A 57,671-nucleotide genomic window follows, 5' to 3' on the forward strand; every position below is an offset into this window, starting at 1 on the left:
TGGGCACAGTCATAAAGTTCCCGCTCAGTGAGGCGACAGGAAGACTGTTCATGGTGACCGGCAAGACAGTGCTTGAGGCATGGCACGAATGGAGCAAAGCGGCTTCGGGATACTTCATGGTCTTCTTCATCCTTGCCAGCTTCATCACTGCTGCTGGAATCTGCTCCGCAGCAGGACTTGCTATGTCAGCGCTCTTCCCCGGTCTTATGCCGCTATGGGCATGGGCAATACTGCATTCGTTACTGGGATTCGTCCTAGTGTGGGTGGGCCGCTATGGACTCTTCGAGAAGGTCATGGGAGTTCTCATCGGCCTCATGTTCATCACGGTTATCGCTCTGGCGCTCCTGACTGAACCGGACTACACCGCTCTTGGCACCGGGCTAATCCCGAACATTCCTGACGGTGCTTCGTTGGCTATTCTGGCGCTCATCGGTGGCATTGGTGGGTCGCAGTCATTGGCTTTCTACCCATACTGGGTAAGGGAACGCGGTTGGACCAGCCCGAAATGGATCCCGATGATGCGAACAGACCTCACAGTTGGTTATGCCGCAACTGGAATCTTCATGCTGGCGATGATGCTGATTGGCTCGGGACTACTTTTCGGCACAGGTCTAAACATCAGTGGCTCCGAAGGACTAGTGACACTGGTTCAACCGCTACAAGAGCGAGTCGGCTACGTGGCAAGGGTGATGTTCCTCATCGGTTTCTGGGCCGCGGCAACAAGTACGATCTTCGGAGTCTGGGACGGTAGCAGTCACCTGTTCGCTGACTTCATCAGAATCGTCAAGAAGGCAACAGGAGAACAGGCCGCAGCCATACTCAACCCGAAAGGCATCTGGGCTCGGGGCTTCCTCGTCTTCATCGCCTTCCCACCAATGGTCCTCTTGGTCTTTGACCGGCCCGTCCTACTTGTCATCATCTACTCGGCGCTCGGCGCAATCTTCTTCCCCTTCTTAGCAGCCTCACTGCTGTGGTTCATGAACAAAAAGGGCCTGGCAAAAGGGCATCGGAACGGAATACTTTCAAATGCCTTCCTGACGATAAGCGGGCTCTTCTTTGTAGTCTTCGGGATTCTCGCTGTCACAGGCGCGGTCTAGTCCGGATGCAGAATCCAACAAGTAGTAAAACGAGGCAACAAAGCATAAAGCTGAAGCACCCATTGCTATCAGAAAGGCACCAATGAGCTCTCTCACTTACGCACAGGCGGCAGCTCAGGGAATATGGAACTCACAAGTCGACGAGATCGGCTACATTCCCTCGGTTACGGTCGCCCCGGTCATTGATCATCTTGTAGAACTTGATGGGGGAAATAATGGACGATCGTCTCATGTCAACCCGCTGTCCCGCGAGGAAGAAGCAGTCGGAGTCATTGGCGCTCTCCCCCTTGCGGGTAAATTTGGGGCCGTCGTTATGCAGGACAACGGTTTCGGCAATAACATCACGGCGCTGACCACCTTCTCCATCTCCTACCACCTGCCAATGCTCATTTTTGCCAATACCAGGGGGAGCCTCGGCGAATACAACTCGATGATTCATTCGGTCAGCCAGCCAGCGCCCGACTTGCTCCGCAGATTGGGTCTGCCCGTCATTGAACTCGACAGGAGATCTTCTGCCCAAGACTGGGAAGACACGGTCTCCGAGGCCGGCAACCACGCGAAGATGACGTACCGCCCAGTCATCGTACTTGGATCATTCTGGAACACGGATGGAAAGGTCGCCTGAAATGAGAAGATATCAAGCTCTCCAGTTGATTAACGAACTCACCGCTGATCTCCCCCTGGTGGTGACGTGCGCGGCCACGAGCCGCGAACTGGCTGCCGTTGAAACGCGAGACAATCACTTCTACGTACTCGATTCAATGGGACTCGTCGGATCTATTGCGACCGGACTGGCTATTGCGGCCAAAGGATCTGATGTTCAAAAGGTGATTGGTCTTGAGGGCGACGGTTCGCTATTCATGAATCCCAACGTATTGCCGACAGGCGGCTTCCTTTCCCCGAACAGGCTCTTTCTCATTCTTCTCGACAATCAGGTATATGGGTCGACCGCGGACATACCCACATACGCCGATCGCGTGGACCTTGGAGCGATCGCAGAAGCATCGGGCTGGACAGTGGGACGAGCAGACGATGAGGCTAGCTTCAGAAGCGAGTACGCCCGTCTACTAAACACAGCCGGGCCGACATTCCTCCACATGAGAATTGAGCCAGGCAACGCCACCGATGTGCCGAAGCTGCTGGTCGATCCGGTGACGATAACAAATCGCTTTCAGGCGTGGTTCACTCACCGCCTGGGACAGGGGACTGAGGTCAACGCGTGACTGGTACAAACTTCAAAATCGGCGCAGGGATACAAACCATCAATCCGACCAGCGGCAATATCATTGACGAATTCGAGTTCACAGGCCCAAAGGCACTCTCTGAGATCTTGGACGAAGCAACCGCAACATTTGCACAGTACAAACGATCTACCGTGACGCAACGCGTCGACGGCATACGTCGGCTAAGCGCCATCTTGTCGCGACAGCGCGACGAGTTCGCCACCCAGATCACTCGCGAAATGGGAAAACCGATAACTCAGGCTCACGGTGAGATCGACAAATGCATCAACGCATGTGAGTACTACGCGACTCACCTACCCGAGATGCTGAAACCACGCGACATTGAAGTCACTCCCGACCGCGCGGCTGTGCACCTACGTCCTCTCGGTGTGATCTTCGCGATTTTGCCGTGGAACTATCCGTGGTGGCAGGTGGTACGCGCAATGTTGCCAGCAATCGCAGTCGGCAATGTCGTCGTGCTCAAACATGCAGAGTCTGTAACCGGATGCGCATTTTCAATACAAGATGCGTTCCGAGAAGCATTCGGAAGCAAAATCATGAACACAGTAGTTCTGCCAGGAGAGCGTGCTTCGGAGACAATCGGGGACGACAGAATTGCCGCAGTTACTTTCACTGGCAGTGAGCGGGTCGGTGCCCTGGTTGCGCAAGCAGCTGGTGCTGCTCTGAAGAAATGTGTTCTTGAACTCGGCGGCTCCGACCCGTTCATCGTTCTCGATGACGCAGATGTCGAGAGCGCGGCCAAGGCCGCAGTAAAGTCGCGGTTCCTCAATAATGGGCAATCGTGCATTGCGGCAAAACGCATACTCGTACCAAGGAAACAGAGAAGCGAATTTGTCGCGTCTCTCGACCGACACTTGCAGGAATTGTCGGTGGGTGATCCCATGGATCCAAAGGTCGAAGTTGGTCCTATTGCTAGGTACGACCTGTTAAACGACTTAAATGATCAAAGAAGTCGAGCGGTGGCCTCGGGCGATCTGGTGCTCGGGGAAACTGCACATCCGGCTGGACCGGGCGCTTGGTTCGCGCCGATCCTGATGGAAGTACAAAGTTCAGACTCCCCGCTGTTAAGGGAAGAGACCTTCGGACCACTCGGTGCTGTGACCTTCTATGAAACTGAGGAAGATGCCGTGGCGATCGCCAACGACACTCAATACGGTTTAAGTTCCGCGGTGTGGAGCAGTGATGAAACACGCGCCCAAAGAGTCGCAGCTCGAATCAAAGCCGGATCAGTGTTCATCAACGGAATCTCCGCGTCCGACCCTCGTTTGCCCGTCGGAGGAATCAAAGCCAGCGGCTACGGACGTGAACTTGCTGACTATGGCCTAGCCGAGTTTGCCAACATTCAAGCAGTGCGAGTCACGTCTACTGGTAGCTGAAGACCCACGGATGGCAACAATCGAAAGCTAGTCTCGGCGCGAGAGGTATGCCAAAAGCAACCGACTTCGACCGATTGGTCTAGAGTTCTTTCGATGATTGACCATTCCAAATGTCACGTTAGAGACGTAACGGCCAATCTACGACGCCGAGTTTTCACAGATGATCAACAGACAGTACTTGATTCGCTACTGGCAAAACATGGGCAAACGGGCCCGCCCGTTTGAGAGCGACTTTGGAAGCGGTGTTCGCTGCGGTGGCCACTGTTCGATGTCGCCTGGTCAACTGGGTCAATAGGCGTCCGCCTCCTCCCCTGTCCTCTGACTGGATTTGTCGGCCAAGAATGTAAAGTCTGTGCCGACGGTGTCGGTTCAGATACCGTCGGCACAGACAGCCGAATACGTCAGCCGAACTGCTCCATCCACAAGTTGGCAATATCATCTCGGCGAGCGAACCAGACCTTACCCTTGGACTGACAGTGCTCAATGAACTCGCGCAGGGCGTTCGTCCGTCCCGCCTGTCCGATGAGACGCGGATGAAGTCCGACCGACATCATTTTCGGAGCGCCTCGCTCCCCTTCGAGCCACAGTTCGTCGAAACCGCGGCGAGCGAACTCGAAAAAGTCGCCTGGCGCTTTCGTTCCCTGGATATCGTTGTACGTCAACGAGTATGGAACGACGAGATGGCGCTCTTCTTGTACTTCGGTGAAGTACGGAAGGTCATCGTTGTAGGCGTCTGAATCGTAGAGGAAGCCGCCGTGCTCGACGACGAGTTCGCGGGTGTTTATGGAGGGACCATAGCGGCAGTACCACCCATTGGGAGCTGTCCCCCAGGTGGTCTTAAATGATTCGACAGCATCATGAATGCGCTGCGCTTCTTCCTCGCGCGTCATCCTCCAGTGCTCTTCCCAGCGGTAACCGTGGGAGACGAGGTCGTGGCCGAGCTTACGCGCGGCAGTGGCGACATCCGGGTTCATCTCGAACGCGCGAGCGCAGGCGAAGAAGGTCGCATTGATGCCGAACTCCTCAAATAGTCTCAACAGACGCCACACGCCCACCCGAGAGCCGTATTCGTACATTGATTCGGTCGCCAGATCGCGGACTTCGTGTGGGAATGGATAGGCGACTTCCGCGATCGAGTCGTTCTGGCCGTCGCCGAGAAAGTGACTGTACTCGGATCCTTCTTCATAGTTGACGACGAGGTTCACGGCGACATTGGCGTCGCCGGGGAACTGGGGACGTGGTGGTTTCTCGCCGTATCCGACGAGATCGCGGATCGGGCCAGTGGATTCGGTAGACATGATTCTCCTTGGTGTTCGGTGTGGTCAGTCAGCGGGGTCGAGTTCTTCGAATGAGCGATTGTGCGTCTCGGTGACGACGCGGGAGATGATGAGGATGCCGATGTAGATTATGACGACGATGCCGAAGGTCATGTATTCGTTGACATTCTCAAACAGGGCTGAGGCAGCCAGTGGGATCAGGGCTCCCCCGATGAAGCCGATGTTGACGACGACTGAGGTGCCCAGACCGCGGATCTTTGTAGGGAAGAGTTCAGGCGACCAGGTCCAGATTGTCGTGTTGACGACCATGACGCTGAAGTTGAACAAGAATCCGAGGAGCATGATGAGGAAGGGGCTCGTGGCGAAGAACGCGAAGAGGATAATCGTTACAGCCGCTAGGACTGAACCGATGGCGATCATACGTTTGCGCGGGAACGAATAGGCACCGATCGAAGCGAGGATCGCGCCGAGCAACCCGCCGATGTTCTGGACCATCGTGAAGGTCAGGCTGCCGCTGATCGAGTAGCCGCGCTCGACGAGGAGCAGTGGCATGACGAGCAAGATACTGAATTGAGCGCCCCAGGCGAGGAACGCCACGATCGAAAGCCCGATGGTGCGCTTGCGCTGCCCGGAGATGAACAAGTCGGAGACCCGACCGCTTTCCGAGACCTCAGCGGAAGCAGCATCCACTTCCGTGGCGCTGAAGTACTCGACCGCTTCGCCCGTGGTTCTCAAACGCATCTTGCCCTGCTCGAGTCGCGTCAAAGAAGCGTTGAGTTCTGATGTCCGGTGCTTCTCCAGCAGGAACCGTGGCGTCTCGGGGAGATAGCGGCGGAAGAAGAAGACGAGCACTGCCGGGATGCCAAGCAGGCCGAATGCCCATCGCCACGCTTCATCTCCGGCTGAGATCATCGCGGCAAACGGTCCGAGAACGAAGATTGTGTAGGCGAACGCGATGAACATGCCGACGCCAGCGGAGATCGTGTTGAACAGAGAGACGAACAGTCCGCGAATGCGGGTGGGCGTCAGCTCTGATAAGTAGGTCAGTCCGACGGCGATCTCACCGCCGACGCCGATCCCCGTGATGATTCGGGCGACGGTGAGCATTTCGTAGTTCATCGAGAAAGCTGCGACGACTGATCCGAAAGAATAGATGCCGACGCTGACGGCGAGAACCGCACGGCGGCCCGCTCGGTCAGCGAGGTATCCCCCAGTGACTCCGCCGACGGCGATGGCCAGTAGGGTCGCGGTCGACAGCAGGGCGATGTCTTGGGCCGACGCGCCGAATGCTTCCTGCAGTGACGGGCCAAGTGAGGCAAGGATGAGCTGTTCCATGACCTCGAAGAGTCCGCCGGTCACGACCAGCAGCAGCGCGAGGTAATGGACTTTCGTCAGTTTGATTCCGTCGACTATGTCGCCTAATCGACTATGATTCTTATCGTGGTATGTCGTGTTCATGAGAACTCCATCGTTCGATTCAGTTGAATGCGATATATCCTCCCCGGCGGTACCCGGGGTTCCCCGAATAGCGAACTGGCAGGTTCGCTATTTGGGACCGGCACTTTCTTTCGATGTCCCGGCAGTCTGTGAATTCTGACAACCACTGACGCGGCCATCAATCGTTGCGATCTCGTGCCGATCCCCCGCACTGATCAGGTGTAGCGCTTCTCCGCGGAGGAGAAGACTTCAGTGTGGTGTGTTGCTGTCTGCCGGTCTGTTGGGGGCGGGAAAGCTGAAGACCGATACGAGAACCGACGCCCCCGTGTTACGCAGCGCATGTTTAAGGTCTGCCGGGATGTAGATCGCGTCGCCTTTGGAGAACTCCACAGTTCCCTCGGACGTGATCAGCTCGCCTTGCCCTTCAGCTACGAACATGACTTCCGCCGTGCTGTGAGCGAGTTCGGCCGTGGCTGGCTCACCTGCGTTCACCGCCGCAACGCCCAGGCATTGGCTGATTTCGGGAACGTTGATGTCGCTGAGTAGCATCGCAGATTCGCCGACCTGCCCCGAACTCGGGTCTAGTCCGGCAGAAGCCCGAACGGGCTGGTACTTCTGGTTCGTCATCGAACCTCCTCTTGTGTTGTGAATGCAATCAGGAGTGAGGCAGGATTCGTGATTTGTTCCTGCGCAGGTGGGTTTTCATGGTCGCGTAGGCAAGGTCGATATCTCCATCAGCAACTGTGTCGAGAACCTGCTGATGTTCTTCGTAGAGCCGGTGCCGATGATCGACATCTTGAAGTGAGAGCTGGTTGATCAGTGCCCAAAGTGGCTGGTTGTCGATGGAGATGACTTCGTAGGCGAGCTCTCCCAACAGCTGATTGTCGAGAGCAGCGGCGAGTTCGAGATGAAACTGGAGCGCGAGTTGAGTGAACTCCGGTACGTTCTCGTCGACTTCGAGGAGCGCTCCGGCGTTTTCGTGAACCTTTCGTGCTCCGTCGATGGCGGCATGGCTGCCGGCGAGTTCTCCGGCGATGCTCGGCTCGATGACCAAACGCGTATCGATGACATGTTCCGGGCGTGCACCGTATTGGAACTGTTCGGACGATTGCAGACGCTCGACTCTCGTCGAGATGTAGGTGCCGTCCCCGTGACGGACATCGATGACCCCGATCATGTCGAGGGCGAAGATTGCCTCGCGAACGGTGCTCCGGGAGGCGTTATAGCGTTCGGCAAGGTCTCGATCCGATGGCAGTTTCTTTTCCGTCCGACCGTCTTCGGCCTGAATTTCTCGTAGAAGATCCTGCGCGATCGGAATGTATCGCCGCTTCGGCTGCGCAACCTTGCTTGAGTGGTCGGATGACTTCATATCAAGAGGTTAGACCTATTCTCGAATGATCGTCAATAACGCATGCGCGAACAACAGAAGCGACCCGCGACTCCGTGGCCCCAAACGCATGGGACACAATCGACCACCGTCCATCCCTGAAATGCCTTGCGCCCAAGCGCAATCGATCCTCAAGGACGTCCTTTGACTCCGAAGTCGAACTCCGCATAAGCTATTCAACGGATATACGAACTATCGTTTCTATATGCGAAAGACAGAGAGGTCATGTCGCGATACACAAGCTCGGGCACGCGCCCAAGACTCAAACGCTCATTGCTCCCATTGGCCGCCGGTGTGCTGCTGGCGGTCACGGCGACCGCTGGCTGTGCACCAGCGGAGAATCCGGGAAACCCAACACTTAGCCTGGCCGACTCGTATTCGCCGAAGCACCCGTTCGGCAAGCACGGCGTCAGCGTCTTCCTCGACAAGCTAAGAGAAGACGGCATCGACACCGAGTACTATCCGTCAGGTCAGATGGGGAACGCCGAGGATCTTGCCTCTCTCATTTCCACCGACAACATCGACATCGGCCCGGCATCAGCTGCGTATCTGGAAGACAAACTTCCGCTGTCCAGCGTCGGCGACCTGCCCATGATGACGACAGATGCCTGCGTCGCCTCCGATTCAATGATGGACCTCCTCGACGAGGACGGGATCCTTTACAAAGAGGAGTACGAGGACCGTGGACTTCGACCGATTTGGGTCTCGATCATCCCCGGATACGAAGTGATGACGAGCAACACCAAAGTCGAAGAACCCGCCGACGTTCGCGGGCTGCTCCTTCGCTCCTCGGGTGGCGCATTCGACGTCACCATGGAAACCATCGGGGCATCGGCAGTGAGCATGTCTGCGGCAGATACCTACGAGGCGATGACACGTAACACCGTCGATGGAACCGCCATGCCATTTGTCAGCGTCCCCTCGTACAACCTCGAGCAGGTCGCCAACTACTCGACCAAGGGCCTCAACCTCGGCTCTGTTGGCATCCCCTATGTCATCAGTGAACGCACCTGGGATGGTCTTAGCCCGCAGGAACAGGGCGAAGTCACTGACGCAGCCGCTCAAGCCCAGCAATCCTTGTGCGATGGCCTCAACAAAGAAAAGTCCGAAGCCGAATCACTGATGAAAGACGCCGGCGTCGAGCTCGTCCCAATCACTGGCGATGCCAAAGATCAGTGGACTAGTGAACTGAGCCGTGCAAAGTCTGATTGGGCTACAAGCCTCGATTCAGCTGGCCTCCCCGGTAGCGAAGTACTGACCGAATTCGAGAAGGCGGTGACCAAGAATGAGCGAAATCGATCAAACTCCTGACCCCTCTACTCATCGCTACGGCAGCATCCACACGGCGATCGTGTCCACATCAAAATGGTGTGCGATCATCGCACTCGCGCTGATCACTGTCCTCATGCTTACTGAGGTCGTGCTTCGATACTTCGCTGGAAGCCCCCTGGGCTGGAACGTCTCGTTCATCGAAAAAGTTCTGCTGCCGGCCATCGTCTTCCTCGGCATGCCGTGGGGCTACGCAGTCAGCGCACACGTCGCTGCGGACATGCTGTATGAACACCTTCCGGCCAACGTGCAGTCAGCCGCACGATGGCTCAGCCTCATCGTCGTCTTCGTGGGAATCGCTGCGTTGGCCATCGCTGGGACGATCACAATGCTCGAAGCCCTCAAACACGGTGACATCCCACCGCCACTGTCATCCCAGCTTCCGATCTATAGCTGGATCTGGCAGGCATTCCTCCCAATCGGGAGCCTGTTCACCGCTGTAGTCATTCTCCTGGAATCCAAGACCTTCATCAAAGGCGGTGCAGCCTGATGCTAGTACTCACCATCACGGCACTCTTGCTGGCCCTCATCCTGCTCCGCATACCAATCGCCTTTGCCATCCTGATCAGCGGCATCGTCGGCCTGTTGGCGCTCGGCGGCCCTGCCGATGTCATCGGTGTACTGATGACGATCCCGCAAAGCGCAGTCAGCAACAATTCACTGGCAGCTATCCCGCTCTTCATCCTCATGGCACAGTTCGTCCTCCACAGCGGCGCACTCTCTAGCCTGTTCGACTCAGCAAAGGTCCTCGTTGGCCGAATGCGCGGCGGAACAGCGCATGCGGCTGTAGGGGCCGGTGCCATCTTCGCTGCAGTCTCGGGATCATCCACCGCTGCGGCAGCGACACTCGCTCACACCTCAACCGGCGAACTCATCCGCCAGGGCTACGACAAACGCCTCAGCGCCGGAGTCGTGGCCGCAGCAGGAACACTGGCGGCCATGATCCCGCCCAGCGTGCTCCTCATCTTCTACGCCATCACAGCCGAAGCAGGGGTCGGACCGACTCTCATCGCCGGAATCATCCCTGGCCTCCTCGTGGCAGTGGCACTCGTCATCACGATCACCATTTTGATCACGTTCAATTCGTCATCAGCTCCCCGAGGCGAAGCCAGCACCGGACGCGAAAAATTCCGCAGTCTTGCCGGCCTCGTGCCGATCGCTGCACTCTTCATCATCGTCGTTGGCCTGGTCTTCCTCGGTGTCACGACCGCGACCGAAGCTGCCGCAGTCGGATGCCTCGGTGCACTGGGACTGATGCTCGGGAAGAAGAAGCTCACGTGGGCGAACCTGACGAAATCGTTCGCTGAGGCGCTGAACTCATCGATCATGATCTTGACGATCATCATGGCTGCCCACGTCTTCGGCCACTTCATCACCGAGTCGCAGGTGACGCCTCGTTTGGTCGATTCACTCTCGGCGCTGCCCATTGCTCCGATCGTCATCGTTGCGATCATCGCCGTCGGCTACCTCATTCTCGGCTTCTTCATGGACCAGATGGCGATCATCGCGCTGACCGTGCCGGTGACTCTGCCCGTTGTGACGGAGCTCGGTTTCGATCCGATCTGGTTCGGAATCGTCGTCATTCTGCTGGCCGAAATCGGGCTGATCACTCCACCGCTCGGCCTCAATGTATTCGTCGTCGCTCAAGCAGCCAGAATGCCGGTCGAGGATGTCTTCCGCGGCAGTATTCCGTTCGTCTTCGCGATCTTGGCCGTCGGTGTCCTGCTCTTCGCCTTTCCGCAAATCGTCCTCATACTGCCAGAAATGATGGGAAGTTTATGACGCGCACACAACCCGTGCAGAATGCTCAGGTCAAGGGGCCGCTCGACGGACTGATAGTCGTCGAGATCGCCACGGTCATCATGGGCCCCTTGGCCGGAAGGCTCTTCGCCAAGCTCGGTGCAGACGTCATCCACGTCGAAGCTCCCAGCGGAGATGTCATCCGACGGTCCGGCCAATCCCGAAGCCCCGGGATGTCAGCCGCCGCGCTCAGTCTCGGAGACGGGAAGAAGAACATCACGCTCGACTTCTCCAATGCTGGGGACCAGCACACGCTGAACGAACTCATCGGAATCGCTGACATCGTCGTCACCAACTATCTCCCACGACAACGTCAGAAATATGGGTTCGACTGGGACTCCGTTGCTGCGATCAACCCCCAATGTGTTCTCGTCACGGCCCAAGGGTTCTCTTCGAATAGTCCAGAACGTGACCGGCCCGCGTACGACGACATCATTCAAGCAGCCAGTGGTCTCAGCGATGTCTATCGGAAGTCATTGGGCCGGCCACAGTACGCTCCGTACGTGGTCGCCGACAAAGTCTGCGCCCTGTCGATGGTCTATTCCGGGCTCGCTGCGATCCACCGCCGCCATGTCACCGGCCTCGGGCAGTGGGTCGATGTTCCTATGTTCGACGTGATGTCCGACTTCAATATGGTCGAACAGCTCAACGACTACACGTTCGAGCCTCCATTGGGAGACGCTGGTTGGCACCGAACAATCAATCCAGCTCGGCGACCGCACCGCACCACAGACGGATGGGTCTGCGTTCTGCCCTACAACGATCGACAGTGGCGAGACTTCCTCACCATTGATGATCCAACCGTCGCTGACGGAGCTGTGCCTTATCCAACGAACCGAGACCGCAACGCCCATGTCGAAGAAACACAGGCTCTCATCGCCGAATTCGCCGCTCACCGGTCGACGAGCGAAGTCATCAAACTCTGCCACGACCACGACATCCCGGCCCAAGCAGTGAACAGGATCGAAGACTTGGTCGACGACGAATATCTCAGACGACGCGGGACTGTGGAACTGGTCGAGCACCCCACCGAAGGCAGCTATTGGCGAACCACGCCGAACGTCGGCTATTCAGAATCACCACTGCAGCCAGTCAATCTGGCTTCGCCAGCCGACGGAAATCGCGAGGCCATCACGGCCCTCATCGAACAAAGGAGAAACAAATGACCAGCGAACCGATCAAGCACTATGTCGGTGAGGAACTCGAGGCCTACACTCCGCCGCGCCACACGTTGACGTCGAATCTCCGGCTCTTGCCTGGCGACGATGCCAACGGCGCAGTATCTGTGGTTCGCGGAACGATCGAGCACGGTGGGTCCGCGCTCCCCCACCGCCATCTGAAGAGCACCCAATTCCTCCACATCCTCTCGGGTCGCTGTTCAGTCGAACTCGGCGCACAAACCCTCGAACTGGGCGGAGGCGACTCAGTCTTGATCCCAACTGACGTTGTCCATCATGTCGAGGTCCTATCAACAGAGCCACTGGAGCTCATCAACGTCTACTACCCCGCCCTCGCAGCCGACGACACGATCGAATGATTAGCAAGAGCCGACTAGTCGTCGAGTGGATCGTCTAGGCTGGCGTCATGGTTGAGAAGCACCGAACAGTCAGCCGTGTCGTTGGCATCCTCGAGTTCGTCGTGCGTTCCCCTAACGGCGCGTCACTGTCTGAGATCGCCGGATACTTGGACGCTCCGAAATCTTCTGTTTACGGCTTCGTGCGCGGACTCGAGGCCGAAGGATACTTAAAGGAAAACGAAGCCGGACATTTCGTCTTCGGCCTGGGCGCTCATACCCTGTTGGCCTCCCAGGCGACTTCCCTTGTTGAACTTGCCGCGCCCGTGATGAACCAAATTGGGAGCGAGCTCCGTGAAACCATCACCCTCGCCGTATTCCTCGATCACGAGCTGACCTACGTCCACTCGGTACCGTCCAGCCAGCGGATCGGCTACAACCCCGAAATGCACACCCGCCGCCCACTCTGGCCGACGAGTGCCGGCAAGATTCTTTTGGCAGCGTCTGGGACTCCAGAGCTCAAGACACACGTCTTGACATCAGAAGATCTCATGGCAGAGACCCTTGAAGCCGAGATCACATCAGTGCGTAAAAGAGGCTATGGCCTCAACATCGGCGAAACCGTCGCAGATGTGTCCGCATTCGCTCTCGGGCTCAAGATTGGATCCTCCTTGGCCGCAGCGATTACGGTCGGCGGCCCAAACGTCCGAATGCGGCCTCATATTGGAGAAATGGTCAGTACTGCTCGTTCGGTGATCAGCAGCAGCGGCCTCGACGTATGGAACTTCGCTTAGGTTGTGTAGACGAACGCCAAACGACAGTTCTCTGTTGATTGCGCGTTCTCAACTATAAGCGCGCTTGCATGATGTTCCTGTTTGCCTCCGGAAAAATACGCAAATGATAGGCCATGATCACGCTCGGTGTAGCGCTTCAGTAGCCCAATTGCGCACCCGGGACGAACAGCCCCTGGGCGTCGAACCGGACTCCGCGTTGAAATGACCCCTTCAATTAGGGGCTTTTGCTTGTGAACACGGAGCGGCACCGCTAGACCATTCGAAGCAAACACTATTGACTTGCACCCACTTCGGATAGCGAGCCAGCTATGTCCGCGAACAATACTCTCGCTCCGTTCACTCGTCTCGTCGCTTATGTGGGCAAGCCCGGTCGTATCTATCACGTGCTCCCTGTCCCGGAGGCACTGAACCTGCACCCCCTGGCGCTACCTGATGAGCGACGCCGATGACGATCGGGTCGAGTTGCCGTAGGAGATCCACGAGGTCCCGCTGCACGTCGTAGACGCGATGTTCCGGGGACCGTCCGTCACGGTATCGCCGACCTCGCCGGGCGCTGACCACACAGCAGGCCGCTGATCTCCTGGGGATAAGCCGACTCACGCTCATCAAGGCTCCCGAACAGGATCAGCTGCCCTACACCCACTCAGGCACGCACCGCCGGATCGGTTTGACCGACGTGCTCGACTATCGCGAGCGGCGGTGGCATCCCCAGTACGCGGCCATCGATGCTGTCCCCGTCGACGTCGACGAGACCAGCGACATCGACGAGTCCCTGGCCGATCTGCGCCGCGCCCACAAGACGGTGGCGTGAAGCGCCGGACGTCGTCGGCTTGCTGAATGTGCTAGTTTGAAGCCACCACATCGCCCACGCCTCTCCACGATGCGCACTTGGGGGATTTTCATTGCTTAGGTCCACGAGGAGCGCGGAAGTCGCAGCAGAGCCCTGCTCCCCGCCCAGCTCGTCCCCGCGGAACTCTGCACTACGACATGCCGGCCCCGGAGTTGAATGAGTTCGTCAATCGCCTCGTCGATCGAGGGCTGATCGTACTCAATCGTGAACGCGCGCTGCGGTACCTGCGCCACATCACGGCTGCTACCGCCTGCCGCTGTACATCATCCCCTGCCAGCAAGGCAGCACGGATCAACTCCAGTATGAGAACACGTCCTTCCACGATCTGCCCGTCCAATACGTCTTCGACGGCCCTTTCGCCCGCTGGTCATGGAGGCCCTCGATCGCGTCGAAGTCGCTACTCGCCCAGCACCGACGGATTACATGTCGACGACCTACGACGCCCCGTAATGGTGCATAGATGCCTCGCGGTTCCGCGATCGCAACTAGCACGCCGGGCTGCTGAGGATGGTGAGAGTCAACTGCGACAACAGCCTGCGCGGGACACCCGACACTGGCGAGGGCTCCCTGGTTCTCCGTGCGGCGCTTGACCGCTACCTCACCACCTACGGCTCCTACCTCTTAAGTAACCCCATCATCCGTAAGGATGGAAAGGGGTCGCTGACCTGACCGGTGGTGGGGCTGCTTAGAAGGTAACGGGCAACCGGTCTCATCGTCTGTAGACCTCTCGACGATGCCGGACAGCCGCCACGACGTCGAGCAGCCTATAGTCCTGGACACCCCCGAAAAAGACTGTTGCCCCGGGAGTCCGAACCTTGAAGTTCGAATAGTCACCGGGGCATTACATGACCCAGGCTAGGCGATTCAGACATCAGCTTCAATCGCAGGGCCACACCGTGGACCTTGTTTGCCGCGCATAACTGCGAAAGTGCAGATAGTCGGCTGCTCAATCAGGGCCGGCAACGCTTCGGCTCAAGCGACGGAGGAAATCGTCCGTGCCTCGATCTGCAGGTCATTCTCGCCGAAAGCGCGTTTCAATGGATCGCTCGGTCAGCGCGCTTTACTCCCGAGTCGACTGTGTGCACTCTAGTCATCCCGCAACAGCATCTCGGACCGGTTGCCTTATTGGAACTGGTTCGCGCCACGGGAGCCAAGGCCTCGTGCGGCATGGGCACACATGTGCCCCGTCAGGCAGAAGCCTGACGGGGCGCATTTATGAGATGCTGAACCGAGACGCGCCGGGCGTGTCAGGTGCTAGATCGCCTCGTATCCGAGCCGTTCAGATCAACTATCGGCAAGTTGGCGAAGCACGTACTGAGACATGCTTCGATTACAAAGCTTGCTGAAAATACAATATCCATTGCACAAAACGCCTGCTCAGAAGGCTATTACTTACCCAACGACCGCTACCGCACAGTTGGTGAAGCACCTACGTCGACATTCTGCGGTAGCGACAGTTGCACACGAACCAGCGGTCGACTCGCATTCGCCAGCAGGAGCCGCGGCACAAGAGTCACCCTTGACCTACGTCACCAACAACCCAATCCGCTTCAAGTCTTCGACGACTTCCGCCATTTACTCACACCTCACCTGAATCGCTCTTTGGCCGAACTGGATCGTCTTCGCCCTCAGCTAGTCCATACCGATCTCACCATCGGAGGTGCAAAGACGGTGACCGCCCGCAAGAGTATCGCCAGGGGCACCGATCAAAAAGACCTGCAATCCCCCGTTACATTTATTGCCAAGTAGCAACCGGCCGTTCTCTTCGTAGAAGGCCCGGCCTTGACCACCGCTAAGAGCACGTTGAGTCGGCCACGAACCACAAATTCACGAAGTACTGACTCACTGTCACTTACGGCATAGTAGTCTCATGGACGCAACTCTCACATCGGATGACGATGATTCTTCCAACGATGCCATCGGACGCATCGTCAGAAACATCGCTCGTACTACATCCGCCGGTCAATTCTCCGCATTGAGCAACACTGCGTGGTTCAAGAGCACCATTCCCACACTGGCAGAGTTGGGCCTGATTAATCAGACGTACGCGAAGCTGGAAAACCATCAGTGGTTCGCAAATGTGCTGCCACAGCCCTCGGCCGTGGACTTCATCAGCGCCCGTGGGCTGGGCTGGACCTATGCCCAAGCCTTTCTGAAGTCAGGGGCACGGGTGATCGTGCATGCCTCTATCGATGTTTCATTAGAGGAAGCATGGTTGAAATTGAGCGCCTTTCCTGAGGATCGGTGGCAAACCTGCAGTTTCAATGTCTCAGATTCCGATCGAGTGGAAGCTGGCATCACAGATCTAGTCACACAGGGGTTCGCCCCCTCTGTGCTGGTCAATAACGCCGGCATCCAGCGGCGCGGAAATCTGCTCGATCTCGAGTCAGCGACCTGGAACGATGTGATCGCTGTGAACCTCTCCGGAACGTATTGCGTTGGCGCTGCAGTGGGTCGTCTCATGCGAGATGCCGGGCGGGGCAAGATCATCAACATCGGATCGGTGACCACAGAGCGTGCCCGCAAGGGTGTGGGACCCTACACTGCGGCCAAGTTCGGCGTCCACGGCCTGACTAACGCCATGGCCGTTGACTTTGCCGAATGGAATATCCAAGTCAACACGCTCTCTCCCGGATATTTCCGCACCGAGATGAACGCGGCGCTGGTCAATGATCCGCAGTTTGATCGCTGGCTACGCGACAGGACTCCCGCTGATCGGTGGGGTGAGACCGAGGAACTGGTGGGCGCGTTGCTCTTCTTCGCTTCCGTCGACTCCGACTTCGTGACCGGCCAGAACATGGTCATCGACGGTGGGATGGTGGCCGCGCTCTGACATACTCGGGGCTGGTCATCTAGCCGTTTCTCAGCAGAAAGCTCGCCGGAGGCGATGTTACCTCCGGCGAGCTTTCGTGGTGCCTCACAGGCGACAACCGCTCGACGACACTGGGCCGGATAAAAGGTGCCTGCAGGCCGAGGCAAAGAAGGTGTCGCACCATCACTCCCGACGATGTTATCCGGCCACCATTTGCTTGAGCACCACCGTGTTACGGCCGACAGATGCGTCGAGCAAGCAGCTTCACACTAGGAGTCGGTGCTGGGCTCGCTCGTTCGAACGTCCCGGGGTGAGGTGACGTCGATCTTTGCCTGCTCGACGAAGCGAGGTCGGTACCATGAGCTTTCAGGGCTCAATCGATGTTTGACTGGGCCGAACACGTCGACTCATATGTGACGTCCTCCGGCGATCTCGAGGACTGTACCAGTGACATAGGAGGACAGGTCTGACGCCAGGAACACCACGGCGGAAGCAATCTCGCTGGGTTCGCCGGGGCGTCCCATAGGGATCTCGGCGAGTTTGGCATCGATGACATCTTGCCGCATCGATGACGTCATGGGTGTGTTGATGAAGCCCGGCTGGATCGCGTTGATGCGCACGTTTTTGAATCCGACCTCTTTGGCGGCTGCTTTCGTCATACCGACGATGCCCGCTTTGGCGGCCGAGTAATTCGTCTGTCCGAGCATACCGACCTTTCCCGAGATGGAGGACACGTTGATGATCGAGCCTCCAGTGGCTTGCTCGCGCATGATCCCTGTCGCTGACTTCACACCGTTCCAGGTCCCGCGCAGATGCACGGCAACAACTTGGTCGAATTGCTCTTCAGCCATTTTGCGGATGGTGGCATCGCGTGTGATGCCCGCATTGTTGACCATTACGTCCAGGGTTCCGAACTTCTCTAGGGCGGTTCGGCACAACAGGCCGACTTGGTCTAGGTCGACGACGTTGCAGGCCATCCCCAGGGCACGCTCCCCCACATCTAGACTGCGTGCGGCTGAGATGGCTGCTTCTTCGTTGAGGTCGCCGAGGATGACGTTGGCTCCTTCGGCGACGAATGCTTCTGCGATAGCGAATCCAAGCCCTTGTGCGGCTCCGGTGATGATTGCGGTGCGGTCTTCGAGAAGACTCATGTGAACTCCTTGAGTGAAATTGACTTGTGGTTATTGAGTTGCTGACATCAGAACGGGTAGGCAAATGGTGCCATCAGGGCAGTGATTGCGGCCAGGATGAGGACCAAAGGACCGCCGATCTTGACGTAGTCCATGTAGCGGAACCCACCGACGAGGGTCTGTGTCATGGCCGCGGTTCCAATAGGGGTTCCAACGGCAATGTTGCAGGCCAGTGTTACCGCGATTGCCCAGCTCGTTGGATTTGCGTCGAACGATAGGGCAACCGAGATCACGATGGGAACGAACATCGCTGTCAACGCGGTGTTTGAGGCGAAGTTCGTCAGAATCGCCGCGACGATGATGAAGATGCTGAGGACGAGCCATGGGCTCGAGGCCTCACCGAAGACACCGACGATGCCGTCAGCGATGAGCTGACCGCCTCCTGAGTCTGTGAGACCTTGTCCGAAAGCCTGAGCAGCAGAGAGGATGATCAGCGTATTCCAGTCCATGCCTTTGATGGCGTCTTTGAGCGTAATGCAGCCGGTGAGGATCATGAGGATTGCGCCGATGACCGCAATGATCGCGATGTTCCAGATCCCTGAGACGAATCCGATGATGATGGCGACCATGAGGAGCATGGAAAACGGCAACTTCCACGAAGCTGGTTTCTTGGGGTCGTTCCCGTTAGCGTCCTTGTGTTCAGCCAGAAGATCTGGTGCCTCGAAGGTCAGTACCCTGTTGCTCAAGTGGTAGCCGATAGTCGCCATGTAGACGACAGTGACGAGAATGAGCGGACCGCCGATTTTCGTGAGGGTGAAGATCCCCATCGGCTCTGTTCCGTCGGTCGTTTCGAGAATGCCCTGTGTGACCAGCTGCGCGGTCGATCCGGTGAGGGTGGCGATGCCGCCGATCGCCGAGCCGATGCCCGCGCCCATGATTGCCAGCGGCATTCGGATCCGACCGTTCGATCTTGCCGCGACGATGGCGATAAGTGGGATGAAGATGGCGACTACGGCGCTGTTGCTCAGGAATGCCGAGAGCACTGCGGTGACTGCTGTGACCACGGTGACCAGTGCGCGTTCGTTGCGGTAGAGACCGATGGCTTCGAATTTTCTGGCGACGAAGTCAGCGAACCCGGTTTTGAACAGGGCGTTGCCGACGACCATCATGCCTGCGCAGAAGACTGTGACGGTGCTGCCGAATGGACTGTAGGCGTCTTCGAGTTCGATCGCGCCGACGAGTGCCATGAGCAGGGCCGCGAGCACGGCTGTGACGGCGATCGGGATCTTTTCGAGCACGAATGACACCATCGCGATGGCGACGATGATGATGGTGATTATTGGGAGTGCGACCACTGATTTCTCCTCGTTGAGTTCAGGCCGAAAGGCTTGCTGTGGAAGGACGACTTGTTGATCAGGCGGATTCGACGATGGCAGCCATGCCTTGCCCTCCGCCGATGCACATGGTTTCCAGCCCGTAGCCACCGCCTCGGCGTTTGAGTTCGTGGAGTAGTGTCGTCATGATTCGCACTCCGGTTGCACCGACAGGGTGTCCGAGTGAGATTCCGGAACCGTTGACGTTGAGCCGGTCCATGTCGTTCCACCCCCACCCCTTGAGCACGGCCAGTGCCTGCGGCGCGAAGGCTTCGTTGAGTTCGACGAGGCTCATATCATCGAATCCAAGCCCCGTTCGGGCGAAGAGCTTCTCGACTGCCGGGACCGGGCCGATCCCCATGTGTGCCGGATCGCATCCCACGGCGGTCCATCCTGTAAGGTACCCCAGGGGTTCGAGTCCGAGTTCGTCAAGCGCATCTTCTGCGACGATGAGGCAGGCCGCTGCCGCGTCGTTCTGCTGGCTTGCGTTGCCTGCGGTCACGACACCGCCGTCGACCATGGTCTTCAGCGAGGCAAGCTCTTCCACCGAGGTATCTGCCCGGATACCTTCGTCGCGGGTGATGTCGATGGCCGGTCCCTTTCGCTGCGGGACGCGGACAGGAACCACCTCGTCATTGAAGGCACCAGTTTCCCATGCGCGTGCGGCCCGCTGATGGCTGCGAACTGCGAATCCGTCCGATTCCTCACGCGAGATGCCGTAGTCCCGTGCCAGGTTCTCCGCGGTCTCGATCATGCCGGAGATGTAGCCGAAGCGCTCAACTGGTTGTGAGCGTTCACGGCCGCGTTCCAGTCGATCGTGCATCGTCGTACTGCCCGATCGTGACCCCCAGCGCATATCAGTCGAGTAGTACTCGATGTTGCTCATGGACTCGACCCCTCCGGCGATGACTGCTGTGGCCGCTCCGGTCTGGACCATCATGGCTGCGGTCGCGATCGCCTGCAGTCCGCTGCCGCAGCGACGGTCGAGCTGCATGCCTGCGACATGGATCGGCAGACCTGCCTGCAATGCGACCCACCGCCCCACACAGGGCACCTCACTGTTGGCATACGACTGGGCAAAGACGACTTCTTCGATGCGCTCGGGATCCACACCGCTGCTGTCAAGGACGGCATTGACGACGGTAGCGCCGAGGTCTTCGACAGAGACCGGTTTGAGACTCTTGCCGTAACTGCCGATGGGTGTTCGTCTCGGAGCGACGATGGCTGCACGTTTCATTCAGTCTCTTCCTTGTCTTCTCCCGTTTCACAATGTTCGGTGCGGTGAAACTGCGGTTGTCTGTGCGCCTGGAAAGCACGCGTGCCTTCAAAGCATTCGTCTGAGCTGAAGGCAATGTCACTGGCCTCCAGCGATCGTTCGATCATGTCGCGATCGGAATGAGCCGAAGCCTCGTCGATGAGTTGTTTGGCGAAAGCAATCGCCTGTGGCGGCCGGGTAGCCAATCGCTTGCCGAGGGCAAGGGCTTCTTCGAGTGCGGACCCTTCGGCAACGACCCGGTTGACCAGCCCCCAATCGGCGGCAGTGGATGCGCTGATGGGTTCAGCGAGGAAGATCAGCTCCTTGGCTCGAGCCGCGGAGGTGCGTCGAACGGTGCGGTACGTGCCACCGCTGCTGGGAAACACCCCGAGGTTGGTCTCCGGCAGTGCCAGAGTGATCTGTTCTTCTGCGAGGATGAGATCACAGCACAATGCCAGCTCGAGGCCTCCACCGTAGGCCAGTCCCTGGAGGGCTGCGACTGTGGGTTTGGGCATTTCCGAGAGTGCAGCGAAGACGGAGTTCTGTCGGCGCAGTTTCTTCTCCACGGCCGTGCCAGGTTCCTGCAGCTGTGGGAATTCCTGAATGTCTGAGCCGGCGCAGAATGCGCGCTTCCCATCACCTGTGACAACGACGGCACGAATCCGATCGTCCTGGGCGCACCTGTCGACGAGGATTTCGAGTTGCTGGGCCATCGGAATGCTCATGACGTTGACAGGTCCGTTGGCCAGTGTCAGGACGGCAGTGGGTCCGACCATGTGAAATCTGACGAGTGTCTCCTCATTGGATGCGCTCACAGCACCTGCTCCCGGCGCGGTGGAACGATGAGCGCGTCGAGGGCGATGACTCCTTCGCCCGGCGGGAGGACGAGGAGCGGATTGATCTCCACGGAATCGAGCTGGTCTGCGTGAGCGGCACCGAATTCGGAAAGTGCCGCAATCGCTTCGGCCAGAGCAGCACGGTCACCAGCCGGGTTACCACGGTATCCGTCGAGCAGTGCCGAAGACCGAGTCTCGGCGATCATTGCCGCCGCTTCATCAGCGCTGATTCTTCCAATGCGCAGTGCCACATCCTCGAAGAGTTCAGCCTCGGTTCCGCCGAGCCCGAACATCGTCACTGGTCCGAAGATCGGGTCGTTGGTCACTCCGATGATGACCTCGATACCCTCGGGTGCCATCGGTGACACCAGCACCCCCTCCACCTGCGCATCCGGCATCAAAGTGGCTGTCCTGGCAAAAATGTCTTGACGTGCGGTCTCGGCGGCGGCGGCATCCGGCACGTCAAGGACGACCCCGCCGATCTCGGTTTTATGCGCGATGTCCGCGGAGACGATCTTGATGGCGTAGGGGCCACTCATTCGGACTGTTGTCGCGGCGAGCTCGTCGGAGGTGGAGGCAACCTCGGCCGGGAGGAATGGAATGCCTGCGGAGGCCAGGGTCGAACGAGCGGCGGCTTCCGAGAGTGCGACTGCTCCCAGCGCTGTGCCGTCACCGGCTTTCGTCGAACGTGTACGAGGCGATGCCCATTCTTCAACGAAATAGCTGAGTGCGCTCAACGCCACAGTGGCACGTTCGGCATCGTCAAAGACGAGGAAACCGTCCTCCTCGTAGGCCTTGATGACCGAATCGCGCGCCTCCATGCAGAGCAGTGTCGGGCGATCGAGGAAGTTCGTGGTGCCTGCAGTGATCGCCTCACGCACTCGTTCTCCAGCATGCTGAGTATCGGGAAGCATCGTCAGTGCGGCAATGATGCTGTCGTAGCCACCTTCGGCATACATGACGTTCAGTGTCTGGGTGATGAGAGACGGGTCGTTGAGCCAGTTGGCTGTGGTATCACAGGGATTGTTGTCGCTGCCCATAGGGTTGATCTCACGCAGCTTCGCTCTGCCCTGCTCTGCCAGTGGTGAGACATAGAGTTCGTGCCTGTCCGCAGCATCGCAGAGCTGCACGCCGAATCCGCCCGAAACGGTGACGACACCGAGGTTTCTCCCGGCCGGGTAGATTCTGCGGCTGCAGGCATAGGCGACATCGATCTGCTCCTGAGTGGTCCGCGCGCGGTAGGCACCGTATTGCCGAAGGGCCGCGTCGAACACTTTGTCTTCTCCTGCCAGGCTCGCAGTGTGCGATTGTGCCGCATGAGCACCAAGAGGTGATTCGCCGACCTTCATGAACACGACAGGGGTTCGATTGCGTCTCGCGGTCTCAAGCGCATTAGTGAATCGCGCTCCCTCCTGCACGCCCTCGGCGTATGCCAAGATGACAGACACATCATTTTGTGTGGCCAGCCAATCGATGCATTCGGCGACATCGACGTCGCTTTCATTGCCCGTGGAGATCCAGTAGCTGACCCCCATGTTCCGTTTCGCACAGAGATAGGCAAGATGCCCGCCGTACGCTCCACTCTGGCTCACGATGGCAATTCCTCCGGGAGCAGGGGCTTGACCGTCGAAGGCGCTGGAGAACGTACCCATAAACCCGATCGCCGAGTTCATTACCCCGAGGCAGTTGGGGCCGAAGAGACGCACGCCGCCTTCTCGCGCCAGTTCCTCAATTTCGCGCTGGGCCACTATGCCCTCTTCACCGGTCTCTGCGAATCCCGCAGCGAAGATCACTGCTGCACCGATTCCAACTTCGGCGCAATCGATGATGGCTTGACGAAGATGAGCGGCACCGAGACAGATGAGGGCAATGTCCGGTGTTTCCGGGACGTCGGCCAGTGACGGATAGGCCGGTAGCCCCTGAACGATGTCGCGCTTGGGGTTGATCGCAAAGATCCGGCCCGTGAAGCAAGCGGACTTCAGATAATGCAAGGCCCTTCCCGAGATGCGTGAGGTGTCGTCCGAAGCGCCGACGATCGCCACCGAATGTGGACGTAGTGCACGATCGAGGACATGAGTACCCGGTGAACTCGGCTGGGCCGGGGAGGATGTATTGAGGCGCATTCAGACTCTTCCTTGAGAAAATGATTTCGTCATAAATCGTGTCTGAGCAGCCGCGGGTGATACAAGTGGATAATCAACTTCGAAACTGTTGATATATATTAGCTATCAGGAGGTGCGGAGGTGGAACTGCGTCAGGTACGACATTTTCTCGCGGTGGCGGAGACGCTGAATTTCCGAGCCGCGGCGCAGAAGCTGAGCATGACTCAGCCACCGCTGTCGGTGTCCATTCGTCGGCTGGAAGAAGAGATCGGAACGGAACTGTTCGTGCGTTCGACTCACCAGGTCGAGCTCACGGCCGCAGGACGCGCGGTAGTACAAGAGGCCCGCGAATTGATCTTCGGAGCAGAGGAGATCAAGCGTAAAGCCACAGAAGCCGTTTCCGGCCTGTCCGGTGAGCTGCGGCTCGGGTTCGTTGGTTCAGCGAAGAATAGGGTGTTGCCTCGCCTGCTACCGGAGTTTAGGAAACAGTTTCCCCGCGTCGTCCTTCGGGTATTCGAAGGCTCCAATGCGGAACTTGCCTCGGCAGTGCTCGACCGCAAAATGGATTTGGCGCTGCTGCGACCGCCGTTGGGTCAACGGTCGGAACTGCGCACCGAGGTGATCGAAGACGACGAACTCGCCGTCGCCCTGCCGACAAGCCACCGTCTTGCCAGCATGCCCGAAATGCGGTTATCCGATCTCAATGAAGAACCGTACATCGGATACACCTCGATAGGCTCCCCTGGCTTGGCCGCCCAATGCCGCCTAGCACTCGAGGCGGCTGAACTTAATCCCCCTATTGCTCAGCAAGCAATCCAAGTAGAGACTGCTCTCTTCCTCGTTGAGACTGGCCTCGGCTTCGCGTTGGTGCCCTCAAGCTTTCGGGACCGCCTCAGTCCTGGAGTTGTGCTGCGTCGAGTGAAGAATCAAGCTCACTGGCCCGCGCTCCATTTGGCGGTGGCATACGACCCGGCATTCAAAACCACGATCACTGACACCTTCATCAAGCTCTGCACGAGCCTCAGGCATTGATTTCGCAGCTAATGTGACTGCCTGGCTGCGCTCTCACCGTCGATGGGTGCCCTTCATTCAGGTGTCCATCGTGGTGCGCGAAGTCTGAGCAGTGCAGAGGAAGGAATTACCCTGGGAGGAATTCCTTCTCCCCTCACCAGAGCACTCGGAGGTTCTAAGGCTGTTTCTCAACTGAACATGGCGCTCCTCAAAGATCATCACACATCGGAAACATGCCCTGCACCCCGCACTTCCGCGACCGGGGCAGGCACGCGGGGCTCTTGCGGATCGTCGAGGACACCTGCGACGAGAGGCTCCGCGGCGTACCCGACGCCGGCGAGGACTCGCTGGTCCACCGCTCGGCGCTCGAGCCACTCACAGCTCCCTCGAGCTCCCGCCATCCTGGCTCATGGTCGAGACCCTCACAGTCGGTCAGCTTGCCGGCGCGTATCGCAACCTCAAGCGCCGCGCCGACCGGACTGCCGTCGCCCGGAGCATCGGCCTGACGGCCCCGGTACTCGAGTCATGGACGCAGACCTACGTACGCGTCCGCAACGTCTGCGCCCACCACGGCCGACTCTGGAACGTCGGCCTCGGCGTCTACCCGGCGATCCCGACTTCATCGACGGTGTCGTGGCTCGAAGGGGATGAAGCGCTGCCGGAGAGATCGAGGAAGCGGCTCTACCCCGTCCTCGTCTCCCTGCAGACGGTCCTGGAGACGATCTCCCCGAGGAGCGGCTGGGCGCGGAGGCTACACGGGCTGCTCAGCACTCGGCCCCCGATGAATCTGCGCGGCATCGGGATCCCCCAGTATTGGGCAGACGACCCGTTCTGGCGTCAACACCTCGACTGACCCATAGATAGACACATGCGCCCCGCCAGGCCGAAGCTTGACGGGGCGCATGTGTGAGACGCCGGAGTTAGACACGGCCGGGCGTGTCAGGTGTCAGATCGCCTTCTAATCGAGCAGATCACTTACTACCGGCAAGTTGCCGAAGCACGTACTGCAGGATGCCGCCGTTGCGGTAGTAATCGGCTTCACCTGGGGTGTCGATGCGGACCACTGCATCGAAGTCGACGGTGGTTCCGTCTTCCTTCGCGGCCGTCACCTTGACGGTCTTGGGGGTCTTGCCCTCGTTGAGCTCGGTGATGCCGGAGATCGAGATGGTCTCCGTGCCATCGAGGCCCAGCGAGTCTGCTGATTCGCCGACGGGGAACTGCAGGGGAACAACGCCCATGCCGATGAGGTTCGAGCGGTGGATGCGCTCGAAGCTCTCGGTGATGACGGCTTCGACGCCGAGCAGCTTCGTGCCCTTGGCAGCCCAGTCACGCGAGGATCCCGAACCGTATTCCTTGCCACCGAGGATGACAAGAGGGGTGCCGGCATTCGCGTAGTTCACGGATGCATCGAAGATCGAGGTCTGCGGACCGCCCTCCTGCGTGAAGTCGCGGGTGAAGCCACCCTGGACTCCGTCGAGGAGCTGGTTCTGCAGGCGGATGTTCGCGAACGTGCCGCGGATCATCACCTCGTGGTTGCCGCGACGTGAACCGAAGGAGTTGAAGTCCTTGCGCTCGACACCGTGCTCGATGAGGTACTTGCCGGCCGGAGTGTCGGCCTTGAAGGAACCTGCAGGCGAGATGTGGTCGGTGGTGACCGAGTCGCCCAGCTTCGCAAGCACGCGTGCACCCTTGATGTCGGTCACAGGCTCTGCTTCCAGGCCCATTCCGTCGAAGAAGGTAGGTTTGCGCACGTAGGTCGACTCATCGTCCCACTCGAAGATCGCGCCTTCTGGCGTCTGCAGCGCCTTCCAGCGGTCGTCACCTTCGAAGATCCGGCCGTATTCCTCGTCGAACATATCTGTCGAGATCGACGAGGCGATGACCGATTCAACCTCTTCCGGCGAGGGCCACAGATCCTTGAGGTAGACGTCTACGCCTTCCGAGTCCTGGCCCAAAGGCTGGTTGTCGAAGTCGAAGTCCATGGTTCCGGCCAGAGCATAGGCAATGACCAGTGGAGGCGAGGCGAGGTAGTTCATCTTCACATCGGGGCTGATGCGGCCCTCGAAGTTACGGTTGCCGGAGAGAACTGCGCTGACTGCCAGGTCGTTGTCCTGGATGCTCTCCGAGATATCGGAATCGAGCGGTCCGGAGTTGCCGATGCAGGTGGTGCAGCCGTAGCCGACGACGAAGAAGTTGAGTGCCTCGAGGTCCTCGATGAGGTTGGCCTTCTTGTAATACTCGGTGACGACCTTCGAACCCGGAGCGATGGAGGTCTTGACCCATGGCTTGGAGTTGAGTCCGCGTTTGCGAGCATTGCGGGCCAGGAGGCCTGCAGCCAGCATCACCGATGGGTTCGAGGTGTTGGTGCACGAAGTGATCGAAGCGATCGCCACAGCACCGTTGGCCAGTTCGAAGCTGGATCCGTCGCCAGTGGTGACGGGAGCCGACTTGTTCTCTTCACCGGGCTTCGCGTAGTTGTGGATGTCCTTGGCGAACTGGTTCTTCGCGTCGGAGAGTTCGATGCGGTCCTGCGGGCGCTTCGGTCCTGAGATCGAAGGCACGACGCTGGAGAGATCGAGCTCGATGTACTCCGAGTACTCCACTTCCTTGCTGGGGTCGTGCCACAGGCCCTGGGTCTTGGCGTAGTCCTCGACCAGCTGGATCTGTTCGGCCGAACGACCGGTGAGCTTCAGGTAGTCGACGGTGACCTCGTCGATCGGGAAGATCGCAGCGGTCGAACCGAACTCGGGGCTCATGTTGCCGATCGTCGCCCGGTTGGCCAGAGGCACAGCGGAGACGCCCTCGCCGTAGAACTCGACGAACTTTCCGACTGCTCCGTGCTGACGCAGCATATCGGTGATCGTGAGCACGACGTCCGTTGCGGTCACACCGGAGGGGATTTCGCCGGTCAGCTTGAAGCCGACGACGCGAGGGATGAGCATCGAGACGGGCTGGCCGAGCATTGCTGCCTCGGCCTCGATTCCGCCGACGCCCCAGCCGAGCACACCGAGCCCGTTGACCATGGTGGTGTGGGAGTCGGTGCCGACCAGCGTGTCCGGGTAGGCGCGAAGCACACCATCGACCTCACGCGGCATGACGACGCGTGCGAGGTGCTCGATGTTGACCTGGTGGACGATGCCCATGCCTGGAGGGACGACCTTGAAATCATCGAAGGCCGTCTGGCCCCAGCGCAGGAACTGGTAGCGCTCACCGTTGCGCTTGTACTCCATGTCCATGTTGAGCTCGATCGCTTCGGCGGTGCCGAAGTTGTCGATCTGAACCGAGTGGTCGATGACCAGCTCGGCCGGAGCCAGCGGGTTGACCTGTTCCGGCTTTCCGCCGAGCTCGACGACCTTCTCGCGCATTGTCGCGAGGTCGACGATGCAGGGCACGCCGGTGAAGTCCTGCATGACCACACGGGCGGGGGTGAACTGAATTTCCGTAGCCGGCTCAGCACTGGGATCCCAGCTGCCGAGGGCTTCGATATGCTCCGAAGTGATATTCGCACCATCTTCAGTCCGCAGCAGATTCTCCAACAGCACCTTGAGGCTGAATGGAAGCTTCTCTGATCCTGGGACCTGATCCAGGCGATAGATCTCGTAATCTGTTTCGCCTACGGTCAGGGTGCTCTTCGATTTGAACGTATCGACGTTGCTCATCGTGATTCTCCTGTTTCATCCGACACTCATCCAAGAAACCGGGCCAGCCCGTGAGCCGCGCACCGATTTACGCGACACAAATGTTTCCAAAAGTATCTTGACGTCAAGATAAATTCTATCTCATTTGGTCGCCCTTGACCACCTTCGGAGCATGGCCTGTCAGTGAACTGAGAATCGGGTTTTCCCCAAGTCACAGTCCGGACAACTCCCGCGCGAAGAGCTGCCGCAAGTCCTTAATCTGGAGTCACATCAGCAGTTGCGAACTAGGAGCATTCATGGACCCGTTCACTCTCGGAGCCGGATTCGGATTCGGGGCACTCCTTGTCGGCATCATCTTCGCAGTCATCTGTCGAACCCTGGCCGATGAGAAGGGCCGTTCCTCGGGATGGTGGGGCCTATGGGGCTTCCTCACCACCTTCATCGCGCTCATCGTCCTCGTCCTCCTCCCCCAGAGGGCGCGGAGCCTGAGATCCTCAGACGCCGCGGTGGGCGCCGATTGAGATCTCTCCCTCGCCGAGGTGGGCCTCACGTCCCGATGCGGTCACCGCCGGAGGACGGTGACCGTTTCCAGGTGGGCAGTGAGTGGGAACAGATCGAAGCCGCGCAGGCTCTCGATCGCAAATCCCCCGTCGACCAGGACCGCCAGATCCCGAGCCAGCGTGGCCGCATCGCAGGAGACATAGACGATCGTCTTCGCGCTCGACTCAAGCAGAGCTCGAGTGACTGCCTTTCCCGCTCCGGAACGCGGAGGATCGAGAACGATGACGTCAGAGTTCGGAATTGTCACTCGGTCGGCCCGGGATGCGTCGAATGCGGCGTTGAGGCCCTTTGCATTCACCTTCGCGTTCTCGATCGCCGACTTCGCGCCCTCGACCCCGTAGAGCCTGGCACCAGTGGCCTCGGCGGCGCTGATTCCCAACAGCCCCACTCCGCAGAACAGATCCGTGATCATCTGCGTCTTCTCGCTCAGCACCGCATTGACCTGAGCGCTCAGCAGCTGGGGAGCCTGCTCGTGGACCTGCCAGAACCCATCAGCGCCGACCCGGTAATCACGCCCGGCGACCTTTTCGATCAGTTGGTCCTCGCCCCTGACCACGGAGAGCTTCGTGTGGCCGCCCTTGGTGCTGATCCTCTTCCGGCCGCTTCCGCTTCGCGTATCAGCGAGGACTGACCACTGCGCAGGCAGAGCCTGTCCCAGGTCGGTCAGCACCGAGGGATCGCAGTCACCGCGTACGATCGCGGCTCCTCGATCACCTGACCAGGCGAACTCAAGTCGATCGGCACCCGGCAGTCGCAGGGAAGTCAGGGCAACTTCGGCGATGGCAGATGTCGCCAACGGAGCCGAGACCAGGGGCACGACATCGTGGGAACGCGGGGCCAGCATGCCCAGGCGGCCGTGCCCGTCGACGGCCAACTGGACCCGGGTCCGCCAGTTCAGTCCGGTCGTCTCCCCCGGTGCGGCCGCGATATCGACGCTGCGGTCGATATGCCCGATGCGCGAAAGCTGGTCCCTCAGGGCTTGAGCCTTGAGCTCACGGCTGTGGGCGAGGTCGACATGGGCGAACTCCATCCCACCGAACAGACTTGGTTTCTGCGCGTGCTCGGCGAGGAACTGCTCGCGACGGTCTCGAACACGATGGTCCGAGGCCTCGAGCACCTCGGTGACGTCGGCGCGGAGGAACTTCGCGGCCGATCCGGACTCGGTGCGAGCACGCACGGTCTCCCCCGGGATGGCTCCGGTGACGAAGACGACCTGCCCTTCGTGGCGCGCAATGCTGATGCCGCCGGCGGCAGGGCTCTCGATATGCAGGGTCAGATCCATGGCCGGAATCGCTTCGGCTGAAGGTGCGCTCATCGGTGTTCAAGCCTGTCTGTACAGTGGATTGTCGTTGTCGGGTCCATCGCCGTCGTACTGCCGGGAGAAGGAACGCAACCGCCAGGGCACGGAGACCACGACGACATTGGGGACCAGCAGCAGACGAGTGCGCAGCTTCAAGGCTACTTGGTTGTGCAGGATGTGTTCCCACCAGCGTCCGACGATGAACTGGGGAATGTAGACGATGACAAGGTCACGCGGCGATCGGCGCCGGATCGCGAGCACATGCGCCAGCAGCGGCCGGAGCAGCTCCCGATAGGGCGAGTCGAGGACCGTCAGCGGCACGGGCAGCGCCATCTCGTTCCACTGCCGCTGCAGCGCGCCAGCCGAATCCTCGTCGACGGCGACGGTGATGGCCTCGAGCTGACTGGAGCGTGCCACCCGCGCATATGACAGAGCTCGCAGCGTCGGTTTGTTGATCTCATTGACGACGACGATCGCGTGGGTGTTCGACGGGATCGTGCGGGAGCCCCCGTCCGCCTCCGGGGCCAGTTCCCGGGCAACGCGAGAGTAATGACGATGGATTGCGCCCATGATCAGGAACAGTCCGGCCATCGCCGCGACCGCCAGCCAGGCACCGGCGAGGAACTTGGAGACGATGACGACGAGCAGCACACCTGAGGCGATGATGCACCCGGCCCCGTTGACGAGGCGGTTGAGATGCATTCGCACCCGCGCCTTCGAGTCGATGACCAGTCGCAGGCGCTTGTTCCAGTGCAGGACCATGCCCGCTTGGCCGACGACGAAGCTGGCGAAGACACCGACGAGATAGAGCTGAATCAGCGTCGTCGCCGAGGCGCGCGTTGCGATGACGAGCAGGATAGCGGCGAAGGCCAAGAGCAGGATGCCGTTCGAGAACGTCAGCCGATCGCCCTTCGTCGCCAGCTGCCTGGGCAGGAATCCGTCGCGTGCCAGTCGAGAGGCGAGGCCGGGGAATCCTTCGACTGCGGTGTTCGCGGCCACGATGAGCACAAGCGCTGCGACGAGCACAACGAGGTAGAACATCACGGGTGCATTGTCGAAGATGGCATGGGCCAGCTGCGCGAGCACCGGTTCCTGTTCGTATTCGGCGCTCACCGCGCTGCCGTCGGGTCGCATCAGGTAGAGGTGCGGATCGTCGACGTATTTGACGCCGGTCACCGACGCCAGATAGGTCAGACCGGTGAGCATCAGGGCCGCCAGCAGGCCGGAGAGCAGCAGGGTGTTGCCGGCGTTCTTGCCGCGCGGCTTCTTGAAGGCGGGCACCGCTGTGGCCACCGTCTGCACACCGGCCAGGGCCACTGAGCCTGAGGAGAAGGCGCGCAGGACGATGAGGACCGTCGCCAGCCCGAGGGTCGCTTCGTCGTTGACTCCGGTGTGAACGACGGTGTAGTCAGCCGTCTCCGCCTGCGGGAGGTCCCCAGTGCCCACCCGCAGCAGGCCCACGCACATGGTGAGGAAGACAGCACCGAGGAACAGGTAGGTCGGGACGGCAAGCAGCACCGGGGTGGCGCGTGATCCGCGTAGTCCGGCCAGGGTGATGAGCAGAATCCCGATGATCGCCACGGCGACACGGTATGGCGCCAGAAGTGGGAAGGCCGTGGTGATGTAGGCGGCGAAGACCGTCATCGACACGGCCAGGGTCAGCACATAGTCAACCAGAAGGGCCGCGGCGACGACCAGACCGGCACGGGGCCCGAGGTTCTTCGACGCGACTTCGTAGTCGCCGCCGCCCGAGGGGTAGGCCTTGACGTTGATGCGGTAGCAGGCGACGATCACCAAGATCACCGCGCCGACGGCTACACCGATCCAGGGCGCCACAGTCAGAGCGACAAGAGATGTCAGTGACAGCGCCAGTAGGATCTCGTCGGGGGCATAGGCCACGGACGAGAGCATGTCGGAGGCGAAGACGGGCATTGCGATGCGCTTCTTCAGCGCAGGCGCACGCCTGTCCTCACTGCGGAAGGGCCGTCCAACGAGTAGTCTTTTGACGGCATCAGAAAAACTGCTGGCCACGGGCACTAATGGTAGATCAATGCGGAGAGGATTACCCATGCACTTCGTGATTATGGGCTGCGGCCGAGTCGGAGCATCCTTGGCCAAAGCCCTCGATGCCAATGGGCACTCGGTAGCTGTCGTCGATCGCGATCCCGATGCGTTCCTCAAGCTCGGCAGGGAATTCAGCGGTTCCACCATCACCGGCATCGGCTTCGATCGTGAGACCCTCTCCCAGGCGAAGACTGCGGACGCCTACGCCTTCGCCGCTGTGTCCAGCGGAGACAATTCCAACATCCTTGCCGCGCGTGTCGCCCGGGAGACCTTCGGCGTGGTCAACGTCGCGGCCAGAATCTATGATCCCAACCGTGCTCAGGTGTTCGAACGACTGGGCATTCCGACCGTTCCCACAGTGAGGTGGACGGCCGACCAGGTGATGCGCAAACTCGTTCCGCAGGGATCCATCACCGAATTCCGTGAACCTTCAGGCAGACTCGTGCTCGCCGAGGTCCATCTCGATCCCGGCTGGGTGGCCAGGCCGATCAAGGAGATCGAGACCAGGACCAAGGCACGAGTCGCCTACGTCACCCGCCTGTCCGAGGGCATCCTCGCTCACGAGGATCTGCTCCTCCAGGACGGGGACCTGGTCCATCTGATGTGCCCGGTGGACCGCCTCGGCGAGATCGAGAAGATCCTGGACCAGCCGGTGCGAGCAATGGAGGAAGAATGAGAGTCGTCATCGCAGGGGCCGGGTCCGTCGGTCGTTCAGTGGCTCGGGAGCTCATCGATAAGGAGCACGCCGTTCTGCTCATCGATCAGAGTAAGGAGGCTCTGGGGCATGAGCGCATACCGGGAGCCGAATGGCTGCTCTCGGATGCATGCGAGCTGGCGGGATTGGGTGAGGCCAAGCTCGAGGAGGCCGATGTCGTCGTGGCCGCGACCGGTGACGACAAGACCAATCTCGTTCTGTCCCTGCTCGCGAAGACGGAGTTCGGTGTGCCGCGCACCGTTTCGCGGGTGAACAACCCGAAGAACGAGTGGCTCTTCGACGAGAACTGGGGCGTCGACGTCGCGGTGTCGACACCACGACTGATGACCGCACTTGTCGAGGAGGCCGTCGAGGTCGGCGGCCTGGTGCATCTCATGAGCTTCGAACGCGGTCAGGCTGGTCTGATGGAGTTCACCGTTCATGAGTCGTCCGCGCTCGTGGCTTCACGGATCGGCGAAATCGCCTTCCCGCTGGACACGGTGCTCGTCGCGGTCATCCGCAACTCGCGGGCATTCGCGCCCAGCGCCGATGACGTGATCGAGGCCGGAGACGAGCTGTTCTTCCTCTCCTCACCGGACCAGGAAGGCGCGCTGCTCGAACTGTTGCAGGCTTCCGCTTGATGGGCTCACTCGTGGTCGTCGCGGGTCTGAATCAGCTCGTACACCGGATTGTGGGACTTCAGCGCTCCGTCATGAGCACAGAAGCGTCCTTCGAGGACGATCAGTGCTCCCGGCCTGATTCCGCTGATCTCGCGGCGGCCCAGGAACTGTGCGTGGACCTCCCCGGTCCCATCGGCAACCGTGATGTGCAGACGGGGACTGTCGCCGCTGCATGATTGTGTCACTGCGCTGACGACACCGGCGATCCTCGACATCTTCCGGGGGGTCAGATCCTGCACGCTGATGACGCCGGGAATCTGGGACACCAGTCTCAGGTCGGCCCGCGCCTCTGCGTCCCTGGACCCGAAGTCACGCACGAGGCGTGTGATGAGATCCAACATGGAACTCAGCGGACCTCGGTGATTTCCGGACCGCGTTCGAACGGGTTGAGTTCGTCCTTGTCCTCGTCCTTGGTCTCAGAATCTCCGTCGACCTGTGGCGCGGTGAGCACGATGAGCTCACGCGGAGCCATCGCCTCCTGTCCTCTGTCGACGACGACGCCGCGGAAGAGTGCGCTGAGTTCGGACCGGATCTCTTCATCGGTGACGGCCTTGCCGGAGAACACTGCGCGGACGAACCAGCGTGGACCGTCGACTCCTGCGAAGCGCATGGCACGCTTCCCAGGGCGACCGTCCTCGGTCTTGGCAGGAACCTCGACAGCAAGCTCCCTGCCCAGCGAGGTGTGCAGCTCCGAGGCTTCGCCGCCCTGTGAAGTCACTCCGGTCGCCAACTGTTTGCGAACGGTATTCCACAGTCCTTCGGAGCGTGGGGTCGCGAAGGCCTGCAACTGGATTCCCCCACCTTCATGGATGAGTGTCACCGCGAGCACTCGCTGGGAATCGTCGTCGGTGTCCAGGCGCACCTGCATGCCGTCGACGACCGGCACCTTGAGAGCACCCAGATCGAGCCGGTTGAGCTCAGGGAAATCCTCCGCCGCATCGAACGGGCCCTTTTCGGAACGGTCGAAGGGAGCGGACTTCTCGAGCAGGGCCTCCTCGTCAAGTTCGTCGACGTCTTCGTCGCCTGTCGGACCTGCGGAGTCTTCGTCAGCAGTCGAGCCTTCAGACACGTTCGAGCCGGTCTCGTCCGAATCGCTCTCGCTTGAGTCCTCGGCATCGGTGTCAACTGTCACAACGTCGTCGACGTCATGTTCCTCATCGACGGTATCGTCGATCTTCTCAGCGGAGGATTTCTTGGAGAATCGGGAGAACAGTCCCATGGTCGTTCACACCTCTTTCTCGGTCAGACCTGATTGCACTCCACCTGTGGAGCCGAAGCCCCCTGCCCCGCGGTCGCTGTCGTCCAGCGATTCGACCAGGGTGAAGTCTGCTTGTTTGATTTCTTGGATGACGAGCTGGGCGATGCGGTCTCCGCGTGAGATGCGCAGAGGAGTCCGTGCATCGAGGTTGATCAGCGGCACCTTGATCTCACCCCGATAGCCGGCATCGATCGTGCCCGGAGCATTGATGACGGTGACTCCGTGTTTGCTCGAGAGTCCCGATCGCGGATGGACGAATCCTGCGCAGCCGACTGGCAGGGCAATCGCGATCCCGGTGGGCACGACCTTCCGCTCAAAGGGTTCGAGGACGAAGTCGATTGCCGAGCACAGGTCGGCGCCCGCATCGGTAGCATGCGCGTAGGAGGGAGGAGTCATGCCTGCATCAAGCAGTTTGAGGTCAATCTTCAGGATTTCTGCCACAAAGATGCACTCTAACGCCGAAGCCTGAGCGCTTCCAAAAAGTCCGTTATGGGAGAATGGCCTTATGGCAACGACTCAACCCGAAACACGCGTGGTCTACACGGAGAAACTCGGTCCCTCCATCGGCATGTGGATTCTCATCGTGATCGCGGCGGCTTCGACCGCACTCATGGTCCTCCCTGTGTGGACGGCCGGCACCATCATCCTTCCGGTGATCAGCTTCGTCCTCTTGGCGTGGTGGCTGCGTTCGCTCGGGATCTCAATTATCGTCACCGAACGACAGCTCTTCGTCGGTGACGCGCATATCGATCGCCGATACGTCACCGATGCCACCGGATACGACTCCGAAGATGCACGGACTGCCAGGGGAACAGGGCTCGATGCTCGGGCGTTCCTCATGCTGCGTCCCTGGGCCAAGTGTGCTGTGCGGATCGACATCCACGATGAGAGCGACCCGACTCCCTACTGGCTGGTTTCAAGCAAACGTCCGATGGAGCTCGCCGCGGCTCTCAAACCCTGACTGACGCGCCAGCCCTCAGACTCATGCGGTGAGCAATTCCCTCGACACAGGATCTGACGCACCGGGACCGAAAACGGGCCGAGACACAGAAACGCGCCCCGACAAGGGCGCGTTCTTGTATCGTTCGGCAGTCGCTTCAGCCAGCACAGTCCGTGCAGATCGGGACTCCACCCTCTTCGCTCGCCAGCTGCGAGCGATGGCGAACCAGGAAGCATTCCATGCAGGTGAACTCGTCATTCTGCTTGGGCAGCACTCGAACGGAGAGCTCTTCGTTCGACAGGTCCGCGCCCGGCAGTTCGAACCCTTCGGCAACTGCTGTCTCATCTTCGTCAATCTTGCTTGCCTGCGCCTGCGAGCGTGAAGCCTTCAGCTGTTCAATCGAATCGCTTTTGATTTCATCGTCTTGCTTACGAGGTGCGTCGTAATCCGTTGCCATATGGCTCATCGCTCTCTGTCGGGTGTGCTGAAGAGGGTTTTCAACCCCTCTCGCCAAACGTGTCCCCAGCATTGTGCACTGTATGGTTGCGGTTGGCAAGATCAGATCGTCCATGTTCACAGTGATTCTCGTCACTGATGAGTCGCTTCGTGACGGTTCGCACATACGACTCTCGAAAAGCTCTGCGAGAATACATAAGTCGAATAGCGCCGAGAGCATTTTTTCGGCGAATGAAACTGGGTTCGCCCCATGCGTGGGAGACAGCCCGAGGAAGGACGGATACACGATGAGTGAATTCGCAAATCAACTCGATACCAGGATCGACGATGTCCGTCATCGCATTCATGAAGCCCGGTCTGCCGGGGACGACTACCTCGTCGAGACCCTGATCGACGACCTGCAGAATCTCTTGGAGCTCGCCGATCGCAACGATGTCGACACCGGTCCGATCGCGGCGGTCATCACAGCGGAGACCGGAGCGATTCCGATCGTTCCCGCACCTGAAGAGTCCTGACTCCCTAGGAAGACCGCCACAGAGAATCCCTCCCCTGCGCAACTGGCAGAGGAGGGATTTCTGTTGCCTGAAGAGCGCTCTGGTTCCCGAAGAGCGCTCTGAACGCTTGAGCTCAGGCTGGCCAGTTGGGCTCGGTAGCCCGTTCGATGCGTCCGCGGCAGCATTCGATGCTGCACGCACCGCTGCCGGGGACCAGCGCAGTGGAGCCGGTGATGGTCGGCGAAGCTGTCTGTTCGCCGCGCAGCTGTGCGATTCTCTCCTCGACCAGGTCGACGAGCCCCGAAACGAACAGTGGGTGCGTCCCGACTGTCGCTGCACGGGTGAAGGCGAAGCCGAGTTCGGCCGCCGTCTCCTTCGCTTCGGTGTCGAGGTCGAAGGCGACCTCCATGTGATCGGAGATGAACCCGATCGGCACGAGAATGACTCCGGTGACACCGTCCGCGGCGAGTTCCGTCATCCGATCGTTGACATCAGGTTCGAGCCATGGAACCTCTGGAGAGCCCGAGCGGGAGCAGTACACCAACTCTGCCGGAAGCGCCTCGGCCGCAGGCAGCCCGTCCACGAGGTGGGCAATGAGCTCTTCGTGCTGTGCGCGATAGCCGCTGGTCGCCACGGCCGAAGCATCCTGCATGACGTTGGGGATCGAATGTGTGACGAAGAGAATCCGATGTTTCGACGCATCAAGGGCACCGACCTGCTTCGTGAAGTCGGCAATGCCCTCTCTCAGGAGGATCGCACACGCCTCGGCATAGCCGGGGTGGTTGTAGAACTGCCGGATCTTATCGATCGTGACGTTCGCACCCTCCGCCGACAGTTCCTCGATCGTCTTGGCGAAGTCCTCACGGTATTGACGGCAGGAGGAATACGACGAATACGCCGAGGTGTCGATGGACAGGAATCGAGTTCGCCCAGCCTGCGCCTCGGCGCGCACCTCGTCGGTCAGGTACGGTTCCCAATTGCGGTTGCCCCAGATGAGAGGCGTGCTGATGCCTCGACGCTCGAGCTCCTCGCGCAGAGCCTGCAGAAGTGCTTTGTTCTGATCATTGATGGGCGACTTTCCACCGAAACCGTAGTAGTGCTCACCGACTTCTTCGAGTCGCTCTTCCGGTATTCCACGACCGGCGGTGACGTTTTTGAGGAACGGGACGACTTCTTCTGGAGCCTCCGGTCCCCCGAATGACATGAGGACGAGAGTGTCAATGGGTTCAGTGTTGTTCACAGTCATCGATTTTACAGCCTGTAGAGTTTCCGCGCCCGCTGTCCGCCCAGTGAGTCAGATCCACTCACCGTTCAGACCCGAACCAACCGACCGTTGCCCCGTCAGAGCGTCCATTTCGCGACTCGCGCGCAAATCTGCCCGCTGCGCGGCCCCGGACGTGACACGATGCAGGGAGACGCGATAAAGGAGCTTAAGGCATGCGTGAACTGATCTTGAACGGAGTCGACGCCGACGGCACTCATCTGCTGCTGAACGACGAAAACGGGCTGCAGTATCGATTGGCTCTCGACGAAGCTCTGTACGCCGCTGTCCGCAAGGACCGCACCACAGCCAAGCCCGAGACCCCTGTGCGCCCTCGTGACATCCAGGCGATGATCCGGGGCGGGATGAGCGCAGAGGAAGTCATTGCTTCCACTGGTGCCGATATCGAACAGGTCCGCACCTACGAACGCCCCGCTCTTGCCGAACGCGCACACACCGCGTATACGGCCAGTCAGCATCCGATCTATTCCGATCATGACCCCAACGGCGACCCGACTCCCCTGGTGGAGCTGTGTCAGACCCGTCTGGCGATGCGCGACGTCGACATCGAGACGATGGACTGGGATGCGTGGAAGCAGCAGGACGGCAACTGGTACATCCAACTCAGCTTCACTGCCGCGGATCGGACCCGCACTGCCGGATGGAGCTACTACCGCCGGTCGCTGACCCCCATCGATGACGAGGCGAAATGGCTCGCCGATTCGGGACCCACGGACACAGGACCGATACCGAACTACGGAACCGGTGCCGAACGTCAGAAGAACACCGAGGAGATCGAAACCCCGATTGCTCCCCCAGCTCCGAACGATTCGACTCCGGCCGCCCGGGACCACCAGGCGGAGACCGGACGGATCTTGGAGAATCTGCGCAAGCGTCGTCGCCATGAGGACGAGGACGAGCCACGTGGCAGACTTCGCGCAGTCACCGAGGACCCGGAAACGCATCCTCAAGGTGCGCACACCGCGCCAGGGCGGCCCGCAGACGCCACCGATGACGAAATCTTCGCATTCGAGGACCCGGCAGCTGCTGATCCGACGGCCGTCGACCCGGATGAACCGCAGGAGCCGACCCAGGAGGTCGGCAGATTCGACGACGACAATCAGCTGTCCCTGCTCAATGAGCCGGGTGTCAGCGAAGATTCGAATCAGTTCAAGGACTCAGAGTCGAAGGCGAAGGCGAAGAAGAACAGTCGCGCATCGATCCCCAGCTGGGACGAGATCATGTTCGGCTCGAAGCGCGACTGAGTTCGTGCCCCAGCTCGACCAGTCGATCGCTGTCTGCGATCAGACTGCGATCGTGAGTGACCATCACAACGGCGTGTGAGCCCAGGCTCTCCCGCAGATCGCTCACCAGCCGGCGAGCCATCTCATCATCCAGATGCGCTGTCGGCTCGTCGAGTACGAGCACTTCGGCTCCGCTCAGAAGCGTCCTGGCCACGGCCAGGCGCTGACGCTGGCCCCCGGATATCTCAGCTCCGTGATCGCCGACCCAAAGGTCGAGTCCGGCCGGATCGGCCCAATCGCCCAAGCCCGCGCTGGTCAGAGCCGCGCACATCTCCTCGCTGCTGGGTGTGTCTCTGCGCGCGATCGCCAGATTGCCCCTCACCGTCGACCGGAACACATGCGCCTCCTGCGGGCACCACGCGATTCGGCCGGCGAGGTCCTCCGGTGCCAGACCGAGCACGTCCGACTCATGTCCTGCATCGTCTTCGGCCCGATAGGAGCCTGACCACGGGTCGAGGAAACGCAGCAGCACACTCAGCGTCGTCGTCTTGCCGGTGCCGCTGTCGCCGTGCAGGACGGTCCACCCGCCCTTCTGAGCTCGCAGATCCACATCGGCGACGACTGGACCGTCATCCCACCCGACGCTCATGTCCTCGAGCTCGAGGACAGTGAACGGGTGCGCATCGGAGACTTGGGCTCTGCGATTGTGGGTCGGGAGACTGGACTGGGCAGGTGACAGTGCGGGGATCCGGTCGAGGACAGCACCGAGGGTCGGCAGCGCACGGTATGCGAGCAGTGACTGTGAGAAGACATCTGCAGACCCCAGTGCAATGAGAACGACGACTGCCCGGATTTCGGTCGGTGCCGACGATGACATCGCGATGAGCACAGCAGCGCCCACCGTACTCAGCTGCAGCCAGAGCTGCGCCATACCGAAGCGGTGCGAGGAGCGACGCTGAACACGCTGCAGCTCCTGCTCTTCGCGAGCGAGCACTGTCAGCACAGTGGCGTCTGCTCGATTCGTACGCAGATCCGTTTTGGCATTCAGCGCCCGAGCCAGGACGGAGAGTATCCGGCTGCGGAGCTTTCGGACGCGGCCAGCGAGGCCGCTTTCACTCCAGATCACTGCTGCTGGCACTATGACCAGGTTGAGAGCTCCGAGCGCCAGGAACACCGGCAACGTCGCCGGGTCGAGCGCCCAGGCCGCGATGAGCACGGCGAGATAGACCAACGACGAGGCGAGAGGCGGGAACAGAGTCCGCGGAATCAGGTCCCGAACATCATCGGCATCGGAGACCATGGTGCGCAGCGCGGCATCAGAGGTCAGCAGCTTCCGATCCCCCATGCCGACTGCTTCGAAGTGCTCCCACAGACGAGAGCGCAGTCTGCCCAACGAGGCGAAGATCGCCGAATGCAGTTCGAGCCGACTGAGATAGAGAAGCACTGATCGGCTCAGCCCGAAGAACCGCACGCCGACGATGGCGACCATGAGAATCATGATGGGGGGCTGGTATGACGCCTCGACGATGAGCCAGGCGGAGACTGCAGTCAGCGCGATTGCCGCCAGACTGGAGGCACAGGACGAGAGCAGAGCAATGATCATGTTCGGGGTGAACAGAGGCATGCTCGACCGCAGGAGTGACCACCGCCGACGAAGAGCCGCTCGTCGACCTTCATGTGCCCAGTCGTGGTCCCTGCCCACTGCTTCCGCGTTCTGTGTTCTGCCAGCCGCTGCGGCATCGGCGGACATCACGGGCCCCGTGAGCCTCGTTGGGGCGGTGCGTACCGCCGGGTCGGCGAGTGTTGCTGAGTCGGCGTGCGAGGCCCCTGGGACATGATTGCGCGAATCGGGTTGCGCATCTGCGCCCTCAACCGCATCCGGATCAGTTTCCTGTGCGCGCGGCCGTCCTGACGTTGTTGCGGTCGTGCCCGGGCCGGGTCTCCTGGGAATGATCTCATCGTCGGCGAGTGCGAGGACCCGGGAGTCATGGCTGGCCAGGATGACGCGCACGCGAACTGCCGCCTCGGCGATCATGTCGACGATGATCTGCGCGTTGTCATCATCGAGGTGAGCAGTCGGCTCGTCGAGGACGAGGGTCTCCGCGTCACCGTCAACCAGGTGGAGCACCCGGACGAAGGCGAGTCGACGAAGTTGGCCAGGGCTCAGAGCGGATGTCGACCGAGTCGGATCCTCAGGCAGACGGGCTCCGCTCAGTGCAGTCCCATGGTGTGAGCGTGGGAGACCGTAGACCTCGAGCTCGGCGCCGATCGTCGCACCGAAGATGCGTGGAGCCTGCGGAAGAAAGGCGACTCGGCGCGGTCTCATCGTAGTTCTGGCCTGAGCAGGCAGATGACCGGACAGGGCTGCCAGAATCGTCGACTTTCCTGCGCCCGAAGCTCCTCGAACCGCGGTGATGCCGGGAGAGGTCGGCAAGTCGCCGTTCCACTCGATCGTCGTTCCGTTCGGGTAGATGACGCGGTGCCGGGCGCCAATGTCTGCAACACCAGCCGCACCGACACCGACCGCAGTTGAAACTGCCGCACCGACACCGGACATATCGTCTCCATCGAGCGCTTCCGGTGTCGCACTGTCGGTGCTCGCGATCAGCGCGTGGGCACGATCCTGTGCCTCGCGGCCGTTCTCACTGGCGTGGTATCCGGCGCCGAGTTCGCGCAGCGGAGTGAAGCACTCGGGAGCCAGGAGCAGGACGAAGAGGCCGGAGCTCAGGTCCATGGTCCCGGAGACGAGACGCAGCCCGATGACAACGGCGACGAGAGCCACAGAGATCGTGGCAATGAGTTCGAGGGCGAGGCTCGAGAGGAACGCGATACGCAGCGTGGCGAGGTTCGCACTGTGGTACTTCTCCCCCAAAGCACGCAGGGTGCGCGCGTGATCCCTGGATCGCCCGAGCCCGATGAGCACGGGCAGCCCTTCGGCCAGTTCGGCGAGGTGGTCGGACAGACGTTCGAGGGCTGTGGTGCTGGCGGCTGTCGACGCCTCCGTGAATCGGCCGATGAGGATCATGAAGACCGGCACCAACGGCAGGCACAGCGCGATGATGACCGCTGAGAGGACATCGGTGAAGACGATCCGGATCAGCAGCGTCAGCGGCACCACCGCTGCGGCGCTCAGCGCCGGCACTACGGTCGTGAAGTAGTCGTCGAGGTCGTCGATGCCGCGTGTGACGGTGACTGCCGTGTTCATTCGCGGCTGCCCACGCCGGGCGAGGAGTGATCGCAGGATCGAGAGCCTCAGCCGCTGCTTGTTCGCAGCAGCCAGAGACGTCCCCAGACTATGATCTGTCCAGAGACTCGCGCCCCTCAGAGCCGCCCCCAGGAGCCCCAACACCGCCCAGACCGCGACGGGGCTTGACCCGATGATCGATCGCACCAGAGCCTCGGCGATGAGCACGATGCCCACTGCCCGGGCCAGGGCGCTGAACAGGGAGAGGCAGAATCCGCGCTGGCCGCCCGGCAGGTCGAGCAGAATCCGCAGTGGGGATCTCATGACCTGATCGCCACCGGCACACGGTGCGCTTCGGGGATGTGGGTCTCGGCGATACGGCCCAGGAACATGCGATAGCTGAAGATCTGGTAGCCGATGATGATCGGCAGGCAGATCACGGTTACGACCAGCATCACCGTGAGCGTGTAGTCCGATGAGGACGCCGAGGCGATTGTCAGCGAGTTCGCGGAGTCCAGTGTTGAGGGCAGCACGTTGGGATAGGCCCCGGCGAATACGGCGAAGAGCCCGAACACGAGGTAGACCCCGTGCAGAGCGAAGGCCGCCTTCTCCGCCCCGGACCGCACAGCGAAGTACGTCGCTCCCAGCGCGATCACCGCTGCGATGACCACAGCAATGAGCCATGGGCGTTGGGTGATGGAGAGACCGAACCAGATGAGGAAGCCGATCGAGCACGGCAGCAGCATCCTCCGTGCCCACCACTGAGCCTTGTCTCGGATGTCACCCTGCGTCTTCAGCCCCAGGAAGATGAGGCCGTGGACGAGGGAGAAGCCGACTCCGCCCACACCACCCAAGACTGCGGGCCACCCTATCCAGGCGAATGCCCCGCCGACGATATCGCCATTGTCGTTCAGCGGCAGTCCGTTGGAGGTGATGGCGAGCATGGCACCGATGAAGAACGCGATTCCAGCCGACCCCACGGCCATCGCCCAAGTCCAGAAGGACTTCCATGCCTGGCTGTGCCCCTTGCCGCGATATTCGATGGCGACGGCGCGGAAGATCAATGCCAGCAGGCACAGCGTCAGCGGTATGTAGAGGGCGCTGAACAGGGAGGCATACCAATGCGGGAAGGCCGCGAACGTGGCCCCGGCCGCGGTGACCAGCCACACTTCGTTTCCATCCCACGTCGGCCCGATCGTGTTGAGCAGCACCCGCTTCTGCCGTTCGGTTCGGCTCAGCACCGGCATCAGCATGCCGACGCCGAGGTCGAAGCCGTCGAGGAACAGGTACCCCATCCACAGGACGATGATGAGGACGAACCAGATCGTGGCGAGAATTTCCATCGTGTCTTCTCCTCAGTACGCGAACGACAGGACGTCGTCTTCGTCGTTCGTGATCCGCGGGGTGTGATTGGTCTTCGTGACCTCAGGCATCGCCGAGGCGACCCCTCCCCTGATGTAGACGATGAGCAGCCGCAGTTCGATCACCATGAGGATGCCGTAGACGAGGCTGAGGCTGATCAAGGAGAACAGCAGCATCGCCGGCGTGAGTTGGGGCGACAGCGCTGCCTGAGTGAACATGTACACAGCGTCCTGTCGTTCGGGATTCGGCGCGACCACGAACGGCTGACGTCCCATCTCCGTGAAGATCCAACCGGCGGAGTTCGCGATGAAAGGTGCTGTGATGGACAGGAGCGCCCCACGCATCAGCCAGGCCGAGGCAGGGACGGTGCCCTTACGTGTCAGCCACAGCGACAGAGCGCTGACTCCCGCTGCGATCATGCCGAATCCGATCATGAGGCGAAAACCCCAGTAGGTGACGATCATGATGGGCTGGTAGTCGATCTTCTCGCCGGAGTGCTGGCCGTAGCGTTCATCCTCGGGAAGATGGGTGCCGTACTTCTCCTGGTAGTCAGGAAGCAGAGTCGTCACACCGTGGACCGGGGTGTTGAAGTCGCCGTTGGCGAGGAAGGACAACAGGCCGGGGATCTCGAACACGTTCTCAACGCCGTCACAGTCGTTCGAGGACGGGTCTCCGATCGTGAGCACCGAGAACTCTGTTCCATCGTGGCAGGCAGCCTCAGCCGAAGCCATCTTCATGGGCTGTTGTTCGAACATGAGCTTTGACTGGATGTCTCCGGTGATCGCCACACCGGCGAAGGCGACGACGCCGACGACCGCGCCGATCCGCAGAGAACGGATCCAGACCTGGTGATCGATGGCATCTCGTCCGGGCACATCGGGAGCAGAGCCGACAACGACCTTTCCGTCGGCTCCGATGGAGTCAATGCCGTCCTTGCGTCGGCGGTACAGGTGGTACCAGGAGATTCCGAGCAGGAAGCTGCCGCCGACAGCCAGCGCCCCGCACAGCGCGTGCGTGTAGGCGGCGATCGCCGTGTTGTTCGTCAGCACTGCCCAGACATCGGTCATCACCGGTCTGCCGTCGACCATCTCGACACCGACCGGATGCTGCATCCACGAGTTAGCGACGATGATGAAGTAGGCGGAGATCCACGACCCGATAACCGCACACCAGAGGCTGCCCAGATGGACAGCACGAGGGATTCTGCCCCAGCCGAAGATCCAGAGCCCGAGGAATGTCGACTCCAGGAAGAACGCGAGCAGCGCTTCCAGCGCCAGCGGCGCACCGAAGACGTCACCGACGAAACGGGAGTACTCGCTCCAAGCCATACCGAACTGAAACTCTTGGACTAGGCCGGTCGCCACCCCCATGATGAAGTTGATGAGGAAGAGCTTCCCGAAGAACTTAGTGCTGCGCAGGTACATCTCATTGCCCGTGCGGTGGTACATGGTCTGCAGAATCGCGACCAGCATACCGAGGCCCAGGGTGAGTGGGACCATCCAGAAGTGATAGACGGTGGTGATGCCGAATTGCCAGCGCCCGATGAGAACCGGATCCAGGTCCATGGGTACTCCGTTCGTGGAGGATCAAATTTCTACAGCACGTAGAATTCTACAACGCGTAGAAGCTATCGCGGCAATATTCCGCTATCTAAGATCAGCCGTCCCAGAACGCGCATCAGTGCCCGATTGCGCTCACCCTATCCCGCCGAGGCATGCAGGACCCCGATTCGACCGACCAGCGCACCAGCAGCGGCGACGAATCGAATTGCAGTCGATCTCACATGGAATTCGACAGCTTGTAGAGTTAGACTGAACGGGCAACAAGGACCATCACCTCGAAGGACAAGGACACCGTGGGAACACTGGGCGAACTCGAACGCAGCGTCATGGACGCCATCTGGGTACATGATGATGGGTTGAGCGCGGCCGAACTCCGCGACGTGCTGGCAGCACGCGATCTGGCACTGACCACCGTCCACACCGTCCTCACCCGGCTGGAGAAGAAGGGGTTCGTCACTCGCGACCGCAGCATCCGTCCGCATCGCTACCTCGCGGTTTCGACGCGGGAAGACCATGTCGCAGAGCTGATGACCGAAGTCCTGTCACAGGCCCCGGATCGCCAGGCCGTTCTTGCCCGATTCCTCGGCACCGTATCGGAGGCCGACACCAAGGCTCTGCGTAAGATGCTGGGACGCAATCACTCGACCAACTCCTGACGCAGGTCGTTCCCGAGCATGAGCGTCGTGGGATCCGTCCTCGCGGTACTTGCATTTCTCCTAGCGTGGCCGGTTCCGGCCGCGCTCTCCCGTTTTCGGGGAGACCCCATCTCTCAGGTCATCCTGTGGCAGGCCGTCGGTCTCTCCGGTGGCCTCTCACTGATCGGCACAGCACTGGCTTTTGCCGTTGCTCCGACCTCGCACAGCCTGCCTGAAGGACTCTGGCAGCTCGTCAGAGGACAGTCGCACGCCAATCTCACCGTCTTCGCATGGATCTTCCTCATCATCGCAGTGGCACTCATCGTCCGACTGCTGGGCTGCCTTGCCCTGACGTTCTACTCCGCGCGCAGAACTCGCATTCGCCATGATGAGATTCTGCATCTGCTCAGCGAACCATCCGCGACGTACCCTGATACTCGGATCATCACGACCGACGAAGCTGTCGCCTATTGCCTGCCGCAGGGGCCGCGCAAGGGAACTGCGGTGCTCTCAACCGGACTGCTCGAAGTCCTCGGCGAGAACGAGCGCACAGCCGTCATCGCACATGAGAGAGCCCATCTGGACTTCCGCCACGACGTGCTGGTGATTCCCTTCGCCGCGTGGCACCGTGCTCTGCCGTTCTTCTCTGCTACCGCGATCGGCCTCAACTCAGTCAATGGCCTGATTGAGCTCATGGCCGATGACCAGGCTCGCGAGCACGTCGATCCGGCGATTCTGGCGAAGGCGGTGCGAGAAGCGGCAGGCATCAGCCCAGAGCATCGCAGCGATCTCTCTGCTCAGCGGATCGACCGACTGTCCCGGCCCCTGGACCCTGCACGAGTACCGGTGCGAGTCACATCGACGCTCGCGGCGCTGGGCCTGCTGCTGGTCCCCAGCCTGTTGCTCTTCGCCCCCGTCGCTCCCGGGTTCTGACTCCTCGAGTCACCCCGGCTCAGCTGTCGATGCGTTCAGCGTCGAGAACAGCCGCTCCCGAGACGATGAACTCTTTTCGCGGCCCGACAGAGGAGCCCATCAGAAGTTCGAAGGTGTTCTCTGCTGCCTCGGCGTCAGCCATTGTCACACGGCGCAGTGTGCGCATGCTCGGATCCATCGTCGTCTCCGCCAGCTGGTCGGCATCCATCTCGCCCAGTCCCTTGTAGCGCTGGATGGGTTCCTTGTATGACTTCTTCGACTTCTCCAGCTTCTTCAGCAGAGCATGGAGCTCAGCCTCGCTGTAGGTGTAGACGACATCGTTGGGCGTCCCGCGCTTCGTGACCACCTCCACACGATGCAGGGGCGGCACAGCCGCGAACACTCGTCCCTGTTCGACCAGTGGCTTCATATAACGGAAGAACAGAGTCAGCAGCAGAGTCCGGATGTGAGCGCCGTCGACGTCGGCGTCGGTCATGATGATGACACGTCCGTAGCGGGCCGCATCAATGTCGAAGCTGCGGCCGGATCCGGCCCCGATGACCTGGATCAGAGCAGCACACTCGACGTTGGCCAACATGTCCGACAACGACGCCTTCTGCACATTGAGGATCTTGCCGCGGATGGGAAACAGTGCCTGGTGGTCGGAGTTGCGAGCGGCCTTCGCCGTTCCCATCGCAGAATCGCCCTCAACGATGAACAGCTCTGTGTTCTCCACTCCGTTGTCACGGCAGTCGTAGAGTTTGGCCGGCAGGGAGGATGCCTCGAGCGCCGTTTTGCGCCGCTGGTTCTCCTTGTGCGTACGAGCCGAGATGCGTGACTTGAGCTCCGCGACGACCTTCTCCATGAGGACAGCGGCCTGCTGCTTCTCTGCGCGCTTGGTCGAGGACAGGATGTCGCCCAGCTGCTTCTCGACCGTCTTCGCCACGATCTGCCTGACCGCGGCCGTGCCCAGGACTTCCTTGGTCTGCCCCTCGAACTGCGGCTCGGCCAACTGCACCGTGACCACCGCGGTCAGGCCGGCCAGCACATCGTCCTTCTCGAGCTTGTCCTTACCCAGTTTGAGCTTGCGGGCGTTGGCCTCGACAGCCTTGCGCATGGCTTTGAGGCTGGCCTGCTCGAAACCTGCCAGGTGGGTTCCGCCGTGCGGAGTGGACACCACGTTGACGAAGGACTTGATCTTCGTGTCGTAGCCGGTCCCCCACCTCAGGGCGATATCGACGCCGACTTCGCGCTCGACCTCTTTCGAGACCAGGTGACCCGAGGAGTCGAGCACCGGGACTGTCTCGCTGAATTTTCCGGTGTCCTGCAGACGCCAGGTGTCCGTCATCGGAGGGTCGATCGACAGATGGTCGACGAATTCGGTGATGCCGCCGTCGAAGCGGAAGACTTCGAGGCGTTCGGTGATGACCTCGCCGGCCTCGTCGCGGGCAACTCCACGGCGGTCTTCGATGCGCAGTTCGAGCCCCGGGACAAGGAATGCCGTCTGGCGTGCACGCTCGACAAGGTGCTGGTAGTCGAACTGGGCCTTGGACAGGAAGATCTGCGGGTCGGCCCAGTACTGGACACGGGTACCCGTGACTCCCTTCTTCGCCTTGCGAACGACGTCGAGCCCGGTCGGCTCCTGGAACTCCTCGAAAGGGTTGTCAGGACTGGGCTGTCCGGAGGAATCATCGAAGCGTCCCGGCACACCTCGGAGGAAGGACATCTTGTGGACCTTCGATCCACGTGTGACTTCGACATCGAGTCGAGCAGAGAGTGCGTTGACGACGGAGGCACCGACGCCGTGCAGACCGCCGGACGCGGCATAGGAGCTGCCGCCGAACTTGCCACCGGCATGGAGCTTGGTCAGAACCACCTCGACGCCGGTCAGTCCCGTCTTGGGCTCGATGTCCACGGGGATGCCGCGGCCGCTGTCCGTGACAGCAACGGAGCCGTCCGGTTCGAGTTCGATGAGGATCGACTTGCCGAAGCCGCCCAGAGCCTCGTCGACGGCATTGTCGATGATCTCCCACAGGCAGTGCATCAGCCCTCGGGAATCAGTGGTCCCGATGTACATGCCCGGACGCTTGCGAACCGCTTCGAGACCCGACAACACTGACAGATGCCTGGCGCCGTAACTTTCCTCTTCCACACGTTTCCTCTCGTTCGATTAAATTCTAATCCCTCAACCGACTCTGTCTCTGCCATTGCGGGCCGTGTCTCGCGTCGATTCCGTCGAAACCACCTGTTGACGGCGCCTTTCCTGGAACAATGGCACTATGTCTCCTCGTCGCAGTACTCTGATCCCCCTCTTGTGTGTGGTTCTCACTTTGCCGGGCCTCACCGGGTGCAATGCGAGCCCGCCGTCGCAACCCGCTGCGTCTGCACCGGCAGAGTCCGAGGCCATATCGAGTTCGACGAGCCCCGCCGCGCAGGATACCCCGACAACGGACCCCGCGGTCGACCTCAGCGGTCGCACAATCGCCATTGACCCTGGTCACAACGGAGGCAACGCCTCCAACCCGAACAAGATCGCCCGACCGGTTCCGGATGGACGAGGTGGGACCAAAGCCTGCAACACCACCGGAACCGCAACGGATACCGACTATCCCGAGACCGACTTCAATTGGGGCGTTGCACAGAAGCTGGAACGGAAACTCGAAGACGCGGGGGCCGAGGTGGTCATGAGTCGCGACGACAACACGGGCGTGGGCCCCTGCGTCGACGAGCGCGGCACGTTCGCCGATGACGCAGACCTCATGGTCAGCATCCACGCCAACGGAAGCGAATCGGCCACGACCAAGGGCTTTCATGTCATCGTCGCGAAACCGGGCAGCTCCGAAGCCGTCGAAGACGACTCGAACCGCCTCGCCGATGCCATGAGCAAGGCGATGGCTGTTCCGTTCACCCCCAACAGCGCCTACGGGAAGAACGCCATCAGTCGGCGCCCCGACCTGGCAGGACTCAACAATGCCTCTGTTCCTGCCGTCATCGTCGAATGCGGTGAGATGCGCAATCCCGACGAAGCCAAGACCATGGAATCGACGTCCGGTCAGCAGAAGTATGCCGAGGCTCTGATGCAGGGCATCGTCGATTGGTATTGAACGGGCATCGTCGACTGGTGCTGAACGGGCGACGGTCGAACCTGAGCGACCACGGCTGAGCAGGTCCTGCCACAGACAGATCGCCTGCGGTCGCGAATAGTCGCGTCCGCAGGCGATCGTCGTCACCGGGCTCATGCCGTATGGCCGCAGCCATGGCAGGAGACAGCTGACTCAGTCGAGGTAGTCCCGCAGAACCTGAGAGCGCGAGGGGTGCCGCAGCTTCGCCATGGTCTTCGACTCTATCTGGCGGATACGCTCACGCGTGACTCCGTAGACCTTGCCGATCTCATCCAGTGTCTTCGGCTGTCCGTCGTTGAGGCCAAAGCGCATCGACACGACACCGGCTTCGCGTTCGGACAAGGTGTCGAGAACCGAGTGCAGCTGTTCCTGCAGCAGGGTGAAGCTGACCGAGTCTGACGGCACGACCGCTTCGGAGTCCTCGATGAGGTCACCGAACTCCGAGTCGCCGTCTTCGCCCAGCGGTGTGTGCAGTGAGATGGGCTCGCGGCCGTACTTCTGAACCTCGACGACACGCTCAGGCGTCATGTCGAGTTCCTTGGCGAGCTCTTCCGGACTCGGTTCGCGACCGAGGTCCTGCAGCATCTGACGCTGGACACGGGCAAGCTTGTTGATGACCTCGACCATGTGCACGGGAATGCGAATGGTGCGAGCCTGATCGGCCATGGCACGCGTAATGGCCTGACGGATCCACCACGTGGCGTAGGTCGAGAATTTGAACCCCTTCGTGTAGTCGAACTTCTCGACTGCACGGATGAGGCCCAGGTTGCCTTCCTGGATCAGGTCGAGGAAGAGCATTCCACGGCCGGTGTAGCGCTTGGCCAATGAGACGACGAGGCGCAGGTTGGCTTCGAGGAGGTGGTTCTTGGCAATGCGACCATCGTGGATGATCCACTTGTAGTCCATGGACTCACGCGGTTCGGTGATGCCACCGGCATCGAGCAGGTGCTCGGCGTACATTCCGGCCTCGATGCGCTTGGCCAGATCGACCTCTTCGGCCGCGTTGAGCAGTGCGACCTTGCCGATCTGCTTGAGGTAGTCCTTGACCGGGTCCGCGGTCGCTCCCGCAGAGACGACCTGCTGTGCAGGTGCATCTTCTTCGTCAGCGTCGGAGACGATGAAGCCGCCAGCCTCTGTGACTGCGGCGTTCTTCTCCTTCTCTTCGGAGTTCTTCGTCTCGGTCGCCTCAGCTGGGCTCTGCTCAGTGCCGAGAGTATCGGTTGCCGGCTCGGCTGCCTCGCCCGTCTCGAGCACGTCGTCGGACTTCTTCTTCGCCCCCGCGGCCTTGGTCGGCTTCGTCACCGTCTTCTTACCGGCGGCGGTCTTCGCCACCTTAGCTGCGGTCGATTTCGTCGCAGCGACTTTGGCGGTCGTCGTCTTTCGGGCCGCGGTGGTCTGCTTGGTCCCGGTCTCCGCTGCGGTCGCTGAAGCCGATGTCTTCGTCGTCTTCTTGGCTCCCTTCGACGCCGCAGTGGTCTTGGATCCAGCGGTGGAGGTATTGGCGGCCGTTCCCTCCGACTTTTCCGTCACCGTCGTGGATTCCTTGTCGACTCTCGGCACGTGTTCACCTTTCGCGAGCGTTGAAACTTCTCGAATGCACCAGGACATTACTAAGACCCATGTCAAGAGGTCCAGGTATCTGGCCCGTGGGGAACACATAGTCCGCCCATGATGCTATGACAGGGTCAACACCCAATTTTCGCACGATATTCCCGGCTTTGCGAATTGAGCCCCGGACGGCGGTTCGGGTCCCTGCGCCAAGGTATTCGCGGAGAGCCGCCACCGTATCGGCGGGCTCATCCGGGGCCTCGGCGTGCTGACATCAGCCACCGTGGGAGATACCCCTGTTCCACTGCGTTGAGGATCAGCGTGGCCATCGCATGGTCAGCATCGAGTTCGAGCCCTGCCTGGGCGTAGTGCTCTGCCATGGTCGAGCCTCCCAACGACCATTCGAACCATGCGATCACAGCATATGCGGTGGCCCGAACATCGGGATGCCCCAAGGGTATATAGGCCTTGAGGAACTCAATGCCCAACTGAACATCACGGGGGCGAGGTGCACTTGTGGAAAGCCCCACCATGTCCTGTGCAGCCTGCGGGGACCTCGCGTACCTCTGCGCGCGAAGATGCAGCTGTCCGGGACCGCACTTCTCGATGTCGGCTGGGGCGAAGTTCGGATGATCGAAGCTGAGGATCATTTCGAGTGCGTCTCGGGACCATTTTTCGCTGAGGATCGCGTCGACGGCCATGGTCGTCTGGAGAGTCATCAGTTCTGCGAGGGCAGCCGGGTCGTTGCTGTCCTCGACCTCGCTCAGGCGAGCAAGGCGAGGGTAGAGGGTGGAAAGGACGTCGAAGCCCTCGGCGATGCTCAGCCAGCTGCCTCGTTGGCCGTTGCGGCTGGCTGCGAATTCTGCTGCTGATACGGGCCTGACCACGAGTTCCCGCGGCGACGCCGCAGGAGAGGAACCCGCCGCGACGAGTTCCGTTGCACACGCCGAGGCCGAGGCGGCTTCGAGCAGCGTGCTGATCTGCGCATCGTCGTCGATGCGGCCGAATCGCTCCTCACTGACCCACCATGCGCTCAGCGTATCGATGCCTCGGTCCCCCAGCGACAGCGCGATCTCATCGATCGCCGCCCGCACGAGGTCTCGGTGGACGCGTGGGTACTCGTCGCTGTGCCCGCTGGCTCCTGCCAGAGCCGCCACTGGCAATCCGCTCTGGTACTCCGAGTCGTAGAGGACGAGGAACACCCCCGTCGCCGTGCACGCTCCAGCGATGAGGTCGCTGTACCACTGCCCGCCTTCTGCTACGAGATGGGCCGCAGTCTCCAAGTCGAAGTCGACGCGAAGCGTCGTCGCACATGTCTGGGCACCGTGGTCGTCGGTGCCCACGATGACGGCCACGAGGCTCTCCCGTGGAATGTAGCCGAGAGTGTGGGGCACGATTCCGATGATGTCTTCTGCTGTCTTCGCTGTGGTCTCCATAGCAACACTTCAGCTCCTGCCCTGTCAGATTGACCAGAGTGAGCTGTGCACATGTGGAAACGATTGAGGTGTCCACAACCCAAACGCACATGAGTGTGGGCCGATTTCCCCAAGCGAAGTCGCACAGAATTGCCACCGCGGCTCAACTGGCATACAAGTGAGGGGTGGCAAAACGACGGATATACACAGCACCTGGCTCACAAGTCGTCGACATCTCGACCGGCACCGCGCGCCTGGAGAAGGTCGACGGGGAGGTCGACAGCTATGTCCTCCATGTCAACGGGGTGCCTTCCTCATCGATCACTCTGAGCGAGCCGACTCGGCTCGACTTCGAATATCTGGATTGGATGTCACGGATCATCGATATCCAGTTCCCGGCCGGCCCCTTGCGAGCAGTCCACATCGGGGCAGCCGGATGTGCACTTGCCCGGGCCCTCCATGCCCAGCGGCCGGGTTCGAAGCAGACAGCGATCGACATCGATCCTGTGCTCCTCGACTACTCACGCACCTGGTTCGATCTGCCGCGCGCACCTGGTCTGGCTCTGCGTGCCGGAGACGGCGCGGTCGAAGCCGAGAAGTTTCGTCCCGACACCCTTGACGTGCTCATCCGTGACGCCTTCGATCATGACTCGGTGCCGACTGCACTGCAGACCTCGGGGTTCTTCACCACCTGTGCGCGCATTCTCAAGGACTCAGGAGTCTATATCGCCAACGTCCCCGATGCTGGCGACCACCGCGTCCTCAGAGCAGAACTGGAGCTGCTGGATTCTGCGTTCGACCACGTCGCTGCCGCCGCCGAGCCCGGAATCCTCAAGGGACGCAGGCGAGGGAACGTGGTCGTCATCGCCTCCAATTCCCCGCTTCACGTACACGAAATCGATAGGAGTCTGCGCACTGCGGCGACAATGGCCACGTTCCTGACGGGGCAAGGGCTGAAGTCACGACTGGGGCTGTGACAGAACACACCTGGCATGAATCATTGCTTCCAACTACTCCCCGTGAGAAAAGTTCGGCATAATGGAATGCCGATTGGGAAGGTGAGATGACCGAGACTTCAGAAATACGCGTCGAGCAGGTCAAGCTTGACGAGCTCTATGCACGACTCGACGAATTACGAGATGAGGCAACTGCCCGGCTGGGTACGGTGAGGATCTCCGAAGTCGGCGGCAACCATCAGCACCGGAGCGAACGGGATGCGTTCGCCACCCTGTATGAGGACCAGCTGATCCGGCTCAACAGCGCCGAAGACGGGCTGTGCTTCGGCCGCCTCGATTTCAGGTCAGACGCCGAGCCCAGCTACATCGGACGAATCGGACTCACCGACGCCAACCGTCAGCAGATCCTCATCGACTGGCGCGCTCCGGCTTCGGAGCGCTTCTACCAGTCAACTGCTGCCAACCCGGCGGGAGTCGTCCGGCGCCGCCACCTGGTGACGAAGAACCGCACAGTCACAGACCTCGAGGACGATGTGCTCGACATCGAGGCGCTCGACGATGCCGACCGGTCGAATCTGCAGGGCGAGGGTGCGCTGATCGCGGCACTGACCAATCACCGGACCGGTCGAATGGGCGATATCGTCGCGACCATACAGGCCGAACAGGATGCCATCATCCGCCAACCCCTCCAGGGTGTGCTCGTGGTTCAGGGTGGGCCGGGAACCGGAAAGACGGCGGTGGCACTCCACCGCGCGGCCTTCCTCCTCTATCGACACCGGGAGCGGATCGCCAAGTCGGGCGTGTTGCTTGTCGGCCCCTCTGCTGTGTTCCTCAAGTACATCGAGAAGGTCCTGCCCAGCCTCGGCGAGACCGGTGCGCTTCTGCTGACACCGGGCCAGCTCTATCCAGGTCTCGAGACCGAGCTGACTGATGACACGGATGTGGCGGTGATCAAGGGCCGCTCCGAGATGGCTGCGGTGCTGAAGAACCACGTCGCGAACTACGAGCGGATCCCCGAACAGGACGAAGAGCTGCGCGTCGGCTCACACACCATCTGGCTGCGCCGCCGCGACGTGCGCGGAGCTCGCGATCGAGCCCGTCGCAGCGGGGATGCTCACAACGCCGCCCGGAACGGCTTCGTCTCAGGTCTGCTCAAGACACTCGCAGAAGATCTGGCCCGGGAGATGGGCCTCGACGGCGCAGGTGAGAGACTGCCGGAGCTGATGGACGAGCTGCGTTCGAGCGTGGATGTGCGCCGAGCGCTCAACCTCGCCTGGTTCCCGATCAGTCCTGCTGCGGCACTGCGTGCCCTGCTGTCCAAACCGCACAAGCTGCAGGCCGCTGCCAGCCGCCTTCTCTCCCCCGAAGATCAGCAGACGCTGATTCGTCCACCCAACGCCGAGCTCACCGTTGAGGACGTTCCTCTCCTCGACGAACTCGCGGAACTGCTCGGCAGCAGTCCGCAGCAGACGGCTGCCCGCGACGAGTCCGCTCGTGAGTATGCCGAGGCGGTCCTCGATATGACGGACACCTCTGCCCTCATCGATGCCGAGACGCTGGCCGCCAGGTGGGAGGAAGAGGGACCGGCTGTCACCCTGGCAGAGCGGGCGCTCGACGATCGCGAATGGACCTACGGCCACCTCGTCGTCGATGAGGCTCAGGAGCTTTCGCCCATGCAGTGGCGCGTGCTCTTCCGGCGAGTTCCGTCGAAGTCTGCGACTGTCGTGGGCGACCTGGCACAGTCCTCGCACGTGGACAACACCCGGACGTGGAATTCCATCCTGTCCGAGTTCGTCGGGGACCGTTACGCACTGCAGGTGCTGACCGTGTCCTACCGGACGCCCCAGTCGGTGATGGACCTGGCCAACCGCTACCTGCACCGTCATTTCCCGCAGCTCGAACTCGTCGAATCCGTCCGGCAGGGCGGCCCCGACCCGCACATGCAGTCGTTCGCTTCGTCGCAGGACGCGGTCGATGCCCTCGTTCCCACCGTCACGGATGAGGTCGCATCCGTGGAAGGCGGGAAGATCGCCGTGATCGCGCCCGTCGATCTCATCGATTCCGTCGCCGAGGTGCTTGCCGGCTTCGACATCGGCCGTTCGGTCACCGGCCTCGATCATCAGATCGCAGTCATCACGGCGCAGCAGGCGAAGGGACTCGAATTCGATTCGGTCGTCATCGTCGAACCCGGTCTGATCGCCCCTGACGGTCACGAGGACGGGGTCGGCGCACTCTATGTATCACTGACAAGAACCACGGACCGGCTGCGGATCCTGGCTGCAGCAGCGACCGAACTGAGCGAGCTCATGGCCGACTGAGGCAGCGCGGCATCACTTGCGTCGCCCTGCACAGGCAGGAGGCAGACAGAGGGCGCATCGGAGTCATCTCCGATGCGCCCTCTGTTTCAATCTGCGCCGATTTTCGGCCTGCGACCAGGCTCTTTCCATCCTCATGGAGAAAGTAAAGGGCCGCTTAACGGTTCGGCTTCCCCTCCGAACCGCAAGCGGCCGCGCGCCAGAAGCGCGCACTGTCAATGTTACACAAGAATCGGTGCGCTGGACTACTCCGCTCACAGATTTATGGGGTGATTTTTCTCAGTCCTGGAAATCTTCGGGCGTCGCCTGCCTGGCATCCCCCGATTTCAGAGCCGCATCCGCACGCAGTGAGTCGATTGCCGTCTCAAAATCTTCCAAGGAGTCGAAGCCCTGGTAGACGCTGGCGAACCGCAGGTACGCGACCTGGTCGAGCTCACGCAGGGGCTCGAGGATGCTCAGACCCACCTCGTCGGCGTCGATCTCAGCAATCCCCTTGGAACGGATGTCCTCTTCGACCTTCTGCGCCAGCTTCGCCAGATCGTCATCGTTGACCGGTCGCCCCTGACAGGCTTTGCGCACACCCGACATGATCTTCTGACGGGAGAACTCCTCTGTCACACCGGAGCGCTTGATCACCGACAGACTGGTCGCTTCCATGGTTGTGAAGCGGCGCCCGCAATGGCGGCATTGACGCCTGCGACGGATCGCGGCGCCGTCTTCGCTGGTCCGCGAATCGACGACTCGAGAATCTGATTCACGACAGAACGGACAACGCATATCTACTCCTCGAACCTGATGCTGACGGCTCGACCGTGAGCGGGGAGCTGTTCGCTGTCGGCCAGCACCTCGATGTGGTCGGCAACCTCGGCCAGTGCCGAGCGGTCATAGTCGATGACCTGGCTGACCTTGATGAATGAGTGCACGCCCAATCCGGATCCGTGTGCTGCCGTTCCCATCGTGGGCAGGACGTGATTCGACCCTGCACAGTAGTCTCCCAGCGACACCGGTGCCCAGTCCCCGACGAACACCGCTCCCCCGTTGGTGATCCGCGCGGCAACCGAATGAGCGTCCGAGGTATGGACCTCTACGTGCTCTCCGGCGTACCCGTTGACGACGTCGATTCCTGCGTCCAGATCATCAACGAGGACGATAGCGGACTGCTTTCCTTCCAGGGCGATGCTGATCCGCTCCTTGTGGGTCGCAGCGGGGACCTGGGTTGCGAGTTGGGCCTGCACTCGTTCAACCAGTTCGGTCGAGTCGGTGACGAGGACGGAGGCGGCGAGTTCGTCGTGTTCGGCCTGGCTGATGAGGTCCGCGGCGACGAACGCCGGATCTGCGCTCGCATCGGCGAGGATGATGATCTCGGTGGGTCCTGCGACCGCGTCGATGCCCACTTGGGATCGCACGAGTGATTTCGCGGCGGCGACGTAGGCGTTGCCAGGGCCCG

At 60.7% G+C, this 57,671-nt stretch carries 51 protein-coding genes (2 of these 51 running past the window's edge); 26 read left to right on the top strand and 25 right to left on the bottom strand.

What is annotated here, in order from left to right:
• The 4 genes from JTF07_RS19530 to JTF07_RS19545 form a co-directional block, all read left to right on the top strand.
• Window positions 1-1,097 carry the 3' portion of an Nramp family divalent metal transporter gene (locus JTF07_RS19530; RefSeq protein WP_204235834.1) on the top strand. It extends 199 nt beyond the left edge of the window, so only the last 1,097 of its 1,296 coding nucleotides appear in the window; the start codon falls outside the window, past its left edge; the stop codon is at window positions 1,095-1,097.
• Window positions 1,098-1,179: 82 nt separating this feature from the next.
• On the top strand, window positions 1,180-1,722 hold the full coding sequence (locus JTF07_RS19535; protein WP_204235835.1) for a thiamine pyrophosphate-binding protein: 543 nt from the start codon (window positions 1,180-1,182) through the stop codon (window positions 1,720-1,722).
• Between the two features lies 1 nt (window position 1,723).
• Window positions 1,724-2,320 carry a thiamine pyrophosphate-dependent enzyme gene (locus JTF07_RS19540; protein ID WP_204235836.1) on the top strand — a complete coding sequence of 199 codons (597 nt, stop codon included), beginning with the start codon at window positions 1,724-1,726 and terminating at the stop codon, window positions 2,318-2,320.
• A complete protein-coding gene (locus JTF07_RS19545; protein ID WP_204235837.1) occupies window positions 2,317-3,717 on the top strand; it encodes an aldehyde dehydrogenase family protein in 1,401 nt (466 codons plus the stop codon). The genes JTF07_RS19540 and JTF07_RS19545 overlap by 4 nt, the downstream gene beginning before the upstream one ends.
• 401 nt (window positions 3,718-4,118) lie before the next feature.
• On the opposite strand, the gene JTF07_RS19550 is transcribed toward JTF07_RS19545, so the two are convergent.
• From JTF07_RS19550 to JTF07_RS19565, 4 genes are all read right to left on the bottom strand, one after another.
• On the bottom strand, window positions 4,119-5,015 hold the full coding sequence (locus JTF07_RS19550) for a polysaccharide deacetylase family protein (RefSeq protein WP_204235838.1): 897 nt from the start codon (window positions 5,013-5,015) through the stop codon (window positions 4,119-4,121).
• Between the two features lie 24 nt (window positions 5,016-5,039).
• Window positions 5,040-6,452 (bottom strand): MFS transporter, encoded by a 1,413-nt coding sequence (locus JTF07_RS19555; RefSeq protein WP_204235839.1) that lies wholly within the window; start codon window positions 6,450-6,452, stop codon window positions 5,040-5,042.
• Window positions 6,453-6,680: 228 nt separating this feature from the next.
• A complete protein-coding gene (locus tag JTF07_RS19560; protein ID WP_204235840.1) occupies window positions 6,681-7,058 on the bottom strand; it encodes a cupin domain-containing protein in 378 nt (125 codons plus the stop codon).
• 28 nt (window positions 7,059-7,086) lie between these two features.
• Window positions 7,087-7,800 (bottom strand): FadR/GntR family transcriptional regulator, encoded by a 714-nt coding sequence (locus JTF07_RS19565; protein ID WP_204235841.1) that lies wholly within the window; start codon window positions 7,798-7,800, stop codon window positions 7,087-7,089.
• A 243-nt stretch (window positions 7,801-8,043) separates the two neighbouring features.
• Here JTF07_RS19565 and dctP point away from each other — a divergent pair, with 243 nt between their 5' ends.
• The 9 genes from dctP to JTF07_RS19610 all read left to right on the top strand — a co-directional run bounded on the left by dctP (window position 8,044) and on the right by JTF07_RS19610 (window position 16,937).
• The gene (gene dctP, locus JTF07_RS19570) at window positions 8,044-9,129 is read left to right on the top strand and encodes a TRAP transporter substrate-binding protein DctP (protein WP_204235842.1); all 1,086 of its coding nucleotides are present in this window, start codon (window positions 8,044-8,046) and stop codon (window positions 9,127-9,129) included.
• Entirely contained in the window at window positions 9,104-9,637 is a 534-nt protein-coding gene (locus tag JTF07_RS19575) for a TRAP transporter small permease (RefSeq protein ID WP_139908208.1), read from the top strand. Before dctP ends, JTF07_RS19575 begins: the two co-directional genes overlap by 26 nt.
• A complete protein-coding gene (locus tag JTF07_RS19580) occupies window positions 9,637-10,929 on the top strand; it encodes a TRAP transporter large permease (protein WP_204235843.1) in 1,293 nt (430 codons plus the stop codon). The genes JTF07_RS19575 and JTF07_RS19580 overlap by 1 nt, the downstream gene beginning before the upstream one ends.
• On the top strand, window positions 10,926-12,113 hold the full coding sequence (locus JTF07_RS19585) for a CaiB/BaiF CoA transferase family protein (RefSeq protein WP_204235844.1): 1,188 nt from the start codon (window positions 10,926-10,928) through the stop codon (window positions 12,111-12,113). The genes JTF07_RS19580 and JTF07_RS19585 overlap by 4 nt, the downstream gene beginning before the upstream one ends.
• Complete coding sequence (locus JTF07_RS19590) at window positions 12,110-12,484, top strand: cupin domain-containing protein (protein ID WP_204235845.1); 375 nt, start codon at window positions 12,110-12,112, stop codon at window positions 12,482-12,484. The genes JTF07_RS19585 and JTF07_RS19590 overlap by 4 nt, the downstream gene beginning before the upstream one ends.
• Before the next feature lie 47 nt (window positions 12,485-12,531).
• Window positions 12,532-13,254, top strand: a complete 723-nt coding sequence (locus JTF07_RS19595) for an IclR family transcriptional regulator (RefSeq protein WP_204235846.1) — start codon at window positions 12,532-12,534, stop codon at window positions 13,252-13,254.
• Window positions 13,255-13,807: 553 nt separating this feature from the next.
• Window positions 13,808-14,065, top strand: a complete 258-nt coding sequence (locus JTF07_RS20750) for an excisionase family DNA-binding protein (protein ID WP_204235924.1) — start codon at window positions 13,808-13,810, stop codon at window positions 14,063-14,065.
• 549 nt (window positions 14,066-14,614) lie between these two features.
• The gene (locus JTF07_RS19605) at window positions 14,615-14,773 is read left to right on the top strand and encodes a hypothetical protein (RefSeq protein ID WP_204235847.1); all 159 of its coding nucleotides are present in this window, start codon (window positions 14,615-14,617) and stop codon (window positions 14,771-14,773) included.
• A 1,201-nt stretch (window positions 14,774-15,974) separates the two neighbouring features.
• Complete coding sequence (locus JTF07_RS19610; RefSeq protein WP_204235848.1) at window positions 15,975-16,937, top strand: SDR family oxidoreductase; 963 nt, start codon at window positions 15,975-15,977, stop codon at window positions 16,935-16,937.
• A 386-nt stretch (window positions 16,938-17,323) separates the two neighbouring features.
• Here the strand turns inward: JTF07_RS19610 and fabG are convergent, their stop codons facing one another.
• Genes fabG through JTF07_RS19635 form a run of 5 tightly spaced genes read right to left on the bottom strand, consistent with a single transcriptional unit; the run spans window position 17,324 to window position 23,633 of the window.
• Window positions 17,324-18,067, bottom strand: a complete 744-nt coding sequence (gene fabG / locus JTF07_RS19615) for a 3-oxoacyl-ACP reductase FabG (RefSeq protein WP_204235849.1) — start codon at window positions 18,065-18,067, stop codon at window positions 17,324-17,326.
• Between the two features lie 47 nt (window positions 18,068-18,114).
• Complete coding sequence (locus JTF07_RS19620) at window positions 18,115-19,401, bottom strand: SLC13 family permease (protein ID WP_204235850.1); 1,287 nt, start codon at window positions 19,399-19,401, stop codon at window positions 18,115-18,117.
• Window positions 19,402-19,459: 58 nt separating this feature from the next.
• Window positions 19,460-20,656: an acetyl-CoA C-acetyltransferase gene (locus JTF07_RS19625; RefSeq protein WP_204235851.1), complete on the bottom strand. Its 1,197-nt coding sequence runs from the start codon at window positions 20,654-20,656 to the stop codon at window positions 19,460-19,462.
• Window positions 20,653-21,489 carry an enoyl-CoA hydratase/isomerase family protein gene (locus JTF07_RS19630; RefSeq protein WP_204235852.1) on the bottom strand — a complete coding sequence of 279 codons (837 nt, stop codon included), beginning with the start codon at window positions 21,487-21,489 and terminating at the stop codon, window positions 20,653-20,655. The genes JTF07_RS19625 and JTF07_RS19630 overlap by 4 nt, the downstream gene beginning before the upstream one ends.
• Window positions 21,486-23,633 carry an acetate--CoA ligase family protein gene (locus JTF07_RS19635; RefSeq protein ID WP_204235853.1) on the bottom strand — a complete coding sequence of 716 codons (2,148 nt, stop codon included), beginning with the start codon at window positions 23,631-23,633 and terminating at the stop codon, window positions 21,486-21,488. The genes JTF07_RS19630 and JTF07_RS19635 overlap by 4 nt, the downstream gene beginning before the upstream one ends.
• Before the next feature lie 120 nt (window positions 23,634-23,753).
• Here JTF07_RS19635 and JTF07_RS19640 point away from each other — a divergent pair, with 120 nt between their 5' ends.
• Both JTF07_RS19640 and JTF07_RS19645 read left to right on the top strand, forming a co-directional pair.
• Complete coding sequence (locus JTF07_RS19640) at window positions 23,754-24,644, top strand: LysR family transcriptional regulator (protein WP_204235854.1); 891 nt, start codon at window positions 23,754-23,756, stop codon at window positions 24,642-24,644.
• A 280-nt stretch (window positions 24,645-24,924) separates the two neighbouring features.
• On the top strand, window positions 24,925-25,476 hold the full coding sequence (locus JTF07_RS19645) for an Abi family protein (protein ID WP_286672996.1): 552 nt from the start codon (window positions 24,925-24,927) through the stop codon (window positions 25,474-25,476).
• Between the two features lie 118 nt (window positions 25,477-25,594).
• Here JTF07_RS19645 and acnA read toward each other — a convergent pair whose 3' ends face one another.
• On the bottom strand, window positions 25,595-28,282 hold the full coding sequence (gene acnA / locus JTF07_RS19650) for an aconitate hydratase AcnA (RefSeq protein ID WP_204235856.1): 2,688 nt from the start codon (window positions 28,280-28,282) through the stop codon (window positions 25,595-25,597).
• Window positions 28,283-28,557: 275 nt separating this feature from the next.
• Here acnA and JTF07_RS19655 point away from each other — a divergent pair, with 275 nt between their 5' ends.
• Window positions 28,558-28,782 carry a hypothetical protein gene (locus JTF07_RS19655; RefSeq protein WP_204235857.1) on the top strand — a complete coding sequence of 75 codons (225 nt, stop codon included), beginning with the start codon at window positions 28,558-28,560 and terminating at the stop codon, window positions 28,780-28,782.
• Between the two features lie 41 nt (window positions 28,783-28,823).
• Here the strand turns inward: JTF07_RS19655 and JTF07_RS19660 are convergent, their stop codons facing one another.
• Both JTF07_RS19660 and JTF07_RS19665 read right to left on the bottom strand, forming a co-directional pair.
• A complete protein-coding gene (locus tag JTF07_RS19660) occupies window positions 28,824-30,137 on the bottom strand; it encodes a class I SAM-dependent RNA methyltransferase (RefSeq protein ID WP_252199948.1) in 1,314 nt (437 codons plus the stop codon).
• 6 nt (window positions 30,138-30,143) lie between these two features.
• On the bottom strand, window positions 30,144-32,054 hold the full coding sequence (locus JTF07_RS19665) for an APC family permease (RefSeq protein ID WP_204235926.1): 1,911 nt from the start codon (window positions 32,052-32,054) through the stop codon (window positions 30,144-30,146).
• Between the two features lie 136 nt (window positions 32,055-32,190).
• Between JTF07_RS19665 and JTF07_RS19670 the strand changes: the two genes are divergently transcribed.
• Complete coding sequence (locus tag JTF07_RS19670) at window positions 32,191-32,862, top strand: potassium channel family protein (RefSeq protein WP_204235858.1); 672 nt, start codon at window positions 32,191-32,193, stop codon at window positions 32,860-32,862.
• Window positions 32,859-33,521 carry a potassium channel family protein gene (locus tag JTF07_RS19675; protein ID WP_204235859.1) on the top strand — a complete coding sequence of 221 codons (663 nt, stop codon included), beginning with the start codon at window positions 32,859-32,861 and terminating at the stop codon, window positions 33,519-33,521. Before JTF07_RS19670 ends, JTF07_RS19675 begins: the two co-directional genes overlap by 4 nt.
• Window positions 33,522-33,526: 5 nt before the next feature.
• Here the strand turns inward: JTF07_RS19675 and JTF07_RS19680 are convergent, their stop codons facing one another.
• From JTF07_RS19680 to dut, 3 genes are read right to left on the bottom strand one after another with little or no spacing between them, the layout of a single operon-like run.
• On the bottom strand, window positions 33,527-33,901 hold the full coding sequence (locus JTF07_RS19680) for an OB-fold nucleic acid binding domain-containing protein (RefSeq protein WP_204235860.1): 375 nt from the start codon (window positions 33,899-33,901) through the stop codon (window positions 33,527-33,529).
• 5 nt (window positions 33,902-33,906) lie between these two features.
• Window positions 33,907-34,779 (bottom strand): DUF3710 domain-containing protein, encoded by an 873-nt coding sequence (locus JTF07_RS19685; protein ID WP_204235861.1) that lies wholly within the window; start codon window positions 34,777-34,779, stop codon window positions 33,907-33,909.
• Between the two features lie 6 nt (window positions 34,780-34,785).
• Window positions 34,786-35,259 carry a dUTP diphosphatase gene (gene dut, locus JTF07_RS19690; protein ID WP_186293177.1) on the bottom strand — a complete coding sequence of 158 codons (474 nt, stop codon included), beginning with the start codon at window positions 35,257-35,259 and terminating at the stop codon, window positions 34,786-34,788.
• Window positions 35,260-35,323: 64 nt separating this feature from the next.
• Here dut and JTF07_RS19695 point away from each other — a divergent pair, with 64 nt between their 5' ends.
• Window positions 35,324-35,779 (top strand): DUF3093 domain-containing protein, encoded by a 456-nt coding sequence (locus tag JTF07_RS19695; protein ID WP_204235862.1) that lies wholly within the window; start codon window positions 35,324-35,326, stop codon window positions 35,777-35,779.
• A gap of 136 nt (window positions 35,780-35,915) precedes the next feature.
• On the opposite strand, the gene JTF07_RS19700 is transcribed toward JTF07_RS19695, so the two are convergent.
• Entirely contained in the window at window positions 35,916-36,215 is a 300-nt protein-coding gene (locus tag JTF07_RS19700) for a DUF4193 domain-containing protein (protein WP_092107696.1), read from the bottom strand.
• A 286-nt stretch (window positions 36,216-36,501) separates the two neighbouring features.
• Between JTF07_RS19700 and JTF07_RS19705 the strand changes: the two genes are divergently transcribed.
• Window positions 36,502-36,729: a hypothetical protein gene (locus tag JTF07_RS19705; protein ID WP_204235863.1), complete on the top strand. Its 228-nt coding sequence runs from the start codon at window positions 36,502-36,504 to the stop codon at window positions 36,727-36,729.
• A 112-nt stretch (window positions 36,730-36,841) separates the two neighbouring features.
• Here JTF07_RS19705 and JTF07_RS19710 read toward each other — a convergent pair whose 3' ends face one another.
• Window positions 36,842-37,954, bottom strand: a complete 1,113-nt coding sequence (locus tag JTF07_RS19710) for a ferrochelatase (RefSeq protein WP_204235864.1) — start codon at window positions 37,952-37,954, stop codon at window positions 36,842-36,844.
• 191 nt (window positions 37,955-38,145) lie between these two features.
• Here JTF07_RS19710 and sepH point away from each other — a divergent pair, with 191 nt between their 5' ends.
• Complete coding sequence (sepH, locus tag JTF07_RS19715; protein ID WP_204235865.1) at window positions 38,146-39,234, top strand: septation protein SepH; 1,089 nt, start codon at window positions 38,146-38,148, stop codon at window positions 39,232-39,234.
• On the opposite strand, the gene cydC is transcribed toward sepH, so the two are convergent.
• The 3 genes from cydC to JTF07_RS19730 are packed head-to-tail and all read right to left on the bottom strand — an operon-like array spanning window position 39,209 to window position 45,324.
• Window positions 39,209-42,721 (bottom strand): thiol reductant ABC exporter subunit CydC, encoded by a 3,513-nt coding sequence (gene cydC, locus JTF07_RS19720; RefSeq protein ID WP_204235866.1) that lies wholly within the window; start codon window positions 42,719-42,721, stop codon window positions 39,209-39,211. The two genes, sepH and cydC, sit on opposite strands and share 26 nt — an antisense overlap.
• Window positions 42,718-43,740 carry a cytochrome d ubiquinol oxidase subunit II gene (cydB, locus tag JTF07_RS19725; protein WP_204235867.1) on the bottom strand — a complete coding sequence of 341 codons (1,023 nt, stop codon included), beginning with the start codon at window positions 43,738-43,740 and terminating at the stop codon, window positions 42,718-42,720. The genes cydC and cydB overlap by 4 nt, the downstream gene beginning before the upstream one ends.
• A 12-nt stretch (window positions 43,741-43,752) precedes the next feature.
• Window positions 43,753-45,324 carry a cytochrome ubiquinol oxidase subunit I gene (locus JTF07_RS19730; protein WP_204235868.1) on the bottom strand — a complete coding sequence of 524 codons (1,572 nt, stop codon included), beginning with the start codon at window positions 45,322-45,324 and terminating at the stop codon, window positions 43,753-43,755.
• A gap of 290 nt (window positions 45,325-45,614) precedes the next feature.
• Here JTF07_RS19730 and JTF07_RS19735 point away from each other — a divergent pair, with 290 nt between their 5' ends.
• Together JTF07_RS19735 and JTF07_RS19740 are read left to right on the top strand one after the other, a co-directional pair.
• Complete coding sequence (locus JTF07_RS19735) at window positions 45,615-45,977, top strand: BlaI/MecI/CopY family transcriptional regulator (RefSeq protein ID WP_143923761.1); 363 nt, start codon at window positions 45,615-45,617, stop codon at window positions 45,975-45,977.
• 18 nt (window positions 45,978-45,995) lie between these two features.
• Window positions 45,996-46,889: a M56 family metallopeptidase gene (locus tag JTF07_RS19740; protein ID WP_204235869.1), complete on the top strand. Its 894-nt coding sequence runs from the start codon at window positions 45,996-45,998 to the stop codon at window positions 46,887-46,889.
• Between the two features lie 19 nt (window positions 46,890-46,908).
• Here JTF07_RS19740 and JTF07_RS19745 read toward each other — a convergent pair whose 3' ends face one another.
• Window positions 46,909-49,020: a DNA gyrase/topoisomerase IV subunit B gene (locus JTF07_RS19745; protein ID WP_204235870.1), complete on the bottom strand. Its 2,112-nt coding sequence runs from the start codon at window positions 49,018-49,020 to the stop codon at window positions 46,909-46,911.
• A gap of 166 nt (window positions 49,021-49,186) precedes the next feature.
• Between JTF07_RS19745 and JTF07_RS19750 the strand changes: the two genes are divergently transcribed.
• Entirely contained in the window at window positions 49,187-49,972 is a 786-nt protein-coding gene (locus JTF07_RS19750; RefSeq protein WP_353844038.1) for an N-acetylmuramoyl-L-alanine amidase, read from the top strand.
• Window positions 49,973-50,143: 171 nt separating this feature from the next.
• Here JTF07_RS19750 and JTF07_RS19755 read toward each other — a convergent pair whose 3' ends face one another.
• The gene (locus JTF07_RS19755; protein ID WP_204235872.1) at window positions 50,144-51,550 is read right to left on the bottom strand and encodes an RNA polymerase sigma factor; all 1,407 of its coding nucleotides are present in this window, start codon (window positions 51,548-51,550) and stop codon (window positions 50,144-50,146) included.
• 236 nt (window positions 51,551-51,786) lie between these two features.
• The gene (locus JTF07_RS19760; protein ID WP_204235873.1) at window positions 51,787-52,974 is read right to left on the bottom strand and encodes a DUF4192 family protein; all 1,188 of its coding nucleotides are present in this window, start codon (window positions 52,972-52,974) and stop codon (window positions 51,787-51,789) included.
• A 164-nt stretch (window positions 52,975-53,138) separates the two neighbouring features.
• On the opposite strand from JTF07_RS19760, the gene JTF07_RS19765 reads away from it, so the two are divergent.
• Window positions 53,139-53,930, top strand: a complete 792-nt coding sequence (locus tag JTF07_RS19765) for a spermidine synthase (protein ID WP_204235874.1) — start codon at window positions 53,139-53,141, stop codon at window positions 53,928-53,930.
• Window positions 53,931-54,016: 86 nt separating this feature from the next.
• On the top strand, window positions 54,017-56,227 hold the full coding sequence (locus JTF07_RS19770; protein ID WP_204235875.1) for a HelD family protein: 2,211 nt from the start codon (window positions 54,017-54,019) through the stop codon (window positions 56,225-56,227).
• Window positions 56,228-56,503: 276 nt separating this feature from the next.
• Here JTF07_RS19770 and nrdR read toward each other — a convergent pair whose 3' ends face one another.
• Window positions 56,504-57,001, bottom strand: coding sequence for a transcriptional regulator NrdR (nrdR, locus tag JTF07_RS19775; RefSeq protein ID WP_198396392.1), 498 nt, complete (start codon window positions 56,999-57,001; stop codon window positions 56,504-56,506).
• A gap of 2 nt (window positions 57,002-57,003) precedes the next feature.
• Window positions 57,004-57,671 carry the 3' portion of a histidinol dehydrogenase gene (gene hisD, locus JTF07_RS19780; protein ID WP_204235876.1) on the bottom strand. The gene runs 643 nt beyond the window's last position, so 668 of the gene's 1,311 nt are visible here — the last part of the coding sequence; its start codon lies off the right edge, out of view; the stop codon is at window positions 57,004-57,006.

This window comes from Brevibacterium sp. RIT 803 (genome assembly GCF_016892625.1).
In the GTDB taxonomy this organism is placed as follows: Bacteria; Actinomycetota; Actinomycetes; order Actinomycetales; family Brevibacteriaceae; genus Brevibacterium.

Bases quoted from the DNA above. Each gene is read 5' to 3' on its own strand.
- JTF07_RS19770 (WP_204235875.1), top strand. From the start codon at position 54,017: ATGACCGAGACTTCAGAAATACGCGTCGAGCAGGTCAAGCTTGACGAG.
- JTF07_RS19610 (WP_204235848.1), top strand. From the start codon at position 15,975: ATGGACGCAACTCTCACATCGGATGACGATGATTCTTCCAACGATGCC.
- nrdR (WP_198396392.1), bottom strand. From the start codon at position 57,001: ATGCGTTGTCCGTTCTGTCGTGAATCAGATTCTCGAGTCGTCGATTCG.
- JTF07_RS19700 (WP_092107696.1), bottom strand. From the start codon at position 36,215: ATGGCAACGGATTACGACGCACCTCGTAAGCAAGACGATGAAATCAAA.
- JTF07_RS19695 (WP_204235862.1), top strand. From the start codon at position 35,324: ATGGCAACGACTCAACCCGAAACACGCGTGGTCTACACGGAGAAACTC.
- JTF07_RS19585 (WP_204235844.1), top strand. From the start codon at position 10,926: ATGACGCGCACACAACCCGTGCAGAATGCTCAGGTCAAGGGGCCGCTC.
- JTF07_RS19540 (WP_204235836.1), top strand. From the start codon at position 1,724: ATGAGAAGATATCAAGCTCTCCAGTTGATTAACGAACTCACCGCTGAT.
- JTF07_RS19665 (WP_204235926.1), bottom strand. From the start codon at position 32,054: ATGCCCGTCTTCGCCTCCGACATGCTCTCGTCCGTGGCCTATGCCCCC.
- cydC (WP_204235866.1), bottom strand. From the start codon at position 42,721: ATGAGATCCCCACTGCGGATTCTGCTCGACCTGCCGGGCGGCCAGCGC.
- dctP (WP_204235842.1), top strand. From the start codon at position 8,044: ATGTCGCGATACACAAGCTCGGGCACGCGCCCAAGACTCAAACGCTCA.
- JTF07_RS19670 (WP_204235858.1), top strand. From the start codon at position 32,191: ATGCACTTCGTGATTATGGGCTGCGGCCGAGTCGGAGCATCCTTGGCC.
- JTF07_RS19710 (WP_204235864.1), bottom strand. From the start codon at position 37,954: ATGACTGTGAACAACACTGAACCCATTGACACTCTCGTCCTCATGTCA.
- JTF07_RS19625 (WP_204235851.1), bottom strand. From the start codon at position 20,656: ATGAAACGTGCAGCCATCGTCGCTCCGAGACGAACACCCATCGGCAGT.
- JTF07_RS19590 (WP_204235845.1), top strand. From the start codon at position 12,110: ATGACCAGCGAACCGATCAAGCACTATGTCGGTGAGGAACTCGAGGCC.
- JTF07_RS19680 (WP_204235860.1), bottom strand. From the start codon at position 33,901: ATGTTGGATCTCATCACACGCCTCGTGCGTGACTTCGGGTCCAGGGAC.
- JTF07_RS19740 (WP_204235869.1), top strand. From the start codon at position 45,996: ATGAGCGTCGTGGGATCCGTCCTCGCGGTACTTGCATTTCTCCTAGCG.
- JTF07_RS19660 (WP_252199948.1), bottom strand. From the start codon at position 30,137: ATGAGCGCACCTTCAGCCGAAGCGATTCCGGCCATGGATCTGACCCTG.
- JTF07_RS19705 (WP_204235863.1), top strand. From the start codon at position 36,502: ATGAGTGAATTCGCAAATCAACTCGATACCAGGATCGACGATGTCCGT.
- JTF07_RS19550 (WP_204235838.1), bottom strand. From the start codon at position 5,015: ATGTCTACCGAATCCACTGGCCCGATCCGCGATCTCGTCGGATACGGC.
- JTF07_RS19760 (WP_204235873.1), bottom strand. From the start codon at position 52,974: ATGGAGACCACAGCGAAGACAGCAGAAGACATCATCGGAATCGTGCCC.
- JTF07_RS19595 (WP_204235846.1), top strand. From the start codon at position 12,532: ATGGTTGAGAAGCACCGAACAGTCAGCCGTGTCGTTGGCATCCTCGAG.
- JTF07_RS19555 (WP_204235839.1), bottom strand. From the start codon at position 6,452: ATGAACACGACATACCACGATAAGAATCATAGTCGATTAGGCGACATA.
- fabG (WP_204235849.1), bottom strand. From the start codon at position 18,067: ATGAGTCTTCTCGAAGACCGCACCGCAATCATCACCGGAGCCGCACAA.
- JTF07_RS19535 (WP_204235835.1), top strand. From the start codon at position 1,180: ATGAGCTCTCTCACTTACGCACAGGCGGCAGCTCAGGGAATATGGAAC.
- JTF07_RS19580 (WP_204235843.1), top strand. From the start codon at position 9,637: ATGCTAGTACTCACCATCACGGCACTCTTGCTGGCCCTCATCCTGCTC.
- JTF07_RS19730 (WP_204235868.1), bottom strand. From the start codon at position 45,324: ATGGACCTGGATCCGGTTCTCATCGGGCGCTGGCAATTCGGCATCACC.
- cydB (WP_204235867.1), bottom strand. From the start codon at position 43,740: ATGGAAATTCTCGCCACGATCTGGTTCGTCCTCATCATCGTCCTGTGG.
- JTF07_RS19635 (WP_204235853.1), bottom strand. From the start codon at position 23,633: ATGCGCCTCAATACATCCTCCCCGGCCCAGCCGAGTTCACCGGGTACT.
- JTF07_RS19685 (WP_204235861.1), bottom strand. From the start codon at position 34,779: ATGGGACTGTTCTCCCGATTCTCCAAGAAATCCTCCGCTGAGAAGATC.
- JTF07_RS19575 (WP_139908208.1), top strand. From the start codon at position 9,104: ATGAGCGAAATCGATCAAACTCCTGACCCCTCTACTCATCGCTACGGC.
- JTF07_RS19675 (WP_204235859.1), top strand. From the start codon at position 32,859: ATGAGAGTCGTCATCGCAGGGGCCGGGTCCGTCGGTCGTTCAGTGGCT.
- sepH (WP_204235865.1), top strand. From the start codon at position 38,146: ATGCGTGAACTGATCTTGAACGGAGTCGACGCCGACGGCACTCATCTG.
- JTF07_RS19565 (WP_204235841.1), bottom strand. From the start codon at position 7,800: ATGAAGTCATCCGACCACTCAAGCAAGGTTGCGCAGCCGAAGCGGCGA.
- acnA (WP_204235856.1), bottom strand. From the start codon at position 28,282: ATGAGCAACGTCGATACGTTCAAATCGAAGAGCACCCTGACCGTAGGC.
- JTF07_RS19560 (WP_204235840.1), bottom strand. From the start codon at position 7,058: ATGACGAACCAGAAGTACCAGCCCGTTCGGGCTTCTGCCGGACTAGAC.
- JTF07_RS19655 (WP_204235857.1), top strand. From the start codon at position 28,558: ATGGACCCGTTCACTCTCGGAGCCGGATTCGGATTCGGGGCACTCCTT.